The 56,345-nt window shown below is 62.1% G+C and carries 56 protein-coding genes and 3 tRNA genes (1 of these 59 running past the window's edge); 45 read left to right on the top strand and 14 right to left on the bottom strand.

The features are described from left to right. The 4 genes in view from LL964_RS18485 to LL964_RS18470 are tightly spaced (at most 23 nt apart) and all read left to right on the top strand, a layout consistent with a single transcriptional unit that may run on beyond the window. Window positions 1-414, top strand: partial view of a methylamine utilization protein gene (locus tag LL964_RS18485; protein WP_228329496.1) — the 3' portion only. The gene continues 285 nt to the left of window position 1, outside the view; only the last 414 of its 699 coding nucleotides appear in the window; its start codon lies beyond the left edge, outside the window; its stop codon occupies window positions 412-414. After that, window positions 411-2,777 carry a putative bifunctional diguanylate cyclase/phosphodiesterase gene (locus LL964_RS18480; protein WP_104588790.1) on the top strand — a complete coding sequence of 789 codons (2,367 nt, stop codon included), beginning with the start codon at window positions 411-413 and terminating at the stop codon, window positions 2,775-2,777. The genes LL964_RS18485 and LL964_RS18480 overlap by 4 nt, the downstream gene beginning before the upstream one ends. Window positions 2,778-2,800: 23 nt before the next feature. After that, entirely contained in the window at window positions 2,801-3,646 is an 846-nt protein-coding gene (locus LL964_RS18475; protein ID WP_228329497.1) for a DUF3034 family protein, read from the top strand. Further along, window positions 3,646-4,074 (top strand): group I truncated hemoglobin, encoded by a 429-nt coding sequence (locus LL964_RS18470; protein WP_104588788.1) that lies wholly within the window; start codon window positions 3,646-3,648, stop codon window positions 4,072-4,074. The genes LL964_RS18475 and LL964_RS18470 overlap by 1 nt, the downstream gene beginning before the upstream one ends. 80 nt (window positions 4,075-4,154) lie before the next feature. Here the strand turns inward: LL964_RS18470 and LL964_RS18465 are convergent, their stop codons facing one another. Beyond that, window positions 4,155-4,955 carry an SDR family NAD(P)-dependent oxidoreductase gene (locus LL964_RS18465; RefSeq protein ID WP_104588787.1) on the bottom strand — a complete coding sequence of 267 codons (801 nt, stop codon included), beginning with the start codon at window positions 4,953-4,955 and terminating at the stop codon, window positions 4,155-4,157. A 112-nt stretch (window positions 4,956-5,067) separates the two neighbouring features. On the opposite strand from LL964_RS18465, the gene tpiA reads away from it, so the two are divergent. The 25 genes from tpiA to pnp all read left to right on the top strand — a co-directional run bounded on the left by tpiA (window position 5,068) and on the right by pnp (window position 30,976). Continuing rightward, window positions 5,068-5,823, top strand: coding sequence for a triose-phosphate isomerase (gene tpiA, locus LL964_RS18460; protein WP_104588786.1), 756 nt, complete (start codon window positions 5,068-5,070; stop codon window positions 5,821-5,823). Between the two features lie 33 nt (window positions 5,824-5,856). Beyond that, window positions 5,857-6,330, top strand: coding sequence for a preprotein translocase subunit SecG (gene secG, locus LL964_RS18455; protein WP_104588785.1), 474 nt, complete (start codon window positions 5,857-5,859; stop codon window positions 6,328-6,330). Window positions 6,331-6,379: 49 nt separating this feature from the next. After that, window positions 6,380-6,464: transfer RNA gene (locus LL964_RS18450), tRNA-Leu, on the top strand. 105 nt (window positions 6,465-6,569) lie between these two features. Continuing rightward, on the top strand, window positions 6,570-6,926 hold the full coding sequence (locus tag LL964_RS18445; RefSeq protein ID WP_011037659.1) for an NADH-quinone oxidoreductase subunit A: 357 nt from the start codon (window positions 6,570-6,572) through the stop codon (window positions 6,924-6,926). Continuing rightward, window positions 6,917-7,471, top strand: a complete 555-nt coding sequence (locus LL964_RS18440) for a NuoB/complex I 20 kDa subunit family protein (protein WP_016944318.1) — start codon at window positions 6,917-6,919, stop codon at window positions 7,469-7,471. The genes LL964_RS18445 and LL964_RS18440 overlap by 10 nt, the downstream gene beginning before the upstream one ends. Before the next feature lie 36 nt (window positions 7,472-7,507). Continuing rightward, window positions 7,508-8,260 (top strand): NADH-quinone oxidoreductase subunit C, encoded by a 753-nt coding sequence (locus LL964_RS18435; RefSeq protein ID WP_104588784.1) that lies wholly within the window; start codon window positions 7,508-7,510, stop codon window positions 8,258-8,260. Continuing rightward, complete coding sequence (locus tag LL964_RS18430; RefSeq protein ID WP_104588783.1) at window positions 8,257-9,564, top strand: NADH-quinone oxidoreductase subunit D; 1,308 nt, start codon at window positions 8,257-8,259, stop codon at window positions 9,562-9,564. The genes LL964_RS18435 and LL964_RS18430 overlap by 4 nt, the downstream gene beginning before the upstream one ends. Then, window positions 9,561-10,088, top strand: a complete 528-nt coding sequence (gene nuoE, locus LL964_RS18425; RefSeq protein ID WP_104542572.1) for an NADH-quinone oxidoreductase subunit NuoE — start codon at window positions 9,561-9,563, stop codon at window positions 10,086-10,088. The genes LL964_RS18430 and nuoE overlap by 4 nt, the downstream gene beginning before the upstream one ends. A gap of 3 nt (window positions 10,089-10,091) precedes the next feature. Beyond that, a complete protein-coding gene (nuoF, locus tag LL964_RS18420) occupies window positions 10,092-11,426 on the top strand; it encodes an NADH-quinone oxidoreductase subunit NuoF (protein WP_104588782.1) in 1,335 nt (444 codons plus the stop codon). Next, complete coding sequence (gene nuoG, locus LL964_RS18415) at window positions 11,423-13,657, top strand: NADH-quinone oxidoreductase subunit NuoG (RefSeq protein WP_104588781.1); 2,235 nt, start codon at window positions 11,423-11,425, stop codon at window positions 13,655-13,657. Before nuoF ends, nuoG begins: the two co-directional genes overlap by 4 nt. Then, window positions 13,654-14,745: an NADH-quinone oxidoreductase subunit NuoH gene (gene nuoH / locus LL964_RS18410; protein WP_104588780.1), complete on the top strand. Its 1,092-nt coding sequence runs from the start codon at window positions 13,654-13,656 to the stop codon at window positions 14,743-14,745. Before nuoG ends, nuoH begins: the two co-directional genes overlap by 4 nt. 3 nt (window positions 14,746-14,748) lie before the next feature. Beyond that, window positions 14,749-15,237 (top strand): NADH-quinone oxidoreductase subunit NuoI, encoded by a 489-nt coding sequence (gene nuoI / locus LL964_RS18405; protein ID WP_014508211.1) that lies wholly within the window; start codon window positions 14,749-14,751, stop codon window positions 15,235-15,237. Window positions 15,238-15,241: 4 nt separating this feature from the next. Continuing rightward, window positions 15,242-15,904: an NADH-quinone oxidoreductase subunit J gene (locus LL964_RS18400; protein ID WP_208621493.1), complete on the top strand. Its 663-nt coding sequence runs from the start codon at window positions 15,242-15,244 to the stop codon at window positions 15,902-15,904. Continuing rightward, window positions 15,901-16,206 (top strand): NADH-quinone oxidoreductase subunit NuoK, encoded by a 306-nt coding sequence (gene nuoK / locus LL964_RS18395; RefSeq protein ID WP_005914274.1) that lies wholly within the window; start codon window positions 15,901-15,903, stop codon window positions 16,204-16,206. The genes LL964_RS18400 and nuoK overlap by 4 nt, the downstream gene beginning before the upstream one ends. 7 nt (window positions 16,207-16,213) lie before the next feature. Continuing rightward, window positions 16,214-18,373 carry an NADH-quinone oxidoreductase subunit L gene (gene nuoL, locus LL964_RS18390; protein WP_104588779.1) on the top strand — a complete coding sequence of 720 codons (2,160 nt, stop codon included), beginning with the start codon at window positions 16,214-16,216 and terminating at the stop codon, window positions 18,371-18,373. 20 nt (window positions 18,374-18,393) lie between these two features. After that, on the top strand, window positions 18,394-19,896 hold the full coding sequence (locus LL964_RS18385) for an NADH-quinone oxidoreductase subunit M (protein WP_104588778.1): 1,503 nt from the start codon (window positions 18,394-18,396) through the stop codon (window positions 19,894-19,896). A gap of 36 nt (window positions 19,897-19,932) precedes the next feature. Next, window positions 19,933-21,393: an NADH-quinone oxidoreductase subunit NuoN gene (gene nuoN, locus LL964_RS18380; RefSeq protein WP_104588812.1), complete on the top strand. Its 1,461-nt coding sequence runs from the start codon at window positions 19,933-19,935 to the stop codon at window positions 21,391-21,393. Window positions 21,394-21,582: 189 nt separating this feature from the next. Next, window positions 21,583-21,659, top strand: a tRNA-Met gene (locus LL964_RS18375). Window positions 21,660-21,856: 197 nt separating this feature from the next. Continuing rightward, window positions 21,857-22,447 carry a ribosome maturation factor RimP gene (gene rimP, locus LL964_RS18370; RefSeq protein ID WP_104588777.1) on the top strand — a complete coding sequence of 197 codons (591 nt, stop codon included), beginning with the start codon at window positions 21,857-21,859 and terminating at the stop codon, window positions 22,445-22,447. Window positions 22,448-22,451: 4 nt separating this feature from the next. Next, the gene (gene nusA, locus LL964_RS18365) at window positions 22,452-23,963 is read left to right on the top strand and encodes a transcription termination factor NusA (protein ID WP_104588776.1); all 1,512 of its coding nucleotides are present in this window, start codon (window positions 22,452-22,454) and stop codon (window positions 23,961-23,963) included. Window positions 23,964-24,058: 95 nt separating this feature from the next. Next, window positions 24,059-26,773 (top strand): translation initiation factor IF-2, encoded by a 2,715-nt coding sequence (gene infB / locus LL964_RS18360; protein WP_167395448.1) that lies wholly within the window; start codon window positions 24,059-24,061, stop codon window positions 26,771-26,773. A gap of 114 nt (window positions 26,774-26,887) precedes the next feature. Then, window positions 26,888-27,280, top strand: a complete 393-nt coding sequence (rbfA, locus tag LL964_RS18355; RefSeq protein WP_104588774.1) for a 30S ribosome-binding factor RbfA — start codon at window positions 26,888-26,890, stop codon at window positions 27,278-27,280. 78 nt (window positions 27,281-27,358) lie between these two features. Continuing rightward, window positions 27,359-28,285 (top strand): tRNA pseudouridine(55) synthase TruB, encoded by a 927-nt coding sequence (gene truB, locus LL964_RS18350; RefSeq protein WP_104588773.1) that lies wholly within the window; start codon window positions 27,359-27,361, stop codon window positions 28,283-28,285. Window positions 28,286-28,441: 156 nt separating this feature from the next. Continuing rightward, window positions 28,442-28,702, top strand: a complete 261-nt coding sequence (gene rpsO / locus LL964_RS18345) for a 30S ribosomal protein S15 (protein ID WP_003485583.1) — start codon at window positions 28,442-28,444, stop codon at window positions 28,700-28,702. Window positions 28,703-28,861: 159 nt separating this feature from the next. Beyond that, complete coding sequence (pnp, locus tag LL964_RS18340) at window positions 28,862-30,976, top strand: polyribonucleotide nucleotidyltransferase (protein ID WP_104588772.1); 2,115 nt, start codon at window positions 28,862-28,864, stop codon at window positions 30,974-30,976. Between the two features lie 207 nt (window positions 30,977-31,183). Here the strand turns inward: pnp and LL964_RS18335 are convergent, their stop codons facing one another. From LL964_RS18335 to LL964_RS18325, 3 genes are all read right to left on the bottom strand, one after another. Continuing rightward, complete coding sequence (locus tag LL964_RS18335; RefSeq protein ID WP_104588771.1) at window positions 31,184-32,242, bottom strand: DUF2272 domain-containing protein; 1,059 nt, start codon at window positions 32,240-32,242, stop codon at window positions 31,184-31,186. Window positions 32,243-32,306: 64 nt separating this feature from the next. Next, window positions 32,307-33,191 carry a carboxylating nicotinate-nucleotide diphosphorylase gene (gene nadC / locus LL964_RS18330; RefSeq protein WP_146092448.1) on the bottom strand — a complete coding sequence of 295 codons (885 nt, stop codon included), beginning with the start codon at window positions 33,189-33,191 and terminating at the stop codon, window positions 32,307-32,309. Then, a complete protein-coding gene (locus LL964_RS18325; RefSeq protein ID WP_104588769.1) occupies window positions 33,188-33,457 on the bottom strand; it encodes a Trm112 family protein in 270 nt (89 codons plus the stop codon). Before LL964_RS18325 ends, nadC begins: the two co-directional genes overlap by 4 nt. Window positions 33,458-33,515: 58 nt before the next feature. Between LL964_RS18325 and purE the strand changes: the two genes are divergently transcribed. Beyond that, complete coding sequence (gene purE, locus LL964_RS18320; protein WP_104588768.1) at window positions 33,516-34,019, top strand: 5-(carboxyamino)imidazole ribonucleotide mutase; 504 nt, start codon at window positions 33,516-33,518, stop codon at window positions 34,017-34,019. Then, entirely contained in the window at window positions 34,016-35,161 is a 1,146-nt protein-coding gene (locus tag LL964_RS18315; RefSeq protein WP_104588767.1) for a 5-(carboxyamino)imidazole ribonucleotide synthase, read from the top strand. The genes purE and LL964_RS18315 overlap by 4 nt, the downstream gene beginning before the upstream one ends. Before the next feature lie 276 nt (window positions 35,162-35,437). Here LL964_RS18315 and LL964_RS18310 read toward each other — a convergent pair whose 3' ends face one another. Continuing rightward, complete coding sequence (locus LL964_RS18310; RefSeq protein ID WP_104588766.1) at window positions 35,438-36,016, bottom strand: superoxide dismutase; 579 nt, start codon at window positions 36,014-36,016, stop codon at window positions 35,438-35,440. Between the two features lie 120 nt (window positions 36,017-36,136). Between LL964_RS18310 and grxD the strand changes: the two genes are divergently transcribed. The 14 genes from grxD to LL964_RS18240 all read left to right on the top strand — a co-directional run bounded on the left by grxD (window position 36,137) and on the right by LL964_RS18240 (window position 52,561). Further along, a complete protein-coding gene (gene grxD, locus LL964_RS18305) occupies window positions 36,137-36,457 on the top strand; it encodes a Grx4 family monothiol glutaredoxin (protein WP_029221564.1) in 321 nt (106 codons plus the stop codon). Then, a complete protein-coding gene (locus tag LL964_RS18300; RefSeq protein ID WP_104588765.1) occupies window positions 36,454-37,194 on the top strand; it encodes an SDR family NAD(P)-dependent oxidoreductase in 741 nt (246 codons plus the stop codon). The genes grxD and LL964_RS18300 overlap by 4 nt, the downstream gene beginning before the upstream one ends. Then, the gene (locus LL964_RS18295) at window positions 37,191-37,790 is read left to right on the top strand and encodes a YhgN family NAAT transporter (protein WP_104588811.1); all 600 of its coding nucleotides are present in this window, start codon (window positions 37,191-37,193) and stop codon (window positions 37,788-37,790) included. Before LL964_RS18300 ends, LL964_RS18295 begins: the two co-directional genes overlap by 4 nt. A gap of 385 nt (window positions 37,791-38,175) precedes the next feature. After that, a complete protein-coding gene (locus LL964_RS18290) occupies window positions 38,176-41,400 on the top strand; it encodes a TonB-dependent receptor (protein ID WP_228329495.1) in 3,225 nt (1,074 codons plus the stop codon). Between the two features lie 278 nt (window positions 41,401-41,678). Further along, window positions 41,679-42,422: a Fic family protein gene (locus LL964_RS18285; RefSeq protein ID WP_104588763.1), complete on the top strand. Its 744-nt coding sequence runs from the start codon at window positions 41,679-41,681 to the stop codon at window positions 42,420-42,422. Window positions 42,423-42,946: 524 nt separating this feature from the next. After that, the gene (locus LL964_RS18280; protein WP_146092446.1) at window positions 42,947-43,846 is read left to right on the top strand and encodes a hypothetical protein; all 900 of its coding nucleotides are present in this window, start codon (window positions 42,947-42,949) and stop codon (window positions 43,844-43,846) included. A gap of 188 nt (window positions 43,847-44,034) precedes the next feature. Further along, window positions 44,035-45,420 carry a nucleotide 5'-monophosphate nucleosidase PpnN gene (ppnN, locus tag LL964_RS18275; RefSeq protein WP_104588762.1) on the top strand — a complete coding sequence of 462 codons (1,386 nt, stop codon included), beginning with the start codon at window positions 44,035-44,037 and terminating at the stop codon, window positions 45,418-45,420. 122 nt (window positions 45,421-45,542) lie between these two features. Next, window positions 45,543-46,061 carry a GspH/FimT family pseudopilin gene (locus tag LL964_RS18270; protein ID WP_104588761.1) on the top strand — a complete coding sequence of 173 codons (519 nt, stop codon included), beginning with the start codon at window positions 45,543-45,545 and terminating at the stop codon, window positions 46,059-46,061. Beyond that, window positions 46,058-46,537 carry a type IV pilus modification protein PilV gene (gene pilV, locus LL964_RS18265; protein WP_046963964.1) on the top strand — a complete coding sequence of 160 codons (480 nt, stop codon included), beginning with the start codon at window positions 46,058-46,060 and terminating at the stop codon, window positions 46,535-46,537. The genes LL964_RS18270 and pilV overlap by 4 nt, the downstream gene beginning before the upstream one ends. A gap of 5 nt (window positions 46,538-46,542) precedes the next feature. Then, complete coding sequence (locus LL964_RS18260) at window positions 46,543-47,703, top strand: PilW family protein (protein WP_104588760.1); 1,161 nt, start codon at window positions 46,543-46,545, stop codon at window positions 47,701-47,703. Window positions 47,704-47,705: 2 nt separating this feature from the next. Next, a complete protein-coding gene (locus LL964_RS18255) occupies window positions 47,706-48,233 on the top strand; it encodes a pilus assembly PilX family protein (RefSeq protein ID WP_104588759.1) in 528 nt (175 codons plus the stop codon). A gap of 10 nt (window positions 48,234-48,243) precedes the next feature. Further along, window positions 48,244-51,978 carry a pilus assembly protein gene (locus LL964_RS18250; RefSeq protein WP_104588758.1) on the top strand — a complete coding sequence of 1,245 codons (3,735 nt, stop codon included), beginning with the start codon at window positions 48,244-48,246 and terminating at the stop codon, window positions 51,976-51,978. Between the two features lie 47 nt (window positions 51,979-52,025). Then, window positions 52,026-52,418 (top strand): type IV pilin protein, encoded by a 393-nt coding sequence (locus LL964_RS18245; RefSeq protein ID WP_104588810.1) that lies wholly within the window; start codon window positions 52,026-52,028, stop codon window positions 52,416-52,418. A 66-nt stretch (window positions 52,419-52,484) separates the two neighbouring features. Then, window positions 52,485-52,561, top strand: a tRNA-Asn gene (locus tag LL964_RS18240). Between the two features lie 77 nt (window positions 52,562-52,638). On the opposite strand, the gene LL964_RS18235 is transcribed toward LL964_RS18240, so the two are convergent. The 9 genes from LL964_RS18235 to LL964_RS18195 all read right to left on the bottom strand — a co-directional run bounded on the left by LL964_RS18235 (window position 52,639) and on the right by LL964_RS18195 (window position 56,225). Then, window positions 52,639-53,868: a site-specific integrase gene (locus tag LL964_RS18235; RefSeq protein ID WP_104588757.1), complete on the bottom strand. Its 1,230-nt coding sequence runs from the start codon at window positions 53,866-53,868 to the stop codon at window positions 52,639-52,641. Next, window positions 53,868-54,086, bottom strand: coding sequence for a hypothetical protein (locus LL964_RS18230; protein ID WP_104588756.1), 219 nt, complete (start codon window positions 54,084-54,086; stop codon window positions 53,868-53,870). The genes LL964_RS18235 and LL964_RS18230 overlap by 1 nt, the downstream gene beginning before the upstream one ends. Beyond that, window positions 54,083-54,292: a DUF7696 family protein gene (locus LL964_RS18225; protein ID WP_104588755.1), complete on the bottom strand. Its 210-nt coding sequence runs from the start codon at window positions 54,290-54,292 to the stop codon at window positions 54,083-54,085. The genes LL964_RS18230 and LL964_RS18225 overlap by 4 nt, the downstream gene beginning before the upstream one ends. Window positions 54,293-54,557: 265 nt before the next feature. Then, window positions 54,558-54,782, bottom strand: a complete 225-nt coding sequence (locus LL964_RS18220; protein ID WP_104588753.1) for a hypothetical protein — start codon at window positions 54,780-54,782, stop codon at window positions 54,558-54,560. Next, entirely contained in the window at window positions 54,779-55,051 is a 273-nt protein-coding gene (locus LL964_RS18215; protein ID WP_104588752.1) for a hypothetical protein, read from the bottom strand. Before LL964_RS18215 ends, LL964_RS18220 begins: the two co-directional genes overlap by 4 nt. Further along, window positions 55,044-55,226, bottom strand: a complete 183-nt coding sequence (locus tag LL964_RS18210) for a hypothetical protein (protein ID WP_104588751.1) — start codon at window positions 55,224-55,226, stop codon at window positions 55,044-55,046. The genes LL964_RS18215 and LL964_RS18210 overlap by 8 nt, the downstream gene beginning before the upstream one ends. Next, entirely contained in the window at window positions 55,219-55,644 is a 426-nt protein-coding gene (locus tag LL964_RS18205; protein ID WP_167395447.1) for a hypothetical protein, read from the bottom strand. Before LL964_RS18205 ends, LL964_RS18210 begins: the two co-directional genes overlap by 8 nt. 78 nt (window positions 55,645-55,722) lie before the next feature. Further along, complete coding sequence (locus tag LL964_RS18200) at window positions 55,723-55,995, bottom strand: hypothetical protein (protein WP_104588749.1); 273 nt, start codon at window positions 55,993-55,995, stop codon at window positions 55,723-55,725. After that, entirely contained in the window at window positions 55,995-56,225 is a 231-nt protein-coding gene (locus tag LL964_RS18195; RefSeq protein WP_228329494.1) for a hypothetical protein, read from the bottom strand. The genes LL964_RS18200 and LL964_RS18195 overlap by 1 nt, the downstream gene beginning before the upstream one ends. Window positions 56,226-56,345: the final 120 nt, after the last annotated feature.

Below are 56,345 nucleotides of genomic sequence, written 5' to 3'. Positions count from 1 at the left end.
CAGGTCTATTCGTTCTCTCCCGCCAAACGCTTCGAGCTGCCGCTGTTCCAGGGCAGCACCGCCGCGCCGGTACGCTTCGATCAAGCCGGTCTGGTGACGGTGGGCTGCAATATCCACGACTGGATGCTGGGCTACATCGTGGTGCTGGATACGCCGTACTTCGGCAAGACCGGCAGCGATGGCCGCGTGCAGATCGACGCGCCGGCAGGCAGCTATACCTTGCGGGTATGGCATCCACGCATCAAGGGAGTGGCGACCAGTGAAACCCTGGTGGTCGGTCGCGATCCGCTGCAGCAGCGGGTAGTGTTGCAGACCACCGGGCCCGCACCGGCGGCAGCGCCGCCGGATGCGCGCGTGCGCGCGCTGCAGGACAAGTTCCGCAACGCCGCCGATCCCAAGAAGGCGCGCCCATGAGGGCGATGCGTCTGCATACCCGAATCGCCGCCCTGGTCGTGCTGGTGGTGCTCGGTACCCAGGCACTGACTTTCGTGGCGGTGCAGATGGCGACCGAGCGCAGCGTCAAGGCGCAGCTGGGCGAAGAACTGCTGATCGGCGAACGGGTCTGGCAGCGCGTCAATCTGCGTCGCGACGAACAATTGCTGCAATCGGCCTCGGTACTGGCCGACGATTTCGGTTTTCGCGCTGCGGTGGCCAGCGGCGATGTCCCCACCATGCAATCGGCGCTGCGTAACCACGCCGCGCGCATGGATGCACCGACGGCCTTGCTGCTGGCGCCCGATGGCCAGTTCCTGACCGGGCTGGAAGATCTGCCGCAGGCCGAGCAGCTGCGGGCGGTACAGACCCTGCTGCAGCAGGCGCAACGCGATGGGCGCGCGGTGGGCCTGGTGGCATTGGACAGACGGGTGGTACGGCTGGCGGTGGTACAGGTGCTGGCGCCCAACCCGGTGGGCTGGATCGCCATCGGCAACGAATCCGGCGAGGTCATCGTGCAGGACTTCCGCACCATCACCGGCCTGGATGCCACCTTCATCAACGACGCATCGCCGCCGCGCGTGCTGGCCTCGACAATGGAGCCGGCAGTGCGCCGCGATTTCGCCCAGCAACTGCGCAGCATCGAGATCGCCCCGGACCTCGCCATGCCGCTGACGCTGGAGCGGTCGCGTTATCTGCTGAAGCTGCAGCCGGTGCAGGGAGACCGCCATGTGCAGGTGGTCCTGCAGGCGTCGCTGGACCGCGCCATGGCACCCTATCAGGCGCTCAAACTGCGGATCCTGCTGTTGGCGGGGCTGGCCACCGCCGCCGCGCTGGGCGTGGCGGTGTTTCTGGCGCGCAGTGTCAGCAAACCGGTGGCGCAACTGGTGCAAGCCGCCCGGCGCATCCAGCAAGGCGACTACCAGACCGCCGTGCAGGTGCCGGCCGGTCGCGAACTCGGCGAACTGGCGCATAGCTTCGGGAGCATGCAGCAGCAGATCGCCAGCCGCGAACAGCGCATTTTGCACCAGGCGCGACACGACGCGCTGACCGGTCTGCCCAACCGGCTGTGGCTATTGGAACAGCTGCGGCAGGTGGTCGATCAGACCGTGGCCTCCGACGGCACTGCAGCGGTGTTGATCCTGGATCTGGAGCGTTTCAAGGAGCTCAACGACAGCCTGGGCCACGACTTCGCCGACCAGGTGCTGGTCGAAGTGGGGCACCGCCTGGCCGAGGTCGTGCAGTCGCCCAACGTTGTGGGCCGTCTGGGCAGCGACGAATTCATGGTGGTGGTGGCGCAGGCCGACGCCTCCACCGTGCAGCAGGACGCGCAGCGCCTGCTGCTGCAACTGCGCCGCCCCCTGGCGTTGCCGCAGGCGCGCATCCAGCTCGAAGCCAGCATCGGCATCGCCCTGATTCCCGAGCATGGCGAGGACCCGGATACCTTGTTGCGGCGCGCCGACATCGCGCGACGCCAGATCGACAACACCGCCGCCGTCGGCGCCAGCGTGTATCGCATGGGCCAGGACGAACAGCATCTGCGCCGCTTGCGGCTCACCGGCGATCTGCGCCAGGCCATCGGCGACAACGAGCTGACCTTGCGCTTCCAGCCCAAGATCTGCCTGCGTACCGATCGGGTCGAGCAGGTCGAAGTCCTGGTGCGCTGGCACCATCCCGGGCTGGGCCCGATCGGCCCGGACGAGTTCATCCCGCTGGCCGAGCACTCCGGGGTGATCCACCCGCTGACCCGTTTCGTACTGGATCACGCGTTGCGCTGCCAGGCGCAGTGGCGCGCGCAGGGGCTGGAACTGGGCATGGCGATCAACCTGTCCGCGCTGGACCTGTCCGATCCGGGGCTGCCCGATTATGTACGCGCGCGCCTGGAGCAATACGCGGTTCCGGCGCAGTCGGTCACGCTGGAACTGACCGAAAGCGCGTTGATGCGTGATGTGGAATCGGCGCTGCACATGCTGCATCAACTGCGCAGTGTGGGGGTACGCCTGTCCATCGACGATTTCGGTACCGGCTATTCCTCGTTGGCCCAACTCAAGCGCATGCCGGTGAACGAATTGAAGATCGACAAGAGCTTCGTCATGCAACTGGCCGAAGGCACCGACGATGCCTTCATCGTGCGCAGCACGATCGATCTGGGGCACAAACTCGGCTTGAGCGTGATCGCCGAAGGCGTGGAGAACGACGCCGCACTGACGCTGTTGCGCGGTTACGGCTGCGATATGGTGCAGGGTTATCTGTATGCGCCGCCGCTGGAGCAGGCCGCGCTGGTGGCCTGGTGCCTGCGCCAGCTCGGGACATCGGCATCGGCGCAGGTGGGAGCGGGGCGATGAGCCAGGTCGCATGTCGCTTGATCATGGCCGCTGCGCTCGGTGTTGCGCTGATGCCGGGGCAGGCCTGCGCCGGGAATGGGCGCCTGCTCGCCACCGGCGGCGTGTCCACCATCGAGGGCAGCGGCGGAGGCGGCATCGTGCCGTGGGCAACCTTGTCCGGCTACGGCACCCGCGACGAGCTCGGTGCGGTGGCGTTCGCAACGCATGTCGACAGCGGGGACTACCGGCTCGACGTGCAGGGAGCGGCGTTGACGGTCGGCAACCGCCTGGAACTGTCGCTCGCGCGCCAGCGCCTGGACCTGGGCACTTTGCAGGAGCGCCTGGCGTTGCCGTGGAATGCGCTCGGGCAGGACGTGTTCGGCGCCAAGCTGCGCGTGTACGGCGATCTGGTGTATGGCCGGGGGCCGCAGGTCAGCGTCGGCGTGCAATACAAGCGCCTGCGCGATGGCGCGTTGCCGCTGGCGATCGGAGCCCGCGACGACCACGGCACCGACGTCTACCTCAGCGCCAGCCGCTTGCTGCTGCAGGGCGCCGGCGGCTATCAATTGCTGCTCAATGGCACCTTGCGCGCGACGCGCGCCAATCAGGGTGGCCTGCTCGGCTTCGGCGGCGATCGCCGTGACAGTTATCGGCTGGTCGCCGAGGCCAGCGCCGCGGTGGTGCTGTCGCCATCGTGGGTGGTCGGCGTGGAGTACCGCGACAAGCCGGACAACCTGGCGTTCGCGCGCGAGCAGGCCTGGGCAGACGCCTTCGTCGCCTGGTTTCCGAACAAGCACCTTTCGTTGACCGCCGCGTGGGCCGATCTTGGCGACATCGCCACGCTCGCCGACCAGCGCGGCCCGTATCTCTCCTTGCAGGTGGCGTTCTGATGAATCGACGGCTGCGCTGGTCTCTGCTCTGCATGCTCGGCCTGCTCAACGCCTGCGCCACCACGCAGGCGCCGCCCACGCTCTACGACGAACTGGGCGGCCAGGCCGGTATCGAGGCGCTGGTGGAAACCATGCTGTCGCGCATCGCCGACGACGAACGCATCGTCGACAAGTTCGCCCGCGTCAACATCGTCATGCTCAACGCGCGCCTGGTGCAGAAGTTCTGTCATGTCGCCGACGGCCCTTGCCCGGATACCGCCAAATCGATGAAGCAGGCGCATGCGCACCTGGCCATCCGCGAGGGCGACTTCAATGCCCTGGTCGAGGATCTCAACTGGGCGATGGATCAACGCAAGATTCCCCGCCGCACGCAGAATCGTCTGCTCGCGCGGCTGGCGGCGATGCATGGCGAGATCGTCAATCATTAGGTGGGCGCACGCCGCATACCGGTGAGGCGGCAGAACGGCAGCGGAGATCGCACTGCGTTGCGTGCCGGTCTGTCGCAGGCTCAGTCCAACGGGCGCACCCGGTGCGAGCCTCGTGCCATCAAGCGCAGGGCCACCGCGTGCGGCAGAATGCGCAGGGCCGCATTGACCAGCCGATAGCGCCAACCTGGGACCGCCAGCACCTGCCCGCGCTCCAGTGCGGCGATTCCGTACTCGGCCACGGCATCGGCCTGTAGCCAGGCCCAGGCGGGCAGGGTGGACATCGCCTCGCGGGTGCCGGTGACATCGTGGAACTCCGACCACGCAAATCCCGGGCATAGCGCGCAGACCTTGACTCGGCAGTCGGCATTCTCCAGTGCCAGCGATTCGCTGAAACGCAGCATGAAACTCTTGCTGGCCGCATAGAGTGTCTGTCCATCGGCGCTGGGTGCGAGTGCGGCGAATGAGGCGACGTTGAGAATGCGTCCCTGGCCGCTGGCGCGAATCATCGGCAGCAGCCGCCAGGTGAGCTCGCATACCGCGCCCACCATCACTTGCAGAAAACGCGCATGCGTGGCCCAGTCGTTGCTCAGATAACGGCCCGGCACGCCGTAACCGGCATTGTTGACCAGGGTGCCTACCGTCCAGCCTTCGCGCTGGATCCGCGCAACCAGCGCCTGTACGGCATCGGGGTCGGCCAGATTGGCCGGCAGGACTTCCACTCGCACCTGTGCGCCCAGCTCGGAAGCCAATGCCTGCAGCCGATCCACCCGCCGCGCGGTCAGAATCAACGGTACGCCCCGCCTGGCGTATGCCCGCGCGATCTCGCGGCCGATGCCGCTGGAGGCGCCGGTGACCAGTGCGAAGACAGGCGAATCGGACATGGTGGGTTCCTGTTGGAAAGGGTATAGGACATCTGTCGGACACAAGTGTGCGGGTTGCCGACAGGGCTTGGGCTATTCTGTCGCCGGTCTTCAACTCAGGAACCTGCGCCTGATGCGTCGTAAAATCGTTGCTGGAAACTGGAAGCTGCATGGCAGCCGCACCTTTGCCACCGAGCTGGTGGGCGAGGTCGCCGCGCACATGCCCCTTGATGGTGTCGATGTCGTCATCCTGCCTCCATTGCCCTACCTCGGTGACCTGATCGAGGATTTCGAGGCACGCCATCTGTCCTTCGGGGCACAGGACGTCAGCTGTAACGAGAAGGGGGCCTACACCGGCGAGGTCTCGGCCACCATGCTGGTGGACGTCGGTGCCGAGTATGGTCTGGTCGGCCATTCCGAGCGTCGCCAGTACCATCAGGAGAGCAGCGAGTTGATCGCGCGCAAGTTCGCTGCCGCCCTCCACGCCGGATTGATCCCGGTGCTGTGCGTGGGCGAATCGCTGCAGCAGCGCGAGGCCGGCCAGACCGAGGCAGTCCTGCGCGCCCAACTCGAGCCGGTGCTTGCCCTGGTCGGCAGCGAAGGTTTCGCGCGGGCCGTGCTCGCTTATGAGCCGATCTGGGCGATCGGCACCGGGCGGACCGCCAGTCCGGCCCAGGCCCAGGCCGTGCACGCCTTCCTGCGTGGCGAACTCGCGAAGGCCGATGCTAGAATCGCCGATTCCCTGCCCATTCTGTATGGGGGCAGTGTCAAGCCCGACAATGCGGCCGAGCTGTTCGCGCAGCCCGACGTCGATGGCGGGCTGATCGGTGGTGCCTCGTTGGTCGCCGCCGACTTCCTGGCCATTGCGCGTGCGGCGGCCGCTCGTTAACCCATTAAGTTTTGTCCGGGGACGGATTTCGAAATGCTGATGTTGATCCTCAATGTGGTCTACGTACTGGTCGCGCTGGCGATGATTGCGCTGATCCTGATGCAGCGTGGCGCAGGTGCCGCGGCCGGGTCCGGCTTTGGCGCAGGTGCCTCCGGCACGGTCTTTGGGTCCCAGGGGTCGTCGAACTTCCTGTCCAAGTCGACCAAGTGGCTGGCTGTGGTGTTCTTCAGCATCAGCCTGTTCATGGCCTGGTACGCCACCCATGGCGCCCGTCCCACCGACCAGAACCTGGGCGTCATGTCGCAGTCGGCAACCCCGGCGCCGGCGGCTGCCGGAGAGCTGACCCAGCCCTTGCCGCAGGCTCCGGCCGCAGGCGCGGTACCGACCGCACCGGCGCAGCCGGCGGCTGACGCCGCGCCCGTGACGGCTCCTACACAGCCCGCGCCGACGCAGCAGGCGCCGGCGTCGAACGAAGAAAACGCTTCAGAGCCAGCACAAAAACGCTGAAGCCGGTTACAATACGCTGCGCACTGGGATGCCCAGCGGCGCAACGTATGCCCAGGTGGCGGAATTGGTAGACGCACTACCTTGAGGTGGTAGCGACTTAGGTCGTAGGGGTTCGAGTCCCCTCTTGGGCACCATTGTTTGGCTGCAGTTCCTGCGCATTGCGGTTTGCCGCGCGCGGGGTCTGCCTATACCCCATGCCGGCACGCGGCGCGTGCGGGCAGAGGCAAGAGAGAATCGCTGTGCTGGCCGAATATTTGCCGAGTCTGCTGTTTCTGGTTGTCGCCACTGGCATCGGCATCGTGTTGATGCTGATTGGCCGGTTCCTCGCTCCGCGTAGCCCGGACGCGCGCAAGCTCTCCCCGTACGAGTGTGGCTTCGAAGCATTCGAAGACGCGCGCATGAAGTTCGATGTGCGCTACTACCTCATCGCGATCCAGTTCATCGTGTTCGACCTGGAAATCATTTTTATCGTGCCCTGGACGCAGGTGTTCATGGAGATCGGCGCGCGTTCGCTGGTCACCATGGGGCTGTTCGTCGGCATGTTGTTCCTCGGCTTTATCTACGTGTGGAAGAAGGGAGCGCTGGAATGGGAGTGATTCAGACCCTGGATCGTCTGATGACCAACCCGATGCCGGAAGGCCGGGTGGAAGACATCCTGCGCCCGGAAGGCGAAAACCCGCTGCTGGAGAAGGGCTATGTGACCACCAGCGTCGATGCGCTGCTGAACTGGGCGCGTACCGGTTCGATGTGGCCGATGACCTTCGGTCTGGCCTGCTGCGCGGTCGAGATGATGCACGCTGGCGCTGCGCGTCTGGATCTTGACCGGTATGGCGTGGTGTTCCGCCCGTCGCCGCGTCAGTCCGACGTGATGATCGTCGCCGGCACCCTGGTCAACAAGATGGCCCCGGCGCTGCGCAAGGTCTACGACCAGATGCCGGATCCGAAGTGGGTCATCTCGATGGGCAGCTGCGCCAATGGCGGCGGCTACTATCACTATTCGTATTCGGTGGTGCGCGGTTGCGATCGCATCGTGCCGGTGGACATCTACGTCCCGGGCTGCCCGCCGACCGCCGAGGCGCTGGTCTACGGCATCCTGCAGCTGCAGAAGAAGATCTGGCGAACCCAGACCATCGCACGCTGACACCCGTCTTCTCCTACCGAGAGCAGCCAAGCCCCCATGGCAGAGCAAGCATCCTCCTTCACTGACCGACTCGCGGCACGCTTCGCCGGCGCGCAGATCGCCGTGGCACTGCCGCGCGGCGAAGTGACGCTGGAAGTCGCTGCAGCCGATTGGCACGCGACCTGTCTTGCGTTGCGCGACGAGCTCGGTTTCGAGCAGCTCAGCGACCTGTGCGGCGTCGACTACCTGGGATATGGCAGCGACGAGTGGGACACTGCCGATGTGTCCTCGCAGGGTTTCAGCCGCGGCGTCGAGGGCAAGGCCGTCGGCCGTTTCGCCTGGGGCGAGTTCCCCAGCCAAGAAAGTTCCGATGGCGCCCAGCCGCAGCAACTGCCCAAGCAGCGCTTCGCGGTGGTCGCGCAGCTGATTTCCTACCAGCACAACCAGCGTCTGCGTGTGCGTTGCTATGCGCCGGACGAGCAAGTGCCGGTCGTGGCGTCGGTGACCGACATCTGGCCTGGCGTGAACTGGTTCGAGCGCGAAGCCTTCGACCTGTTCGGCATCGTGTTCGCTGGTCACCCGGACCTGCGCCGCATCCTGACCGACTATGGATTCGTCGGTCATCCGTTCCGCAAGGATTTCCCGCTGATCGGCAACGTCGAAGTGCGTTACGACGAAGAACGCAAGCGCGTGGTGTACGAGCCGGTGACATCGGTCGAGCCGCGCGTCGGTGTGCCGCGCGTGATCCGCGACGACGCCCGTTATGAGACTGCCGCCGGTGAAGTGGGCAAGTCGGAGACTGCCAAGTGAGTGAGTTCCGCCAGGCAACCGATGCCTTCGCGAGCAATCCTGTGGAAAGCAAACAGGAAATCCGCAATTACACGATGAACTTCGGCCCGCAGCATCCTGCGGCGCACGGCGTGTTGCGCCTGATCCTGGAAATGGATGGCGAAACCGTGGTGCGTGCCGATCCGCATATCGGCCTGCTGCACCGTGGCACCGAGAAGCTGGCCGAGTCCAAGCCGTTCAACCAGTCGGTGCCGTACATGGACCGTCTGGATTACGTGTCTATGATGTGCAACGAGCACGCCTATGTGCGCGCGATCGAGTCCCTGATGGGAATCGAAGCGCCCGAGCGTGCGCAGTACATCCGCACCATGTTCGACGAGATCACCCGCATCAAGAACCACCTGATGTGGGTGGGCTCCAATGCGCTCGATCTCGGTGCGATGGCGGTGATGCTGTATGCATTCCGCGAGCGCGAAGAATTGATGGACGTGTACGAGGCAGTCAGCGGCGCGCGCATGCACGCGGCGTACTACCGTCCGGGCGGCGTCTACCGCGATCTGCCCGATCGCATGCCGCAGTACAAGGAATCGCGCTGGCACAAGGGCGGGGCGCTGAAGAAGCGCAACGCCGGTCGCGAAGGCAGCATGCTGGACTTCCTGGAGGAGTTCACCAACACCTTCCCGGCCCGCGTGGACGAATACGAAACCCTGCTGACCGACAACCGCATCTGGAAGCAGCGCACCGTCGATGTCGGCATCATCAGCCCGGATCTGGCGCGTGCCTGGGGCATGACCGGCCCCATGCTGCGTGGCTCGGGCATCGAATGGGATCTGCGCAAGAAGCAGCCGTACGCCAAGTACGATGCGGTGGACTTCGATGTCCCGGTCGGCACCAATGGCGACTGCTACGACCGCTACCTGGTGCGCGTGGCCGAGATGCGCGAATCCAACCGCATCATCAAGCAGTGCGTGAAGTGGCTCAAGGCCAACCCAGGCCCGGTCATGGTCACCAATTTCAAGGTCGCTCCGCCCAGCCGCGAAGGCATGAAGGACGACATGGAAGCACTGATCCATCACTTCAAGCTGTTCAGTGAAGGCTACTGCGTACCAGCCGGCGAAACCTATAGCGCGGTCGAAGCGCCCAAGGGCGAGTTCGGCTGCTACCTGATGTCCGACGGCGCCAACAAGCCGTTCCGCGTGCACCTGCGCGCGCCGGGTTTCGCGCATCTGTCGTCGATGGATGCGGTGGTGCGTGGCTATCTGCTGGCCGACGTCGTGGCGATGATCGGTACTTACGATTTGGTTTTCGGTGAGGTTGACCGATGAAGGCGACGGGTAATTTCGAAGCGGCGCGCGACGTCGATCCGCAGGTGGTGCTGAGCGACAAGACGCGCGCGCACATCGATCATTGGCTGACCAAGTTCCCGCCCGACCGCAAGCGGTCGGCCGTGCTGCAGGGTCTGCATGCCGCGCAGGAACAGAACCAGGGCTGGCTGACCGACGAATTGATCGTGGGCGTCGCTAAGTACCTGGAGCTGCCGCCGGTCTGGGCCTATGAGGTCGCCAGCTTCTATTCGATGTTCGAGACCGAAAAGGTCGGCCGCCACAATGTGGCGTTCTGCACAAACATCAGCTGCTGGCTCAACGGCGCCGAAGATCTGCTGGCCCACGCGGAGAAGAAGTTGGGTTGCAAGCTGGGTCAGTCGACGGCCGATGGCCGCGTCTATCTCAAGCGCGAAGAAGAGTGCCTGGCGGCCTGCTCCGCAGCGCCGATGATGGTCATCAACGGCCACTACCACGAGCACTTGACGAAAGAGAAGGTCGACGCGCTGCTGGACGGGCTGGAGTAAGACATGGCACATCATCACGCACCCACAGGCCCGGTCGGTCCGGCGCCGTTGCCGCATCAGGTCGTCTACACGACCCTGCACTATGACACTCCGTGGTCGTACGAGAACTATCTCAAGACCGGTGGCTACGCGGCGCTGCGCAAGATTCTCGAAGAAAAGATCCCGCCGGCCGACGTCATCGAGATGGTCAAGGCATCGAACCTGCGCGGCCGTGGCGGCGCGGGCTTTCCGACCGGTCTGAAGTGGTCGTTCATGCCCAAGGGCACGATGCAGAAGTACATCCTGTGCAATTCGGACGAATCCGAGCCGGGCACCTGCAAGGACCGCGACATCCTGCGCTACAACCCGCATTCGGTGGTGGAGGGCATGGCGATCGCCTGCTACGCCACCGGCTCGACCGTGGGCTACAACTACCTGCGCGGCGAGTTCCACCACGAGCCATTCGAAAACTTCGAGCTGGCACTGGCCGATGCGTACGCCAATGGCTGGCTGGGCAAGAATATTCTCGGCAGCGGCGTGGATATCGACATCTACGGCGCGCTGGGTGCCGGCGCCTACATCTGCGGCGAAGAAACCGCATTGATGGAATCGCTGGAAGGCAAGAAGGGGCAGCCGCGCTACAAGCCGCCGTTCCCGGCCAACTTCGGCCTGTACGGCAAGCCCACCACCATCAACAACACCGAGACCTATGCGTCGGTGCCGGCGATCATTCGCAACGGCCCGGAGTGGTTCCTGGGCCTGAGCAAGACCAAGAACGGCGGCCCGAAGATTTTCTCGGTGTCCGGTTGCGTGCAGAAGGGCGGGAATTTCGAAGTGCCGCTCGGCACCACCTTCGACGAACTGCTGGAAATGGCCGGTGGTCTGCGCCCGGGTCGCAAGCTCAAGGGCGTGGTGCCCGGCGGTGTGTCGATGCCGGTGCTCAAGGCCGATCAGGTCGCCGGTCTGCAGATGGACTACGACACCCTGCGTGCGCTGGGCACTGGCCTGGGTTCGGGCGCCATCGTGGTGCTGGACGACAGCGTCTGCTGCGTGCGTTTCGCCTGCCGCATCTCGCAGTTCTTCCACAAGGAATCCTGCGGCCAGTGCACCCCGTGCCGCGAGGGCACCGGCTGGATGCACCGCGTGTTGGAGCGCATCGTCGCCGGCAAGGCCACGATGGAGGACCTGCATCAGCTGCGCACCGTCGCCGGCCAGATCGAAGGTCACACCATCTGCGCCTTCGGCGAAGCGGCGGCTTGGCCGATTCAAGGCTTCCTGCGCCAGTTCTGGGACGAGTTCGAGTACTACATCGTCAACGGTCGTTCGATCGTCGATACGCAAGTCGGAGTGGCTGCATGAGCGCCCAACCAGTGAACTCGAACGTGCCACCGGACCATGTCACCGTCGAGATCGACGGACAGTCCCTGGTGGTGCCGAAGGGCTCGATGATCATCCAGGCGGCCGACAAGGCCGGCATCCCGATTCCGCGTTTCTGCTACCACGAGAAGCTGCCGATCGCGGCCAATTGCCGTATGTGCCTGGTCGACGTCGAAAAGTCGCCGAAGCCGTCGCCCGCCTGCGCCACGCCGGTGATGGACGGCATGAAGGTCACCACGCGCAGCGAAAAGGCGCTGAAGTACCAGCGCAGCGTGATGGAATTCCTGCTGATCAACCATCCGCTGGACTGCCCGATCTGCGATCAGGGCGGCGAGTGCGAGCTGCAGGACGTGTCGCTCGGCTACGGCCGCTCGGTAAGCCGGTTCAACGAGCGCAAGCGCGTGGTGCCGGATGAGGACATCGGCCCGCTGGTCGCCACCGAGATGACGCGCTGCATTCAGTGCACGCGCTGCGTGCGCTTCACCGCAGATATCGCCGGCACCTACGAGCTCGGCGGCATGTATCGCGGCGAGAACCTGCAGATCGGAACCTATGACGGCAAGCCGCTGACCACCGAGATTTCCGGCAACGTCATCGACGTGTGTCCGGTGGGTGCGCTGACCAACAAGGTGTTCCAGTTCCGTGCGCGTCCATGGGAGCTGACCGCGCGTGAATCGCTGGGTTACCACGATGCGATGGGCTCTAACCTGTTCCTGCACGTGCGTCGCGGCGAAGTGCTGCGCAGCGTGCCGCGCGAGAACGAGGCAGTCAACGAATGCTGGCTGTCCGATCGCGACCGTTACTCGCACCAGGGCCTGTACGCCGAAGACCGCGCGGTCAAGCCGCTCAAGAAGGTCAATGGCGCATGGACTGAAGTGAGCTGGACCGAAGGCCTGGCTGCCGCGACGCAGATCCTGCGCGAGAACGCCGGCGATGCGCTGGGCGTGCTGGTGCATCCGTCCACCTCGAACGAAGAGGGCGCCTTGCTGGCGCGGCTGGCCGAAGGCCTGGGCAGCGGCAACCTGGATCACCGCCTGCTCAATCGCGATTTCTCCGATGCTGCCGTGGCGCAGGCCTTTGCCACGCCACTGGCCGAGATCGAACAGGCCGATGTGGTGGTCTTGTTCGGTACCAACGTGCGACACGAGCTGCCGCTGCTGCATGCGCGGCTGCGTAAGGCGCACATCCAGAACGGTACGCGGATCCACTCGGTCAATCCGGTCGATTTCGATTTCGCCTTCACCCAGGCCAGTCGCGCCGTGGTCGCGCCCTCGCAGCTGGCCGGCGCCCTGGACGACGTCACGCTGCGCGATGCAGTCAAGGGCGCAAGCCGCGCCGTGATCGTGGTTGGCGCGCTGGTCGAGAACCATCCGCAGGCGGCAACGCTACGCGCTGCGGCGCGTGACTTCGCGTCGGCGACCGGCGCTTCGCTGTGCCGTATTCCGCAGGGTGCCAACGCGGTGGGTCTGGTGTCGCAAGGTGTGCTGCCGAGCGCACGCGATGTCGCCGGCATGCTGGCGCAGCCGCGCCAGGCGTATGTGCTGTACGGCATCGAGCCAGGGCTGGATTTTGCCGATGCCGCCGCTGCGCGCAGCGCGCTGGCCGGCGCCAAGGTCGTTGCCTTCAGCCAGTTCGCCTGTGCGTCCACGCGCGATGTGGCCGACGTGATCCTGCCGATCGGCGCACTGCCGGAAATCGACGCCTCGCTGACCAACCTCGATGGTCGCGTGCAGACCGCACGTGCCGCAGGCCGCCTGCCGGTCGAAGCGCGCGAAGGCTGGCGGGTGCTGCGAGCACTCGGCGGCGAGCTGGGCCTGCCCGGTTTCGAGTTCATCGACCTGGTCGGCCTGCGTGCCGGTATGCATAACCGTTCGGTGACTCCGGCCGGTTCGCCGCAGCCGGTCGCTGCGAACGAAGGCCTGGAAGTGGCAGCGACCGCTGCGATCTACCGCACCGATGCCGTGGTGCGTCGTGCCGCCGCGCTGCAATCGCACCCGCTCAACATTGCCCCGTGCGTGGCGATGCATCCGGAGCAGGCCGCGCAGTTGCAGGTCGCCGAAGGGCAGATGGTCAAGGTCGGTACCGACGCCGGTAGGGCGACGTTGCCGGTGTTGCTGGACAAGCGCGTCGCACCGGGCACGGTGTGGATCGAATCCGGCCACGGCGCAACCGCGCCGCTCGGTGCCGGTCGTGTAACGGTGGTGGGTGCATGAACGAATTGCTGTTGAACGTGGTCGATCCCCTCCACCAGTGGTTTCTCGGACTGGGTGACGGCGGCGTGGTCCTGTGGACCGTGCTGAAGATCCTGCTGATCGCCGTGCCGGTGATCGTGGCAGTGGCCTTCTATGTGGTCTGGGAACGCAAGCTGATCGGCTGGATGCATGTTCGCCACGGGCCCATGTACGTGGGCATGGGCATCTTCCAGGCCTTCGCCGACGTCTTCAAGCTGCTGTTCAAGGAAATCCTGCAGCCGGCCAGCTCGCACAAGGCGATGTTCGTCATCGCGCCGCTGCTGACGCTGGCCCCGGCATTCGCCGCCTGGTCGGTGGTGCCGTTCGATGCGCAGCTGGTGTTGTCCAATGCCAACGTGGGTTTGCTGTACCTGCTGGCCATGACCTCGCTGGGCGTGTACGGCATCATCCTGGCGGGTTGGGCGTCCAACTCCAAGTACGCGTTCCTCGGCGCCATGCGTTCGGCTGCGCAGGTGGTCAGCTACGAAATCGCGATGGGCTTCGCGCTGGTCGGCGTGATGATCGCCGCCGGTAGCGTCAATCTCAGCCAGATCGTGTTCGCGCAGGCAGGCAACTCCGGATTCTTCGATTGGTTCCTGCTCCCCCTGTTCCCGTTGTTCATCGTGTACTGGGTGTCCGGTGTCGCCGAGACCAACCGCGCACCGTTCGACGTGGTGGAAGGCGAGTCGGAAATCGTCGCCGGGCACATGGTGGAGTACTCGGGCGGCGCATTCGCGCTGTTCTTCCTGGCCGAATACGCCAACATGATTCTGGTCAGCTTCCTGATCTCGATCTTCTTCCTCGGCGGCTGGCTGAGCCCGATCCAGGGTTGGGTCAGCGCAGACACCTCGCCGTGGATCGATTGGGTATGGAAGGGTGGTTGGCCGTGGCTGCTGATGAAGGTGTTCTTCTTCGCCAGCGCCTACATCTGGTTCCGTGCCAGCTTCCCGCGTTACCGCTACGACCAGATCATGCGTCTGGGCTGGAAGGTCTTCATTCCGCTCACGATCGTATGGATCGCAGTGACGGCGTTGATGGTGTTTTACGGTGTGATCCAGAAGGGCGTGTAATCGATGAACAAGATCACCCATTATTTCAAGAGCCTGCTGCTGCTCGAATTGCTCGGTGGCCTGTGGTTGACGTTGAAATACACGTTCAAGCCCAAGTACACCGTGCTGTACCCGATGGAGAAGTTCCCGCAGTCGCCGCGTTTCCGTGGCCTGCATGCACTGCGGCGCTATCCCAACGGCGAAGAACGCTGCATCGCCTGCAAGCTGTGCGAGGCGGTGTGCCCGGCGCTGGCGATCACCATCGACTCGGCCAAGCGCGAGGACGGCACCCGCCGCACCACGCGTTACGACATCGATCTGTTCAAGTGCATCTTCTGTGGCTTCTGCGAAGAAAGCTGCCCGGTGGACTCGATCGTCGAGACGCACATCCTCGAGTACCACTTCGAGAAGCGTGGCGAGAACATTGTCAACAAGCCGCAGCTGCTGGCGATCGGAGACCGGCTGGAAGCCGAGATCGCCGAGCGTCGCGCTGCCGATGCCGCCTTCCGTTGAGGTCATGATGGACTGGGTCTCTATTGCTTTCTACGCCTTCTCCGCCATCGCGGTCGTCTCTGCCGGTGCGGTGATCAGTGTGCGCAACCCGGTGTATGCGGTGCTGTGCCTGATCCTCACCTTCTTCTCGATGGCCTGCATCTGGCTGCTGGTCGGTGCGGAGTTCCTCGGCGTCACGCTGGTGCTGGTCTACGTCGGTGCGGTGATGGTGTTGTTCCTGTTCGTGGTGATGATGCTGGACATCGATACCAGCCGCCTGCGCGAGGGCTGGGTCAAGTACCTGCCGGTCGGTGTCATCGTGGCAGTGGCGATGCTGGTGCAGATGGTCACCCTGATCGGCGTCAAGGCACGCAGCGCCGCGCCGTTCCCGGCCGATAACGCCGCAGCGACGGCCGCCGACAGCTCGAATCTGACCTGGTTGGCCAAGAGCCTGTACACCGAATTCCTGCTGCCGTTCGAATTCGCCGCGGTGATCCTGACCGTGGCGGTGGTGGCCGCCGTGATGCTGACCTTGCGCAAGCGCACCGGCGTCAAGATGCAGAACGCATCCGAGCAGTCGCGGGTCAAGGCTGGCGATCGTTTGCGCATGGTCAAAATGGCGGTCGAAAAGCCGGTGCGGGTCGCGCCGCAGTCGGATGCGATCGACGGACAGGAGGCGAAGTCTTGATTACCTTGGGCCACCTGCTTGGACTGGGCGCGGTGCTGTTCTGCATCTCCCTGGCCGGCATTTTCCTCAATCGCAAGAACGTCATCGTGTTGCTGATGTCGATCGAGCTGATGCTGTTGTCGGTCAACGTCAACTTCATCGCGTTCTCGCGCGAACTCGGCGACACCGCCGGTCAGTTGTTCGTGTTCTTCATCCTGACCGTCGCCGCCGCGGAGGCCGCCATCGGTCTTGCGATCCTGGTGACTCTGTTCCGTACGCGCCGCACGATCAATGTGGCCGAAGTCGACACGTTGAAGGGCTGACCCGTAGATGGAAATCACTCTCTCCAAGAGTCTGCTGATCGCAGTGGTGCTAGCACCGCTGGTCGGCAGCATCATCGCCGGCCTGTTCGGTCGCCAGGTGGGGCGCAAGGGCGCGCAGTACGTCACCATCCTCGGCGTGGCAGTCAGCTGCGTGTTGTCGTGCATGACGCTGTACCAACTGGTGGAGCAGGGCGCCAGCCCGTTCAACCAGAACCTCTATACGTTCTTCGATGTCGGTAACTACTCCGCGCACGTCGGCTTCATGGTCGATCGCCTGACCGCGATGATGATGGTGGTGGTGACCTTCGTGTCGCTGCTGGTGCATATCTACACCATCGGCTACATGGAAGAAGACCCGGGCTACCAGCGCTTCTTCAGCTACATTTCGTTGTTCACCTTCTCCATGCTCACCCTGGTGATGAGCAACAACTTCCTGCAGCTGTTCTTCGGCTGGGAAGCGGTGGGCCTGGTGTCCTACCTGCTGATCGGTTTCTGGTTCAAGCGCCCGACTGCAGTGTTCGCCAACATGAAGGCGTTCCTGGTCAATCGCGTCGGCGACTTCGGCTTCATTCTCGGTATCGCCGGCGTGCTGCTGTGGTTCGGCTCGCTGGATTACTCCACCGTGTTCGCCAACGCGACCACCATGGCCGGTGCCAAGGTGCAGCTGTTCGCCGGTCACGAGTGGAGCGTGATGACGATGATCTGCATCTGCCTGTTCATCGGTGCGATGGGCAAGTCGGCGCAGGTGCCGTTGCATGTGTGGTTGCCCGACTCGATGGAAGGCCCGACTCCGATCTCGGCGCTGATCCACGCAGCGACCATGGTCACTGCCGGCATCTTCATGGTGGCGCGCATGTCGCCGCTGTTCGAATTGTCGGAGACTGCGCTGAACTTCATTCTGTTCATCGGTGCGACCACGGCCTTCTTCACCGGCCTGATCGGCATCGTGCAGAACGACATCAAGCGCGTGGTTGCGTATTCCACGCTGTCGCAGCTGGGTTACATGACCGTGGCGCTGGGCGTATCCGCGTATTCGGCAGCCGTGTTCCACCTGATGACGCACGCGTTCTTCAAGGCGCTGCTGTTCCTCGCTGCTGGTTCGGTCATCATCGGCATGCACCACGAGCAGGACATGCGCAAGATGGGCGGCCTGCGCAAGTACATGAAGGTGACCTACTGGACCAGCGTGATCGGTACGCTGGCGTTGGTAGGTACGCCGTTCTTCTCGGGCTTCTACTCGAAGGACACCATCATCGAGGCCGCCGCGCACCATGCGCATGAGTCGCACAGCTGGATCGCGACCTACGGCTACTGGGCGGTGCTGGGTGGCGTGCTGGTCACCAGCTTCTACAGCTTCCGTCTGCTGTTCCTGACCTTCCACGGCAAGGAGCGTTTCCGCGATGCCCATGCGCACGACGCGCATGCCCATCACGACAGCGCGCATGCCGACGCCGAGGCGCAGGTTCACTCGCACGATGCGCACGCCCACGACACGCACGGCCACGACGATCACGGACATGGGCACCATGGCGCCCACGAACCGCACGAGTCCAAGTGGGTGGTGACGTTGCCGTTGATCCTGCTGGCGATCCCGTCGATCGCAGTCGGCTTCTTCACCATCGGTCCGATGTTGTTCGGTACCGACTGGCAAGGCCACCATGCCGCGCACGCGCTCAAGGGCCAGGCAGTCTCGTTTTTCACCGGTATCGTCGATTTCTACGATCCGGCACGCGATACCGTGGGTGCGCTGGCCGAAGAGTTCCATGGTCCTGTCGCATTCGCGCTGCACGGCATGACCGCCGCGCCGTTCTTCCTGACCGTTGCCGGCCTGCTGCTTGCCGCGCTGTTCTACTTGTGGAAGCCGGAGCTGGCGACCAAGTCGCGCAAGGCGTTCGCGCCGCTCGTGTGGTTGCTGGAGAACAAGTACGGTTTCGACAAGCTGTGGATCAATGGCTTCGCCGGCGGTGGCGTTGTCCTTGGCAAGGCGTCACGTGCAGTCGACACCCACATGGTCGACGGTGCGGTCGTCAATGGTTCGGCCCGACTGATCGACCTGGCGGCACATCTGCTGCGTCGCACGCAATCCGGTTTCCTCTATCACTACGCCTTCGCAATGATCATCGGTTTGATCGCCTTGTTGGCGGTACTGATGCATTTCTGGCGTTGACCTGTACGGAATAAGAAAACGTGTCGAACTGGCCTTTACTGTCTATCCTGATCTGGCTGCCGATTATCGGTGGCGCCCTGATCCTTGCGTTGCGCAACGCCGAGACTGCCCGCTGGGCATCGCTGGCGGTGGCGGTGGCGACCTTCGTGCTGAGTCTGCCGCTGCTGGGCTACGACACGGCAAACGACGCCCTGCAGTTTGTCGAACTGCACGCCTGGATCCCGGCCTACAACATCGGCTACAACCTGGGCGTAGACGGCATTGCGGTCGCGCTGGTCGTGCTGACCACGTTGGTGACGGTGCTGTCCCTGATCGGCGCCTGGCGCTCGATCGACAAGCGCGTCAACCAGTACGTAGCAGCCTTCCTGATCCTGGAAGGCGTCACCGTCGGCATCTTCGCCGCCACCGACGCGATGCTGTTCTACGTGTTCTTCGAGGCCATGCTGATCCCGATGTTCCTGATCATCGGTGTCTGGGGCGGTCCGCGGCGCATCTACGCGGCAATGAAGTTCTTCCTGTACACCTTCCTCGGCTCGGTGCTGATGCTGGTGGGCCTGGTCTACCTGTACCTGAAGGGCGGCAGCTTCCAGCTCGCCGACCTGTATGCGATGCAGTTGAGCGCCAAGGAACAGACCTGGATCTTCTTCGCCTTCCTGATCGCGTTTGCGGTCAAAGTGCCGATGTTCCCGGTACACACCTGGCTGCCGGACGCGCACGTCGAGGCACCGACCGCCGGTTCGGTGATCCTGGCGGCGATCGCGCTGAAGATCGGCGGCTACGGCTTCCTGCGCTTCAACCTGCCGATCGTGCCGGATGCCAGCCATGAGTTCGCCTGGCTGGTGATCGCGCTGTCGCTGATCGCCGTGATCTACGTCGGCCTGGTGGCATTGGTACAGGAAGACATGAAGAAGCTGGTGGCGTACTCGTCCATCGCACACATGGGCTTCGTCACCCTGGGCACCTTCATCGCGTTCACCCTGGTGCGCGAATACGGCAGCACCGACGCCGCCCGTCTGGGCCTGCAGGGCGCGATGGTGCAGATGATTTCGCATGGTTTCGTGTCCGGTGCGATGTTCTCCTGCATCGGCGTGTTGTACGACCGCATGCACACCCGCCGCATCGCCGACTACGGCGGCGTGGTCAATGTGATGCCTTGGTTTGCGACCTTTGCAATGCTGTTCTTCATGGCCAACGCGGGTCTGCCGGGTACCAGCGGCTTCGTGGGCGAATTCATGGTGATCCTGGCCAGCTTCCAGAAGCATCCGCTGATTGCCCTGGCTGCTGCGACCACCCTGGTGATCACTGCCGCCTATACGTTGTGGCTGTACAAGCGCGTGTTCTTCGGCGAAGTGGCCAACGCGCACGTGGCCGAGCTGAAGGACATCAATGGCCGCGAGGCGTTCGTGCTGGGGGTGTTCGCCGCCGGCGTGCTGGCCCTGGGCATATACCCGAAGCCGCTGACCGATCTGATGGAACCGTCGATCGCCAAGCTGGCGACCCAGATTGCAACGACCAAGCTCTGACAGCTTGCCGTCCGTACCGATTTTCAGGATTTGATGATGACCACGCCAACGCTCGCGCCGTTGACCACCGCCGACCTGGCTCCGCTCGTACCGGAGCTGGCGCTGATCGGCGGCGCCTTCGCTCTGCTGATGCTCGACCTGTTCGTGAGCCAGCGGAACAAGGTCTGGACCCACCTGTTCTCCGTCGCCGTCCTGGCCGTAGTCCTCGTGCTGCTGGCGACCGGAACGGGCGGGCAGGGCGAGATCTTCAGCGGCATGTTCGTGCGCGACACCGCCGCCGACGTGATGAAGACCGTGATCGTGCTCGTCAGCGGCCTGAGCCTGGTGTACGGCTGGACCTACCTGCGCGAACGCAACCTCTACCAGGGCGAGATTCCGGTGCTGGTGTTGTTTGCCACTGCCGGCATGATGTTGCTCGCCTCGGCCGGCAGCCTGCTGATGGTCTACCTGGGTCTGGAACTGCTGGCGCTGTGTTCGTACGCGCTGGTCGCCTCCAACCGCGACAACGGCCTGGCCACCGAAGCGGCGATGAAGTACTTCGTGCTGGGTTCGCTGGCGTCTGGCCTGTTGCTGTACGGCATGTCGCTGGTCTACGGTGCCACCGGCACGCTGAGCCTGGCCGGCATCCACGAGGCCATCGACGGTTCCGGCGAGCGTACCCTGCTGCTGACCGGCACCATCTTCATGATCGCCGGTGTTGCCTTCAAGCTGGGCGCCGCGCCGTTCCACATGTGGCTGCCTGACGTCTACCAGGGCGCGCCTGCACCGATCGCGCTGTTCATCAGTTCGGCGCCCAAGCTGGCGGCCTTCGGCATGGCCTACCGCCTGCTGGAGGTAGGGATGGGGCCGCTGTCGCCGCAATGGCACCTGTTGATCGGGGGGCTGTCGGCGGTGTCGCTGGTGATCGGCAACCTGATGGCCATTGCGCAGAGCAATCTCAAGCGCATGCTCGCCTACTCGACGGTGTCGCATATCGGCTTCCTGCTGATGGGCGTGGCCGGTGGCGGCGAGGAGGGCTATGCAGCCGCGATGTTCTACGCGGTGAGCTACACCATCATGTCGACCGCCTCGTTCGGCGCCATCATCGCGCTGTCGCGCAATGGCTTCGAAGCCGAGAACATCGATGACTTCAAGGGCCTCAATGCGCGTAATCCGTGGATGGCCGGTCTGGTGCTGTGCATCATGGCGTCGCTGGCGGGCATTCCACCGTTCCTCGGCTTCTGGACCAAGCTGGCCGTGCTCGGCGCGGCGGTGAAGGGCGACATGTTGTGGCTGGCGCTGGTCGGCGTGATCTGCGCGGTGATCGGCGCGTATTACTACCTGCGTGTCATCAAGGTCATGTACTTCGACGAGCCGGTGGGCGAGCCGCTGCCAGCCAACAACGATCGCGTGCTGGGAACCGTGCTGGGCGTGAACGCGTTGGCCCTGCTGGCGCTTGGCCTGGCGTGGAGCCCGATCATGGCGTGGTGCCAGCGCGCGTTCGCCGGTCTGGCCTGAGGCAGGCGTGCGTCGCGCTCCATGCCGGCCGTTTGGCGGCATGGAGAGCGAATAGGGATCGTAGCTGTTTCGTTTTTGTTGCATTGCGGGTATCATTCGCCGCGACGTTGAACAGCCGCCACGCTGTTCAACAGATGAAAAACTAGGGCTTGCAATTATCGCTCCAGTTCTTCATAATTCCGCTTCTGCTGCGGGGTGGAGCAGTCTGGCAGCTCGTCGGGCTCATAACCCGAAGGTCGCAGGTTCAAATCCTGCCCCCGCTACCAAGTTTCGAATTGTTGCTTCATCGCAGTGATTCAGCTTCTTGGATCGTAAGGACGCTTGTTCCCGTCTTTACGCCGACCCGGAGAGGTCGGGCTTTTTTTACGCAAGGGGCCCATCGGGCCCCTTGTTTTTTCCGGAACCGGAAAGTTTGCTGCCGGTTGCCGGGGTCCTACTGGCAATCATCTGATCAGGGCAGTCTGTGAGCGAAAAGGCGACCGAAATCGCGAATCTGCTGAGTCCAACGGTGGAGTCCTTGGGGCTCGAGCTGTTGGGGGTGGAATATCTTCCCGCTCCGGGCGGCGCGACGTTGCGTTTGTACATCGATGTGCCGTTGGTCGAGCAGCCCGAGCGCATGGTCAATGTCGACGATTGCGAGCGCGTGAGTCGTGAAGTCTCGGCCCAGCTCGACGTCGAGGATCCGATCAGCGGTAACTACACGCTGGAAGTGTCTTCGCCGGGTGTCGATCGTCCCTTGTTCACCCTCGATCAGTTTGCGCGCCACACTGGCGAGTCGGCCAAGATCGTGTTGAAGCTGGCGCAGGAGGGGCGGCGCCGCTTCCAGGGACAGATCGTGCGGATCGAGCCGGAGGCCGACGCGGTGGTGTTTGCCGTCGACGGCAAGGATGTGCAGATCGGGTTCGACAATATCGACAAGGCGCGCATCGTGCCGGATTGGGTCGCGCTGGGTCTGGCACCGCAGAAACCGAACAAGCCCGGCCCGAAAAAGCCCGGGCACGACAAGAAGAAACCATCCAACGAGTCGGCGGCCGGCAAGCCGCGCGCGGAGTGACGAAATGAGCAAGGAACTTTTGCTGGTAGTGGATGCGGTCGCCAACGAAAAAGGCGTGCCGCGCGAAGTGATCTTCGAGGCGATCGAGGCCGCGCTGGCGTCCGCAGCGAAGAAGCGTTATCCCGACCAGGACGTGCTGACGCGCGTGACCATCGATCACAAGGACGGTAACTACGAGACCTTCCGCCGTTGGGAAGTGGTTGCCGACGATGTGGTGATGGAATCGCCGGATCGCCAGGTGCGTCTGATGGATGCCGTCGACGAGGCCGATGGCGTCGAGGTCGGCGATTACATCGAAGAGCAGATCGAGAACCCGGATTTCGGACGCATCGCCGCGCAGGCAGCCAAACAGGTGATCGTGCAGCGTGTGCGCGAGGCCGAGCGGCAGCAGGTGGTCGATGCCTGGAAGGATCGCGTCGGCGAGCTGATCACCGGCGTGGTCAAGCGCGCCGAGCGCGGCAACATCTTCGTCGATCTGGGTGGCAACGCCGAAGCCTTCATTCCCAAGGACAAGGGCATTCCGCGCGATGTGCTGCGCCCGGGCGATCGGGTCCGCGGCTATCTGGCGGAAGTGCGCTCCGAGCCGCGCGGGCCGCAGCTGTTCATCAGCCGTGCCGCACCGGAATTCATGATCGAGTTGTTCAAGCTGGAAGTGCCGGAAGTGGGCCAGGGCCTGGTCGAGATCAAGGCCTGCGCACGCGATCCGGGCGATCGCGCCAAGATCGCCGTGATCGCGCACGACACCCGTACCGACCCCATCGGCGCCTGCATCGGCATGCGCGGTTCGCGCGTGCAGGCGGTGTCCAACGAGCTCAACGGCGAGCGTGTGGACATCGTGTTATGGAACGAGAATCCCGCCAACTTCGTGATCAACGCCATGGCGCCTGCCGAAGTGCAGTCGATCATCGTCGATGAAGAGAAGCATGCGATGGACCTGGCCGTGGCCGAAGACCGCCTGGCCCAGGCGATCGGCAAGGGCGGCCAGAACGTTCGGCTCGCCAGCCGCCTGACCGGTTGGCAGCTCAATGTGATGACTGCCGACCAGGTGGCTGCGAAGTCGGAGGCCGAGCAGGCATCGGCGCGCCAGCTGTTCATGGACCGCCTGGAAGTGGACGAGGAAATCGCCGCCATCCTGGTGTCCGAAGGCTTCAACACGGTCGAGGAAATCGCCTACGTGCCGGTCGGCGAGCTGCTGGCGGTGGAGGGCTTTGACGAAGACATCGTCGAGGAACTGCGTGCCCGCGCGCGCGATGCGCTGCTCAATGCCGCGCTGGCCGAGGAAGAAGGCCTGGAAGGAACTCAGCCCACCGAGGACCTGCTGGCGCTGGAGGGGATGGACGAGGAGACGGCGTTTGCGCTGGCCGAGCACGGCGTGCGTACCAGCGAGGACTTGTCCGACCTGGCGGCGGACGAGATCGTCGACTTCGGCATCGAGGGCATGACCCAGGAGCGCGCCGCAGCGCTGATCCTGGCCGCCCGCGCCGAGGAGATCGCCCGTTTGGAGCGCGGCGAATGAGCCGGCAATGAACCGCGCCCTGACCCCATCAGGGCTTAGAATCAGCGTATCCCTTGCTCTGGGCGAGGGGGCGCCAACCAGATCATAGGATCCGAATGTCGCAGCAAACCACCATCCGCAAGCTTGCCGAACTGGTCAACACGCCGGTCGATAAACTGCTGGTTCAACTGGCCGAGGCCGGAATGAAGTTCAGCGGTCCCGACCAGGTCGTGACCAGCACCGAGAAGATGAAACTGCTTGGCTTCCTGCGCCGCACGCACGGCAAGGCCGACACGCCCGCCGACGCGGCGAGCGAAGCAGCCAAGAAGATCACGCTCAACCGGCGCAAGCTGCAGGAAGTCACGGTCAACGCCGGCCGCACCAAGACCACGGTCAACGTGGAGGTGCGGCAGAAGCGCACGTACGTGAAATCCGAGAACGAAGGCAACGGCCGCCCTGCGGCGATGACGCCGGACGAAGAGCGCGCCGACATCCTGCGCAAGCTCGAGGAGTCGCGTAAGCGCAATCTGGACGAGCAGCAGCGGCTTGCCGAAAGCGACCGCGTGCGCGACGAGGCGATTCAACGCAAGCGCGAAGAAGAGCAGGCCGCAAAGGACCGTGCCGAAGCCGAGCGCAAGGCTGCCGAGGAAGCTGCTGCGGCTGCCAGCGCGCCGCCGCCGGCCGCCGCCGAGCCGGCCGCGTCTGCCGCACCGTCCGCACGTGCGCCATCCGCACCGTCCTCCGCGCCCCGTACGGCACGTCCCGCGGGTAGCGCATCGCCGGCCTCGCGTCCGGCTGCGCCGGCACGTGCGGACGACCGCAACAACGCGGCCAAGCACAAGACGCGCGGTTCGCACGTCATGGTGGCAGGCGTCGAAGACGACGATGCGACCAAGCGGTTTGCTGGTCAATTGCATCTGTCGGCGGCCGATCGTGCGCGCCGTTCGAACGTGCGCGGCAAGCCGGCCGGCCGGCCGGGCTCGTCGTCGTCGCGTCGCGGCAACGACGGTGGCCGGGGTGGCAGCCAGGGTAATAGCGGTCCGCACGGTTTCGAACGTCCCACCGCACCGGTGGTGCGCGAAGTGGCGATCGGCGACACCATCACCGTGGCCGATCTGGCGCAGAAGCTCGCGCTCAAGGGCGGCGACGTGGTCAAGGCGCTGTTCAAGATGGGCGTCATGGCGACCATCACCCAGACGATCGACCACGACACCGCGGCGCTGGTGACCGAAGAACTCGGCCACAAGGCCGTGCGTGCCGACAATGCCGACTTCGAGGATGCGCTGCTGGCGCACGCCGAAGACGCGCAGGGCGAAGCTGCGCCGCGTCCGCCGGTGGTGACCATCATGGGCCACGTCGATCACGGCAAGACCTCGCTGCTGGATTACATCCGTCGTACCAAGATCGCCTCCGGCGAAGCGGGCGGCATTACCCAGCACATCGGTGCGTACCACGTGGAAACCGACCGTGGCGTCATCAGCTTCCTGGATACGCCCGGCCACGCCGCGTTTACCTCGATGCGCGCGCGCGGTGCCAAGATCACCGACATCGTGGTGCTGGTGGTCGCGGCCGACGATGGCGTGATGCCGCAGACCAAGGAAGCGGTGGCGCATGCCAAGGCGGCGGGCGTTCCGTTGATCGTGGCGGTGAACAAGATCGACAAGGCTGGCGCCGATCCGTTGCGGGTCAAGAACGAATTGCTGGCCGAAGACGTGGTGGCCGAAGAGTTCGGCGGCGACACCCAGTTCATCGAGGTGTCGGCCAAGATCGGCACCGGCGTCGACACGCTGCTGGACGCGATCTCGCTGCAGGCCGAAGTGCTGGAACTCAAGGCGGTGGCCGAAGGCCGCGCCAGCGGTACCGTGATCGAATCGTCGCTGGACAAGGGCCGCGGCCCGGTCGCCACGGTGCTGGTGCAGCAGGGCGCGCTCAAGCGAGGCGACTACTTGGTGTGCGGTATCCAGTACGGCCGTGTGCGTGCGCTGTTCGACGAAACCGGCCATCAGCCGGCCTCGGCGGGTCCCTCGATTCCGGTGCAGGTGCTGGGCCTGTCCGGCGTGCCGGAGGCCGGTGACGACTTCGTGGTCGTCGACGACGAGCGTCTGGCCAAGGACGTGGCGCAGCAGCGCGAAACCAAGCGCCGCGAATCGCGTCTGGTGGCCTCGGCCACCAACCGCATGGAAGACATCCTGGCCCAGATGGGCAAGGGCGAAGGCCAGCAGGTGTTGAACCTGGTGATCAAGGCCGACGTGCAGGGTTCGGTGGAAGCGCTCAAGCAGTCGCTGGTGGCCTTGTCCAACGAAGACATCCGCATCAACGTGATCCACTCCGGCGTGGGCGGCATCACCGAATCGGATGCCAATTCGGCAGCGGCCTCCAAGGCGACGGTGATCGGCTTCAACGTGCGTGCGGATGCGTCGGCACGCAAGATCGTCGAGTCCAACGGCATCGACCTGCGCTACTTCTCGATCATCTATGACGTGATCGATCAGGTGAAGCAGGTGGCGTCCGGTCTGCTCGGCGTGGAGATCCGCGAAGAGATCATCGGCATCGCGCAGGTGCGCGACGTGTTCCGCAGCTCGAAGTTCGGCGCGGTGGCCGGCTGCATGGTCGTCGAAGGCGTGGTCAAGCGCAGCAAGCCGATCCGTGTGTTGCGCGACAGTGTCGTGGTGTTCGAAGGCGAGCTGGAATCGCTGCGCCGCTTCAAGGAAAACGTCGAGGAAGTGCGCAACGGCACCGAATGCGGTATCGGCGTGAAGGCCTACAACGACGTCAAGGCGGGCGATCAGATCGAGTGCTTCGAGCGTATCGAAGTGGCGCGCACGCTGTAACGAAGACGGGACCCGGGACTCCGGGCCGGAGACCCGGAAGAAGCGGAAGCCACGGCTCTTGCTCTTCCGGGTCCCCGGTCCCGGGTCCCGGGTCCCGAACCAAAGGTTCCGACCATGCCAACCAAATCCTTCCACCGCACCGACCGCGTTTCCGCGCAGGTGCGTCGTGATCTCGGCACCATCGTGCACGCCGCCGTGCGCGATCACGGCCTGCCGTCGGTCAGCGTGTCCGATGTCGAGATCAGCCGCGACCTGGCGCATGCCAAGGTCTTCGTCACCGCGCTGCAACAGGAACGCTCGGCCGAAGCGGTCAAGGGGCTCAAGGAAATCGCCGGGCAGCTGCGCACGCAGCTGGCGCGCGCGATGAAGCTGCGCCACGTGCCTGAGCTGCATTTTCATTACGACGATTCCGTCGATCGCGGCGAGCACATCGACAAGTTGCTGCGCGACCTGGACGATGTCGGTCCCGATGCCGCCTTCGGCGACGACGAGGACGACCGGCGCTGAGCGCCGTGTGAGTAGGGCACCCTTGCAGGAGCCCTGGTTTTCTGCGGCTGCCTGCACGCCCGATTCGAGTCCGATCTTTTGAAATCCCGCATCGTCTATCGCCCGCTGCACGGCCTCCTGTTGCTGGACAAGCCGGCCGGGCTCAGTTCCAACAACGCCTTGCAGGCCGCGCGCCGCTTGCTGCGCGCGCAGAAGGGTGGCCACACGGGCAGCCTGGATCCGCTGGCCACCGGCCTGCTGCCGTTGTGCCTGGGTGAGGCCACCAAGATCGCCGGCCTGTTGCTGGGTGCGGCCAAAGCCTACGACGCCGAGGTGGTGCTGGGCGTCACCACCGATACCGATGATGCCGATGGCGTGACGCTGCGCGAACGCGCGGTGCCCGAGCTCAGCGACGAAGCGCTACGCGAGGCGCTGCTGCCGTTCATCGGCTGCATCCGACAGCAAGCGCCGATCTATTCGGCGCTCAAGCAAGGCGGCGAGCCGCTCTACGCCAAGGCGCGCCGCGGCGAGACGATCGAGGCGCCCGTGCGCGATGTCGAGGTGCATGCCATCGAGGTCCTCGGCTATCGGGCGCCCCGCCTGCAACTGCGGGTGACCTGCGGCTCGGGGACGTACATCCGCAGTCTCGCCCGCGATCTGGGCGAGGCGCTGGGCTGCGGCGCGCATATCGCCGCACTGCGGCGGCTGTGGGTCGAGCCGTTCCGGGCACCAAAAATGATCACCCTGGAGGCCCTGGCCCTTGCGATGGACGCCGGCACGCCAGCCGAGCAACTGCTGCTGCCGATCGCCGCCGGATTGGCCGACTTCGCGCAGATCACGCTCGACCAGGCCCACGTCACCCGGTTCCGGATGGGCCAGCGTCTGCGCGACGAGGCCTTCCCGCCGGGTCAGGTCGCGGTGTTCGAACCGGACGGAACGCCCGCCGGACTGGGCCTGGTGGATGCCCAGGGGCGGCTATCGCCGCAACGCCTGTTCAACGGGCTGAACGATCGTTCGGGTTGTTAAGGTTTAGTCAACTTGTTCCCCGGGCCGCACGACGTTACACTTTCGCGGCCCCGATCGGGGCACTTCTGCGCCAAGCGCGCTCATCCCAAGCAAACGGCGAGTCCGACGGTGCGTCATGCACGTTCCTGTCGACCACGCATCTATCGAGAAATCACCATGTCCGTCGATACCCAGAAAGTCATTGAAGATAACAAGCGCAGCGCCCAGGACACCGGTTCGCCGGAAGTGCAGGTCGCGCTGCTGACCGCGCGCATCGAGCTGCTGACCGGCCACTTCAAGACCCACAAGAAGGATCACCACAGCCGTCGCGGCCTGCTGCAGATGGTCAACCGTCGCCGCAGCCTGCTCGACTACCTGAAGAAGAAGGACAACGAGCGTTACAAGTCGTTGATCGAGAAGCTCGGCCTGCGCCGCTGATCGAGTCCTACCGCCGCGGCGCAGCGATGCGCCGCGGTTTTGTTTTGGCCTTTCGCAACGCACTACCAAGTACATGGGCCGGAGCCTCCCGGCCGCCCGTTCTCGGCATGGGTCGACGACGGTCCAACGCAGACAGTTTCAGCTAAGGAAAAAACCCTCGTGGCAAAAATCACCAAAACCTTCCAGTACGGCAAGCACACCGTCACCCTGGAGACGGGCGAAGTCGCTCGCCAGGCGAGCGGTGCCGTCATCGTCAAGATGGACGACACCGTACTGCTGGTCACCGCCGTCGCCGCAAAATCCGCGCGCGAAGGGCAGGACTTCTTCCCCCTGACGGTCGATTATCAGGAGAAGTTCTACGCCGGCGGCCGCATCCCGGGCGGCTTCTTCAAGCGCGAAGGACGTGCGACCGAGAAGGAGACGTTGATCTCGCGCCTGATCGACCGTCCGATCCGTCCGTTGTTCCCCGAGGACTACAAGAACGAAGTGCAGATCATCGCCACCGTGATGTCGATGAATCCGGACATCGATGGCGACATCGCCGCGCTGATCGGCGCGTCGGCTGCGCTGTCGCTGGCGGGCACTCCGTTCAACGGCCCGATCGGCGCCGCCAAGGTGGGCTACAAGAACGGTGAGTACATCCTCAACCCGACCGTCACCGACCTGAAGGACTCGCAGCTGGAACTGGTGGTCGCCGGTACCGCCAATGCCGTGTTGATGGTGGAATCCGAAGCGGCGCTGTTGTCCGAGGAAGTGATGCTGGGTGCGGTCACCTTCGGTCATCGCGAAATGCAGAAGGTCATCAACGCGATCAACGAACTGACCGTCGAAGCCGGCACCAAGCCCAGCTCCTGGGTTGCGCCTGCCAAGAACACCGCGCTGATCAACGCGCTGAAGGAAGCGGTCGGCACCCAGCTGGCCGGCGCCTTCCAGGTGCGCGACAAGCTGCAGCGTCGCGACGCCATCTCCGCCATCAAGAAGGACGTGCTGGAGTCGCTGGCCGGCCGCGTCGCTTCCGAGGGCTGGAACGCTGCCGAGCTGGCCAAGGAATTCGGCGAGCTGGAGTACCGCACCATGCGCGACTCGGTGCTGGACACCAAGGTGCGTATCGATGGCCGTGCACTGGATACCGTGCGCCCGATTTCGGTGCAGGCCGGCGTGCTGCCGCGTACCCACGGCTCGGCCCTGTTCACCCGCGGTGAGACGCAGGCGATCGTGGTCACCACGCTGGGCACCGCCCGCGACGGCCAGGTGATCGACGCGGTCAGTGGCGAGTACAAGGAAAACTTCCTGTTCCATTACAACTTCCCTCCGTATTCGGTGGGCGAGTGCGGCCGTTTCGGTGCGCCGAAGCGTCGCGAGATCGGTCACGGCCGTCTGGCCAAGCGCGGCGTGCTCGCCGTGATGCCGAGCCTGGAAGAGTTCCCGTACACCATTCGTGTTGTCTCGGAAATCACCGAGTCCAACGGTTCCTCGTCGATGGCCTCGGTGTGCGGCTCCTCGCTGGCACTGATGGACGCCGGTGTGCCGGTCAAGGCACCGGTGGCGGGTATCGCCATGGGCCTGGTGAAGGAAGACGACCGCTTCGTGGTGCTGTCGGACATCCTGGGTGACGAAGATCATCTGGGCGACATGGACTTCAAGGTGGCCGGTACTGCCGAAGGCGTGTCCGCGCTGCAGATGGACATCAAGATCGAAGGCATCACCGAAGAGATCATGAAGCAGGCACTGCAGCAGGCCAAGGCTGGCCGTCTGCACATCCTGGGCGAGATGTCCAAGGCGCTGACCACCCCGCGTCAGGAGCTGAGCGATTACGCGCCGCGCCTGCTGACCATCAAGATCCACCCGGACAAGATCCGCGAAGTGATCGGCAAGGGCGGCTCGACCATCCAGGCGATCACCAAGGAGACCGGTACGCAGATCGACATCCAGGACGACGGCACGATCATCATTGCCTCGGTCAATGCCATCGCTGCGCAAGCCGCGAAGTCGCGCATCGAGCAGATCACCTCGGACGTGGAACCGGGCCGCATCTATGAAGGCAAGGTCGCCAAGATCATGGACTTCGGTGCGTTCGTTACCATCCTGCCGGGCAAGGACGGTCTGGTGCACGTCTCGCAGATTTCCAGCGAGCGTGTGGAGCGGGTCGGCGACAAGCTGAAGGAAGGCGATGTGGTCCGCGTCAAGGTACTGGAAGTGGACAAGCAGGGCCGTATCCGTCTGTCGATCAAGGCAGTGGAAGAAGGCGAAGGCGTGCAGGCATCGGCCGAGTAATCGCCACTGGCTGACGCGTCAAAAGAAGCGGGCTTCGGCCCGCTTTTCTTTTGTGCACTTGATTTCTTCTCCCACCGGGAGAAGGTGGCGCGGAGCGCCGGATGAGGGTGCGTGCAAGGCCGCACGGGGTGAGAGCGAACACGCGCTTCGCACCGGACACCCTCACCCCAACCCCTCTCCCGCGGGAGAGGGGCTTTGAATCCGTCTTTACTCAGGTTGCTGTTGTTGCGTCGGCGCAGGCTGCGTTTCCGGGCGCGGCGGCACCACGCGTGGAAAGCCTGGTGGCATCGTTTGATCAGTAGGCGCTGTGCCCGGCGACGGCAGTGGAGCCGCCGGCGGCGGCGCAACCACCGCCGCATCCGGGCGCAGTTTCAGCAGCGCGGCCCAGTCGCGCCGGTTGAAATCGCACAACTCTTCGTTGGCCGGCGTGCATTCGCTGGCGATTCCCAGGCTGTCTTCGTTCTGATCCTGGCTGTTGTCGGACTGCGGTGTCGGCAACACGACGCGCCCGGCCCGGTCCAGCGGCATCTTGCGCATCATCACCGTATTGAAGACATTGCCGCCGATCAGGTAGAGCGTGCGATCGCCGCCCACGTTGGCAGCCACCACTACATCGCAATGCGATTGCCACGGCATCGGCGCGCTGCCACCGAGCGCCGCCTTCAGGCCCGCGTAGCCGAGCGCCACGCTGCGGCCACGCAGCAGGCAGAGCATGTCACCGGGCGCGGGCTTTTCCACGGCAGGATCGGTGAACCGATAAGGCCCTGTCGCGCCGTCGTGGTAGGCGCTGCGGATGTAGTCCAGATGGCGGGCGGAACGATGGAAGCCGTTCAGTCCGGCCTGCGTCATCACCCACGAAATGAAGGCGGCCGACCACGGGTTGTCGATCAGGAATGCGCGGCAATCGCTGGCGGTGTAGCGCGTGCCGTCCAGCGCGGCGCAGCTGCTTGCGCCCGGGCGTCCGCCCATCGAAGCGAGCGTGCCGCTGTCGCGCCAGTAGCCTGCCACGCGTTGCCAGGCCACCACGCCATGGTCGGCGAGATAGCCCGCCTCGGCCTCGGTCACGCCCAGGTTGGCGAGGCGGCCCTTGGCGTCGATGAAAGGGCGCTGCCACAGACGATGCTCGTTGCAGGCGCTGCGGACGATGGCGATGGCGGCCGGGCCGGTGCCGAAGCGCGGCGGCACATCGCACACTTCCGCAGCGGCAGCGCTGCCCCCGACGGTTGCGAGCAGCAACCACATCCACGGCCAAGGTCTTGCAGTCATCGAATATCCCGCACGGAAGCGCAATGCAGCAGGCTGCCAGAGCGGTGTGCGCGCAGCCGTGAAATCAGCGCGGCGGCGGCCCGAGCTTGAGCGACAGATCGACCGCCTGCACGTGCTTGGTCAGCCCGCCGATGGAAATGCAGTCAACGCCATCTTCGGCAATGGCGCGGATGCCGGCCAGGTCCACGCTGCCGGAGACTTCCAGCGGAATGCGTCGCTCGGGCGGAAGGGCGGCGACGATCTGGACGGCGGCGCGGCGCATCGCCGGATCGAAATCGTCGATGAGAATGCGCGTGCAACCCACTTGCAAGGCTTCGCGCAGTTGCTCCAGCGTTTCGACTTCCACCACCAACGGCAGCTGCGGTTGCTGCGCACGTGCTGCGCGCACCGCCGCATCCAGCGAGCCGGCGGCGCGGATGTGGTTTTCCTTCAGCATCACCGTATCGAACAAGCCGATGCGGTGATTGTCGCCACCGCCGCAGCGCACGGCGTACTTCTGCGCAACACGCAGGCCGGGCAGGGTCTTGCGCGTGTCAAGGATGCGCGCGCCGGTGCCGGCCACTGCGGCCACGTAGGCCGCAGTGGCCGTGGCAGTGGCCGAGAGCGTCTGCAGGAAATTGAGCGAGGTCCGCTCGGCGCTGACCAGGCTGCGGCTGCGGCCCTGCAGCAGAGCCAGCACGGTACCGGCGCTCACATGCTGGCCTTCATGCACATGCCAGTCGATGCGGACCTGTGGATCGAGCGCGCGATGGGCCGCATCGAACCAGGGGCGACCGGCGATCACCGCGTCCTGCTTGCACAGCAGGTAGGCGCCGTCGGCCTGGTCGGGCAGCAACGCGGCAGTCACGTCGCCGCTGCCGAGATCCTCGGCCAGCGCGCGCGCCACATCCGCTTCGACCACGGCCGCCGGTGGCGCGTCCGCCGCGCTGGTGCGCACGGGCGTACTCACTTCTCGGGGAAGTCGGCGATCTGCGCGGTGGCGATGGCCTCTTCGGCCAGCAGTACCGGAATGCCGTCGTCGACGCGGAAGACCTGCTTGCGGTCGCGGGTGATCAATGCTTCGCGCAGCGGCTGCGACTGCGCGCTGCCATCGGCGCGCTGCAGGGTCCCGCCGGCGATGGCGGTGTTGAGTGCCTCCAGGCCTTTGCCGTCCAGCAACGAGAGCGGCTGGCGGGTATCGGGCGAGCACAGCAGGTCGAGCAGTTTGCGATCCATCGAAGTCTTGTCTTGCGTGGAGATTGGCTAGAATACGTCTTTACCGCAGGGCAGGGCCATGACCTCCAACCACACCGCGCCGCTGGTCGGCATCGTGATGGGCTCCCGTTCGGATTGGGAGACCATGCAACACGCGGCCCAGAAGCTCGATGCGCTGGGCGTGCCGTACGAAGTCAAGGTGGTGTCGGCGCACCGCACGCCGGATGTGCTGTTCACCTATGCCGAGCAGGCGGGGGCGCGCGGTCTGCGCGCGATCATTGCCGGCGCCGGTGGCGCGGCGCACCTGCCGGGCATGCTGGCGGCGAAGACGGCGGTGCCGGTGCTGGGCGTGCCGGTGCAGTCCAAGGCGCTCAATGGCATGGATTCGCTGTTGTCCATCGTGCAGATGCCGGCCGGCATTCCGGTGGCCACGTTCGCGATCGGCAATGCCGGCGCCGCCAATGCAGCCCTGTTCGCCGCGGCGATGCTGGCGCCGGAGCAGGGGCAGATCGGCCAGGCGCTGGCGCAGTTCCGGGCGCGGCAGACCGACGAGGTCATGGCCAGCGACGATCCGCGCCAATGACCACGGTCGGTATCCTGGGCGGAGGCCAGTTGGCACGCATGCTGGCGCTGGCGGGTGCGCCGCTGGGCCTGCGCTTTTCGGCGTTCGACCCGGCTGCCGATGGCTGTGCGGGGCAGGTGGCACCGCTGCAGGTGGGTGCCTTCGACGATGCCGCCGCGCTTGCCGCATTCGCCGCGGGGGTGGACGTGATCACCTTCGATTTCGAGAACGTGCCGGCGGCCAGCGCACAGCACTTGGCCGCGCAGCTGCCAGTGTTTCCGCGCCCGGATGCATTGGCGGTGGCGCAAGACAGACTCAGCGAAAAGACCCTGTTTCGCGAGCTGGGAATTGCGGTGCCCGAGTTCGCCGCAATCGACGACCGCGCCGGCCTGGATGCGGCACTGGCCAGGATCGGCACGCCCTGCGTGCTGAAGACCCGGCGTTTCGGCTACGACGGCAAGGGCCAGTTCCGCATCAGGACGCCTGCCGATGCCGATGCCGCGTGGGAGGCATTGGGTGCGCAGGCGGCCAAGGTCGGCTTGATCGTCGAAGCCTTTGTGGCTTTCCAGCGCGAGGTCAGCGTGGTGGCCGTACGCGGGCGCGATGGTCAATTCCGTGCATGGCCGCTGACCGAGAACTGGCATGTGGATGGCGTGCTGTCGGCCAGTCTCGCCCCTGCCAGGGTCGATGCGGGGCTGCAGGCGGAGGCCGAAGCGCATGCGCGCGCCATCGCCGACAACCTGGACTATGTGGGTGTGTTCGCGCTGGAGCTGTTCGTGCGCGACGGACAATTGCTGGCCAACGAAATGGCGCCGCGCGTGCACAACTCCGGGCATTGGACCATCGAAGGCGCCGAGACGTCGCAGTTCGAAAATCATGTGCGTGCCGTCCTCGGCTTGCCGTTGGGCAGCACCGACATGCGAGGGCATGCCTGCATGCTGAACTGGCTCGGCGCCATGCCCGATGCCGCGGCATTCCTCGCGGTGCCCGGCGGGCATTGGCATGACTACGGCAAGCAACCGCGAGCGGGGCGCAAGGTGGGGCATGCGACGGTGCGTGCCGATGCGCCGCAGGCGCTGGCACAGGCGCTGACGCAGGTTGGCGCGGCATTGCAACGCGAGGCCCAGGTGGCCCCGGTGGTGGCGCGCCTGCGCGGGGAGTGAGCTGTTTCGGCTCGATGGTGGAACCGCGCCACGGCCTTGCACGCCATTCGCACCGTAAACGCGCAACCCTCGCGTGGCCCGGGAGCCGGTTGCATGGCGATCGGCCCTGCAGCCGCCCTGGCACGACGAGTCGCTGCCGGCGGCCAATAGAACATGGCGAGCAGTCGTCCAGGCAGGTGTGGATGGCGCGCAGGAGGCAGGGCGTAAGAAGGCTGCAGGCCGATCCGTGCGTCGGCCATGCCTGCCTGGCGCTGTGCAGCCGGTGTGTCGGTCGCGCTAACTCAGCCGGCTGGCCACGAAGTCCCAGTTGATCAGTTTCCAGAACGCATCCAGGTAGCGCGCGCGGTCCTGCTGGTAATCCAGGTAGTACGCATGCTCCCAGAGATCGCAGGCCAGCAGTGGCGTGTCCGGGCCGGTGAGCGGGGTGGAAGCGTTCGGCGTGGCCACGACCGCCAACGTGCCATCCGGGCGCTGCACCAGCCAGACCCAGCCCGAGCCGAAGCTGCCCAAAGCCACCCGGTTGAATTCCTGCCTGAAATGCGCGCAATCGCCGAACGATTTGCCGATGCGCTCGGCCAGCTTGCCGAGCGGCTCGCCGCCGCCGCGCGGGCGCAGGCACTGCCAGTAGAAATTGTGGTTCCACACCTGCGCGGCCAGATGGAACAGCGAGCCCTGCGCCTGCGCGATGATCTCTTCCAGTGTCAGTTCGGCGAGTTCGCTGCCTTCGATGCGCGCATTGAGCCGTTCGACTTCGCTGCGGTGATACACGCCGTGGTGGGTTTCCAGTGTCGCGGCCGACAGATGCGGCTCCAGGGCGGTACGGGCGTAGGGCAGGGCAAGGTATTCGATCGGCATGATGTGCAGGGCAGCAAAGGGAGTCCGGCGGCGGGTCGCGTGAAGGCTTACAATGCGCGCCTTTGCGGAAGTCTATCCGACCCGGCGGTCGGGCCTGCCGCTCCCAGTCAGGAGAGTTCAATGCCGGTGATGGAACGGATCCAGGCCGAAGTCGAACAGCACCCGATCGTGCTGTTCATGAAAGGCACCCCGCAATTCCCGATGTGCGGTTTTTCCAGCCGCGCGGTACAGGCGCTGGTGGCCGCTGGCGCAGACCAATTGCGGACCGTCAACGTACTGGAAGAACCCGAGATACGCGCCAACCTGCCGCGCTATTCGAACTGGCCGACCTTCCCGCAACTGTTCATCCATGGCGAGCTGATCGGCGGTTGCGACATCACGCTGGAACTGTTCGAGGCCGGCGAGCTCAAGCGCATCGTCAGCGAGGCCTACCAGCCGTGAGTGCAGCGCAGTCCGCCGTTTCCACCGGCCTGACTGGCCGGGTGGTGCTGATTACTGGCGCCGCCGGCGGGCTGGGCAGTGCCGCTGCGCGAGCATGCGCACAGGCCGGTGCCACGGTGGTGTTGCTGGGGCGCAAGCTGCGCCCGCTCGAGCGGGTCTACGACACCGTCGCCGCGCTGGGCCCCGAGCCCTTGCTGTATCCGCTGGATCTGGCTGGCGCCACGCCGGACGATTACCTCGCGCTTGCGCAGCGCCTGCAGTCCGAGCTTGGCGGCGTGTCCGGCGTGCTGCATTGCGCGGCAGACTTCGCCGGGTTGACCCCGGCCGAGCTAGCCGCCCCCGATGCCTTCGCACGCAATATCCATGTCAATCTCACCGCGCGCGCCTGGCTGACCCAGGCCTGCCTGCCGCTGCTTCGCCAGCAACAGGATGCGGCGGTGGTCTTCGTCATCGACGATCCGGCGCGTGTGGGCCAGGCCTATTGGGGTGCCTACGGCGCCGCCCAGTATGCGCAGCATGGCCTGCTCGCCAGCCTTCACCATGAAACTGCCGCCGGCCCGGTGCGTCTGCATGGCCTGCAACCCGGCCCCATGCGCACCGCCCTGCGTGCGCGTGCCTTTACCCATCAGGACGACGGCGACGCGGCCGACCCCGCACGCTATGCCGCTGCCTGCGTCACCCTGTTGTCCATGGCAGGTGCTCCGCACCGCGGTGCGATCTGGAGCCCTTGCGCATGACCATTCTTTCGGCAGCGCTGCTGCTGTTCCTGATCCTCGACCCGTTGGGCAACATCCCGGTGTTCCTCAGCGTGCTCAAACCGCTGCCGCCCAAGCGCCAACGCTTCGTGCTGGCGCGCGAACTGCTGATCGCCCTGTGCGTGCTGATGGCGTTTCTGTGGGGCGGCAAGTACGCGCTGGAGCTGATGCACCTGCGCCAGGAGTCGGTGGCGATCGCCGGCGGCATCGTGCTGTTCCTGATCGGCATCCGCATGATCTTCCCGCGCCCGGAGGGCCTGATGGGCGAGCTCCCGGACGGCGAACCCTTCATCGTGCCGTTGGCCATTCCGCTGGTGGCCGGCCCGTCGGGTATGGCCGCGGTGATGCTGATGGGCAGCAACGAGCCTACCCGGTTGTGGGACTGGAGCCTGGCGTTGATGATCGCCTGGATCGGCGCCTCGTCGATCCTGGCGTCTGCGCCGCTGCTGTACAAGCTGCTCGGGCACCGCGCCCTGACTGCGGTCGAACGCCTGATGGGCATGCTGCTGGTGGCGATTTCGGTGCAGATGTTCCTGGACGGCCTGGGGACCTACTTCAAGCTGCCGGTCTCGATCTGAGGCTGAGGTGGCGGCAGGCTGCAGTTGCACAGGGCGATGCGACGGCGGGGCGGCCGAGTCGACAGACACGCGCTCTGTTGCGCAATTGGTCGGGCGTTTCCCGCCGAATACCAGTCGGGGCGTTTTTGCGATGCTCGTCGCCATCGTGAGGAGACCCTGTGCGACAAGGCGCTCTCGCTCTTCACATGCGCAGTTCATGTTGCACTGCGCGAACTTTGTCACGCCGCCGTCACAATCAGGCTTTAGCGTGTTAATCTGTTGTTAACCGTTGCGGCAGCAACCAGCCGCGCGGCGAGGGACCCCAGATCATCGGCAGCCCAACCCCGGGAACGGTTGGGCTGACTGCGTTTTTTGTCACTGCCCAACCTGTATCGAGGCCACCGAAATGACCCACCCCCGTTGTCTCCGCATGTCCAAGCTCACGCTTGGCCTTGTCGCCGCGCTCGCCGCCGCCCCCGTGTTCGCCCAGAGCACCTCTGCCGGCGTTGCTGGCCTGGTGACCGGCGCCAGCGGGCAGCCTGTACCGAATGCCGAAGTGACGATCACACACGTCGAATCCGGCACCGTGAGCCGCGCCACCACCGATGCCAGCGGACGTTACAACGCGCGCGGCCTGCGTGTGGGCGGTCCGTACACCATCACCATCACCGCTTCCGGCGCGGGCAACACTACGCGTGAAGGCGTGTACCTGAACCTGGACAAGGTCAATCAGGTCGATGCAGCCCTGGGCGGCGATCTGGCCACGCTCGGTACTGTGCAGGCGATCGCAGGCAACTACGGCTCGGCGATCTTCAGCGCCAACAAGATGGGCACTGGCACCAACGTGACCCGCGAAGAAATCGAATCGCTGCCGTCGATCAATCGCAACCTGCAGGACTATGTGCGTCTCGATCCGCGCGTTGCGCAGACCGACAAGGCGCGCAACGAAATCTCCATCGCCGGCCAGAACCCACGCTACAACGCGATCCGCGTTGACGGCATCAGCACCAACGACGCATTCGGCCTGGAATCCAACAGCCTGCCGACCCCGCGCCAGCCGTTCTCGATGGACGTCATTGACGAAATCTCGGTGGACGTGGCCAATTACGACGTCACTATCAGTGGCGGCACCGGCGGTGTGATTAACGCCGTCACCAAGTCGGGTACCAACGAATTCCATGGCTCGGTCTACGGCACCTATCGCGAAAACGATTGGTCGGGCAAGAACCAGAACGACATCCGTCCGCAGCTGTTCGACCGCGAATCGACCTACGGCCTGACTCTGGGGGGGCCGATCGTCAAGGACAAGTTGTTCTTCTTCGCCAACTACGAGAAGTACAAGGGCAAGGGTGTTTTCACCGGAAATAGCGGCTTTGGTCCGACGGGTTCTGGTGCCAGCAACGTGGTTGGAATCACTCAGGCGCAGATTGACCAAGTTATCGACATCTCGCGTAACGTCTACGGTTTCGATCCCGGAACCTTAACTCTGCCTGCGCTGGATTCTGATTCCGAGGAAAAGGGCTTCAAGCTGGATTGGAACATCAGTGATAAGCATCGCGGCTCGTTTCGGTATGGCAAGTCTGAGCAGAGCACAGCCAACCTAAATGGCTTCAGTAACACCTCGCTCGCACTGAATTCCTACCATTACGTGCGTGACTTCGAACTTGAGACTTACACCGGTCAGTTGTTCAGTGACTGGACCGATACGTTCTCGACTGAAGCCAAAGTCTCGTATCGCGATTATTCGGCGGTTCGTACCGCGGCATCGCAGCTGCCTGCAATTGCTGTGCGCTTCGGCAACAACACGTTGAACCTTGGTACCGAAGCCAACACGCAGGCCAATGAGTTGCGTACGGAAACCTGGAATGCGTTTTTCGCCGGTACGCTTTTCTTAAACGATCATACCGTCAAGTTCGGTTTCGATTACGAAGACAACGACATCTATAATTTGTTTGGGCCGCGTGTGTTCGGTAACTACACGTTCAACTCGGTCGCTAACTATCAGGCCAATCTACCGAATGCCTACCGCTACTCCTATTCGCCCACCGGTATCGACGATATCGCTGCGAAATGGGGAATGCGTAATGTTGGCGTGTTCTTGCAGGATTCCTGGGCCGTCAACAGCAACCTGACCTTGAACTTCGGCCTGCGTTATGACGAGCCGATGGTGAAGAACTCACCACAGTTCAACCAGGCGGCCTTCAACGCTTTCGGTCGTCGCAATGATGAGACCATCGATGGCAACGGCCTGTGGCAGCCGCGCTTTGGTTTCAATTACACCTTCGATGCCGATCGTCCGACCCAGTTGCGCGGTGGTGTTGGTCTGTTCCAGGGTGCGGCCGCTTCGGTTTGGTTGTCCAACCCGTATTCCAATACTGGCCTGGCATACACCGACTACAATTTCCCTAATGCGTCCAATAGTGGGATCCGCTTTACACCGGATATCAATAACCAGCCGCGCGGAACATTGGGCGCCACGCAGTCGGTCGATTTCGTCGACAAGGATCTCGGCCAGCCTGCAGTATGGAAGGCCAATCTGGCGTTCGATACCGAGTTGCCTTGGTACGGCATCGTCGCGTCGATGGAAGGTGTGGTTACCAAGGTCAAGGAAGCCATTTATTACCAGCAGCTCAATCTGGGCAACGCGACTGCGGTTGGTCAGGATGGTCGAAATATCTACTGGAATACCAATGGCCTGAACCCGGCAAACTGGAACTCGCTGGGTAACGCATGTCTTCGCGAAACCGGTGTGGCGTTGGGATCATCATGTGTAAATAGCGGCACGGACATCCGTGCGGGTCGTAACACCAGCTTTAACGACGCCATCATTGCGCGCTCAACCAACCAGGGTGGCACGCAGAGTTTCACTGTCGGCTTGAACAAGCCATTCAATGACAGCGACTGGTCGTGGAGCCTCGCGTATACCTACTCGAATGCGAAGGAAGTCAGCGGCCTGACCAGCTCTACATCGGGCTCGCAGTTGCTCAACACGGCAACTTTCCAAGCAAATGAAGAGGTCAACGCGACCTCGGCTTACGAGATCAAGGACAGCTTCCTTGGTACCCTGCAGTGGAAGCATAATTTCTTCGGCGATTTTGCGACCAAGGTCGGTTTGGTGTATCAAGGTCGTAGCGGCCGTCCGTACAGCTACACTTTCGACAACGACGCCAACGGCGATGGTCGCTTCAATGATCTGTTGTACATCCCGGCAGCACGTGGCGATGTGCTCTTCCGCAACGCGGCTGAAGAAAATGCGTTCTGGAACTACGTCAACAACGATCAGTATCTGTCCACGCATAAGGGCCAGGTTGCGGGTCGCAACGCGGTGCGTAATTCCTGGGTCAACCAGTTCGATCTGCATATCGAGCAGGAGCTTCCGGGCTTCTTCGATGGCAACAAGGCGCAGATCTGGGTCGACGTCATGAACGTGGGTAATCTGCTCAACAAGAAGTGGGGCCGTGTCGACGAGTACGCGTTCCCGGGCTTCAAGGGCGTTGCTGAGTACGGCGGCATTGACGCGGCGACTGGCAAATACGTTTACCGCTTCAACGAGCCCGACGCTGCGACTGTATACGACGATAAGGGCATTTCCCGCTGGGCGCTACAGCTAGGTTTCCGTTATCAATTTTAATGTCGGTATGCCCTAAAAAAAAACGGCCGTCAATCGGCCGTTTTTTTTGAAATAAAGTGTTGTGCTAATGTATGGTCTTGAAGTTTTAGATTCAACGCGCATATGAATTCGTGAGGGAAGATCTTACTGATCTCTTTGGATAGGTCTGCAGCGTTGTAATTTTCTTCAAATCGGCATCTAGTAAAGTGAAACGGTTGGCATACAAATAGTGTGATGGGTGCCACATTATATTTGCACTCAGTGTGTTACGTTCGCGAAATGAATGAGCATTAAAGAAGATGAAACCTCTCATCGCAATGCCAGTGGCATTCAAACCCAATAGATTGATGAAAGACGATCTTGATCTTGTCTCATTCAAAAGCATGGACGCTGTAAAAGATTTTTCAATTTCAGAAGAATTATTGGGCGACTGTAAAATCTTTTTATTAAAAGATATATTTCGAGGGCGTACGGATTTGAATTGCGATCAAGATTTCATCGCCCTTTTTGCTGAATATGTTCGTCGACTAGATGAGGCGTCACCGGCCTCGATTTTGGAGGCGCATCGTAATCTAATGTGTCTCGAAAATAAAAGTAATTTCCGAAAAGAACCTGTTCAAGTCGGAGTGAGGAAAAGCTCAAGTATAGGTTTTATAGCTCCCTTCTATGAAGTGAAGTTAGAGATCGTCTGGTTGATGGATGTGTGTAAAAAAGAAAAAGATATTGTCGCCTTGATGGTTATATTTAACTTTTTCTTTTTGCATGTACATCCTTTCGCTGATGGAAATGGACGCATGTCACGACTAATTTTGCATAAGATGCTCGTGGAGAGAGGATTTGAAAAATTATCGATTTTTGTTTCTTTGATTAATCTGATTGAAAAAGAACGGTTTGTTGATCGGCTTCACTTCGCTCGGCAATATGGCCTAAGGCACCTATATGATTATTTTTTAAATTTATTGACTGCTGCTAGAAGTATGAGTAAGGCCTACGTAAGAAAAGGCGACGGTAAAGGTTTGGAGAAATTTATTTTGGATTTTTAATATTTTTATAAATGGAGATTTTAAATGGGAACTATTCCGTTGAGGGCTGCAATTTGTCTTGCATTAAGTGTGGGCGTTTTTGGCCTTATGGATGCTTCAGCGAATACTCAGAGCTTTCCACTTCCGCAGTTCCCTTGCAATTGCGGTGAGGAGTGGACTCCAAACTGGCCCTCGGACGATGGGGGCAGTGCAGGTGATTTTATGCTCAATCTGGACCCTGCGATTCCTAATCCCTACCCGGCAGTCTGCGGCTCGTCTAGAGAACAACGTATGCTGCACGCAATGCACGATATAAACTCATATAATGCGGTAGCTCGTCGGTCGATAGGGTTTAATGACTTTTATAGAGTTAGGTACGATGACGGGTTGGAAGAAACCTATGCTGCTATCGGTATAGGCGGTCCAGTCATTTTAATGGGAATTGTGCAGGGCGGCAATGCCCCGCTTGGTACCGTAGGATTTCCTTACGAGTATGTGCCTGATATTTGTCGAGTGCCCACTCCAGTCTGAATGAGAAATTTAATTTGTCTAATTATAAATCAAATTTAAAGTTCTTGTTTTTTTGGGCCGTTTTTGTAGCGGCCCTTTTTATTTTGGCCATTCTTCTTTACGGAAATGATCCCGACCAAATTGATAACAATGTTAATTTAAATGGTGCATTGGTGAGTTCGAACCCAAAATCTGCTGGGCTGCTCGATTTTTCGATTAATTCTGGCAATTTAGCAGCAAGGACTGTACTTCCTCAATTTTTAAAGGATTTAAAATCGAAGTCGGACTCTGGGGATTTAAAAGCATCATGCAAGTTAGCTAGTGAGCTGCAAAAGTGTGTGGACATGTCTAATAGGTTATCCGTACTGAGCGCGAGTCCCATCAGTACTAAGGCAGCACTGACGGGTGTGGAAAGTTTGTTGGGGAGTTTGGCGCGCTGCGAAGGCGCGGCCGCTTTGAATACAGGTGAAATTGTTTCATACTGGCGAAAAGCTGCGGAGGCTGGTAGTTACGAGGCGAAGCGTTATTACGTGTTGGGCCGTCCGTTTCGTAGCGATGATGTGATCTCGTCTGCCAATGAGTTGATCAAATATAGGGACGTAGCGGAAAAATACGCGATTGAGTTGGCAATGTCTGGTGATATATATGCAATGCTTGCGTTGGCTGATGCAAACGATCCCTCTAACGGTAAAGCCCGATCGCTACTCTCTCAAGTGATTATCGAAAAGGATCCTGTTTTTTCACTATTTATTTATGACAAGGTTTACTCGGTGCTGGGGAAATCTGGCACTCCTCCGGAAGTGCTAAAGCGTCGTGAAAGTTTGCGGGTTTTGACCTCTGGAGCCGATTCGAGTACACCAAAGGTGCGGTCGGCTAAGAATTGGGGTGAGCCTCGCGCCTTAACCTATGACGGGCAGATTTCGGAATGTTTATGATTGTTGAAGAAGTCGGAATAGGGTTTGATCGTAGTCGTGCTTATTCTCATTTCATACAAATTTCCTCTAAGTGTTGTCTGTATGAATTTCCTGACGCTGATCAGCGTTTAATGTGCGAGTGGTAGTTGCAATGTGAGTTTTTTGGGCAGCAGATACGCTAAAGTTGGCGATAAACGAAGGGAAGTGCTATGAAACTCAGCAGTACGGCGGCGCGGGCGCTGCCGGTAGTGGATGCGCGGATCTATCCGCGTGGTGGCCTGGACGTGCTGTCCAAGGCGGAAGTGGCGCGGCTGCGCGACGCCTCCAGTGGCGGCATGCACGAGTTGCTGCGCCGCTGCGCGCTGGCCGTGCTCACCAGTGGCAGTGCCTCGGACGACCCGCGCGCCGCGCGCGACCTGTACCCGGATTTCGACATCCAGGTCAACCAGCAGGACCGCGGCATCCGTATCGACCTGATCAATGCCCCGGCGATGGCGTTCGTCGATGGCGAGATCATTCGTGGCGTGGCGGAGCTGTTGTTCGCGGTGGTGCGCGATCTGGCGTACATGGCCATCGAGCTCGAAGCACAGCGCGGCGATCTGGACACCAGCGAAGGCATCACCAATGCGGTGTTCGGCCAGCTGCGCAATGCACGCATCCTGCAGCCATCCGACCCGAACCTGGTGGTGTGCTGGGGTGGGCATTCCATCTCGCGCGACGAATATCTGTACACCAAGCAGGTGGGCTACGAGCTCGGCCTGCGTGGCCTGGATATCTGCACCGGTTGCGGCCCGGGTGCCATGAAGGGCCCGATGAAGGGCGCCACGATCGCGCATGCCAAGCAGCGCAAGCACAACACGCGCTACATCGGCGTCACCGAGCCGGGCATCATCGCAGCCGAGTCACCGAACCCGATCGTCAACCACCTGGTGATCATGCCGGACATCGAAAAGCGCCTGGAGGCCTTCGTCCGCATCGGTCACGGCATCCTGGTGTTCCCGGGCGGCGTCGGCACCGCCGAGGAGATTCTCTACCTGCTCGGCATCCTGCTGCGCGAGGAAAATGCCAGCCTGCCGTTCCCGTTGATCCTCACCGGCCCGACCATCGCCGCACCGTACTTCGAACAGATCGACCGCTTCATCCGCCTGACCCTGGGCGACGCGGCCGCTTCCCGCTACCAGATCATCGTTGGCGACCCGGTCGCCGTGGCGCGGCGCATGGCCGAGGGCATCCACGAGGTACGCGCACACCGCAAGGACCAGAAGGATTCCTACTACTTCAACTGGTCGGTGCACATTCCGCTGGAGTACCAGCAACCGTTCGTGCCCAGCCACGAAGCCATGGCCGCCCTGGACCTGCATCATGGTCGCCCGGCACCCGCCCTGGCAGCCGACCTGCGGCGTGCGTTCTCCGGCATCGTCGCCGGCAACGTCAAGGAAGACGGCATGCGCCGCATCGAAGAGTTCGGCCCGTTCGAGATCAACGGCGACCCGGACATCATGCAGGCCCTGGACGAGCTGCTGCGCGGCTTCGTCGAGCAGCGCCGAATGAAGATCTCTGGGGATTACCGGCCTTGTTATCGGGTGGTGACTTAAGGGCGCGAGGACATGGGGTGGTCGGCATCGTTCGTCGGCCATACCAACCGCTTATCTGCCGCAGGTTGCATCCGACATAAGGCTTGACGATGCTGTCAACGCCAACGCTGGGGAGCGTCTCAATGTTATTTGTCCGTTCGCGCGGGTTTACTCTGATTGAACTCATGGTAACCGTTGCCGTGCTCGCGATCGTGGCGGCCATCGGCTACCCTAGCTTTCAGGGGGTGCTGCGATCCAATCGGGTGGCTGCTGCCAACAACGAGCTGTTGGCTTTATTGAATCTCTCAAGAACCGAGGCCATCCGGAATGGTCAGGGTGGAGGCGTGTGCGGCAGCTCCACCGGGGCCAGCTGCGACGGCAGCTGGAGTGTAGGAGTCATGGCTTGGAGTGACTCTAACGGCAACGGTAGTTTTGACACTGGAGAAACGGTGCTGCGCTACTCGACCGGCAATCCTCGGCTTGTCGTCCAGGGGCCAACCACTGGAACGGTGGTCGCTTTCGATACGCGTGGTCGGCGCCGCGCGCCTGCAGACCAGCGGGTTGCGCTCCAGCCGGACCAATGCGGGGGGCAGCCGTTAAGGAGATCATTGACCGTGAATGCATCCGGGCAAGTCCGTAGCAAAAAAGAGGCTTGTGTATGAAGAAAACTCCTAGCTTCAGTGCGCGATTGTCGCAAGGTTTTACGTTGATTGAGGTGTTGATAGCAATTCTTGTGCTGGCCTTCGGTTTGCTTGGGTTCGCCTTGCTGCAGACCATGAATGTCCGGTTCGTGCAAAGTGCCAATTACCGTACGCAGGCGACCAATCTTGCTTATGACCTTATCGATCAAATGCGATCAAACCGGTATCTGGTGACGCAATACACCGCTGCTAGTTTCGCTGCTGGCTCTGTGACTCAATCGGGCGCTTGCGCCTATCCCACCGGAACCGCAGTTGCTGTCGCGCAGAATATTGCGCGTTGGCAATGTCAGGTTGCAAAGGCGTTGGGAGATAAGGCAGCGGCTACTGTTACGTATGCCAATGGAGTTGCAACAGTATCGATCAGCTGGGGCGATCAGCGCTGGGACAAGGACAATCCCGACACCGTTACAAGTTTTGCCTTGCGGACGGAGATTTAACAGCAATGAGTGTGTATAGGCGCAATGCAGGTCTGTCCCTGATTGAACTCATGATTGCTATGGTGATCGGGCTGGTGCTGCTGTTAGGCGTCATCCAGATCTTCTCTGCATCGCGTACTGCTGCTCAGCTATCCGAAGGCGCATCGCGAGCCCAGGAGAATGGGCGATTCGCTCTGGACTATCTGGCACGCGATATTCGTATGGCGGGACACTTTGGGTGCGTCAACGACCAGGCACAGTTCGTTAAGGGGCAAGGTGATCCACGGGTCAATCTGTCAGCCACAACGGGGAGCGGCAGTCCGCTGGACTTTTCGGTGTCAATTCAGGGGTACGAGGCACCAGGGACTTCCCCTGGGCAAGCGCAGACAGTGGGGGCTAGCGCAGGCTCGATCACTGGATTGCCCACGGCAATCCAAAACCTCAGTCCGGCGCCGCGGGCGGGTAGCGACATCATCGTCTTGCGCTTTCTTTCCGCCGAAGGGGTTCCTGCCACGGGCATCGCGGCGGCGGGTTCCAATACGACGTTGACGATGGATGCCGCCCGCTGGGCGAGGCTTACGGATGATGGCGTTGCAGCACCGACGCTGTTCGGAATTGCAGATTGCGCCCACGCTGATGTTTTTGCCGGCACGACTACGGCTGGAACCGTAGTGGCCTCAGGAGTCAACCTTGCCGGTCGATATGTCGTACAGCCTACTGGTCAGACCATGGTGTACCGCGCCGAATCGCTTGTGTATTACGTTGCGAACAATCCAGATACAGGGGAGCCCGCGTTGCGGAGGGCTAGAGCTGGAGGAAACGGCCAGTACACCAGCGAGGAGCTCGTAGAGGGCATTGAGAGCTTGCAATTCCTTTATGGACTAGACAGTACCGAAACAATTGCGACACAGACCCCTCCTGCTGGAAACATCACCGCGCAGAGGGTTGCGAGCGATGTTGCAACAGCGACCGACGCAGCAGCTGCAAATCAATGGCGGCGGGTCGGTCAAGTGCAGGTTGGTGTCCTCGCGCGTAGCCCCACGCCGGCTGCCGCATCAGCTCCAATCGCGGTCAATCGCCTTGGTGTACTTGGAGTAACGGTAATCCCGCCTACGACTAACGATGGGCGATATCGTGCCAGTTATGAGCTTTCAGTTGCTCTCCGTAATCGACTGTTCGGGAACTGATCATGACGATGCTGCCTGTCCTCAAAAAGTGCATAAATTGTGAAATCGGAGCCGGCCGACAAAAGGGTGCTGTTCTTTATGTCGCCTTGATGATTCTGGTGCTGTTAGCATTAATTGGTGTTGCAGGCATCCAGGTTTCTGGTATGCAAGAGAAGATGGCGTCGAACTATCGTGCAGTAAACCGTGCTTTCGAGGAGGCGGAAGGGACCGTTAGAAACGCCGAAAATTCAGTGGAAAAAATTTCAAATCGCACCATGTCGTCGAGCGATACCACAAGCATGGTAGGTTCGGGCGATATAAAGCGGGTATGTGATGATGGCTTCGATCCAATGCAATGGGCTCAGGTGCAAACATCGAATCGTGCTGTCAATGTTCGTCAAATCGATCAATGTATCCAGGGCGAGGCAAACATCGGAATGGGTCAGCCAGTTGATCCAGCATCTCCGGTTTTCCAGATCACTGGTGTTGCTGCCGACGACAACGCCAATCCCAGTTCCGAAGCGGCAATAGACACCGTCTTCAAACTTTGAAGAAACGCACATGAAAGCTAACAGAAAGAAAGTAATCCTTGCTTCGGCAGTGATTGGCGCGATCGGGTTGGGATTCTTCGTCTATGCATTGATTGCTGCGCAGGGCCAGGGAGTACTGGCTCAAGCGCCGATGAATGACCAAGTGCAGACGCCTCCTGCTTTTATCATGGCGGTGGATGATTCTGGTTCGATGACGTTTCAGACTCAGTTTCCAGGGCAGGATGGTCAGGGATGCTGGAGCACTACAAGGCAGAGTTTTTTCTCCGCTCAGGGGGCGTTGAACACGGAGGATTCGCCTAGTGTAGGTTGTGGCTACAACCATGTCCTTCCCGGCGTCCGTATCGATGAAAATCGCCGCGGCGTCCCTCCATTGGATGGTCTAGGGTTTGCGCGCTCTGCCGCCTACAATCCCACCTATTACGATCCGACGGTCAAGTACGATCCGTGGATAAATAGCGACGGAAATCCCTTTCCGCAGGCGGACTTGGTCAATACGCGGATCAATCCGCTCCAGCCAGGCGCAACTGTGGCGCTTGCTTCCAACTATATGGGGGATGATTTCAGTAGCAGTTTTAGAATTCAAAATGGGATGGTGCTTCCGCGTGGGACGGGATACAAGCAACGTTTCCAGGATAACAATGGCAATCTTTTTTTCGGGAATGAACAGGTAACGACCTCTGATGTAACGTGGAATGGCGGTTCGCAGACGTTGCTGATCAGATTCTGGCCGGCGACCTTCTTTGTGCCTTACATAAGCGACACCGATGCGAGGCCTCTTCTTGCTGGTGCTTCCGCTTATGATGCGGTTCAGCGTGATCGCGTGCGTAACGTATGTGGTGCTGGTTGCGACATGTGGAAGTATACGATAGGCGCGGCCAATACCGTTGCCCTTCAGAATTTCGCCAATTGGTTTTCATTCTATGGGAATAGAAATCGAGCGATTATTGCCGGTATGACTAGGTCTCTGGCCGATGTCAATAACATGCGAGTTGGTTTCTTCCGAATCAATCAGCACGCAAGCTACGATGATGTCAGTGAAAGATTGCCGATGCGCAACATGGGTACGCAGAGCGAGAAGACTGCTCTGTACAATTCGATTCTTGCCTTGCCTGCTAGTGGTGGTACGCCGAATCGGCAGGCAGTCAACTCGGCTGGTATTCAGTTTCAGCGGACTGATAGTGCAGCTCCTGTCCAGTTGGCGTGTCAAAAAAATGCAGTCATGCTGTTTACAGATGGATATAGTAACCAAGATGGTCCGTCCGTAAGTAACGCGAGCGGCGATGGTGATATGGGAGTTCCCTTCACTGACGCGTATGACAACACAATGGGCGACATTGCTGCCAAGTACTACAATAATGTCAATGGCGGTTCTCCCATTCGAGCCGATCTGCCTTCAGGTTTGGTGCCGGTTCCAAGCTCATGCAATACCGCAAATGCAAGTGTCAGGCTAGATTGTCAAAAAAATCTGCACGTCAACTTCTACGGCATTACGCTAGGTGCTCGCGGTAATCTGTTCAATCCAAGTGTAGTGCAGGATGCGTACACAACGCCGGCGGTTTATCAAAATTGGCCGCCTCGCGAGAACGATGAGCGAAGCACTGTTGACGACATCTGGCATGCGGCTACGAATACGCGGGGACAGTACATTAATGCGAGGACCCCAGCCGAAATCACCCAGGCAATGCGACGTGTCCTTTCGTCTGTGACGGCTGGCTCTTCGCCTTCTGGTACTCTCGCCCAGAGTGGTGCGCGTATCGGTGTCGGATCCTTCTCGGTCGCTCCAAATTACGAAATAGCGAACGAGGGGACAGACTGGTTCGGTCGCCTCACTGGGTACACCGTCGCTGTAAACCCGCAGACCCGCGTAGCAGTCAGTACTGCGGCTTGGGAGGCTAGCGCGCGAATGCCGTCCGCTGCGGCTCGTAATGTGCTGGTAAGTAAGGCGGGGGTGGTTTCAGCATTCAACGACGCCAATATTTCTTTGGCGGATCTATGCACCAAGTCAACTGCGCTCTATCCGGGCATGTCTTTGTGTACCAGTTCGGACCTTGCCAATCTTGGGGCAACCGCAGCGACGGCAACCGCTTATCTGCGGGGTGAAGCTTCCGGCGAAGTGCGAAGTGGAGGGCGCTTGCGCGACAGAACGACTGTTCTGGGAGATATTGTTAATTCCGCTCCCGTGATCAGTTCTCCGCTAGATGATTATGGTTATCGTAGTCTTCCAGGTAATCCTGGCGCTACCTATCAGGCCTATTTGAATGCGAAAAAGACTGGCCGTAACTACATGGTCTATGTGGGGGCCAACGATGGAATGCTGCACGGTTTCGACGGTGGTATGAATGGCGACGGTGTCATGTCCTCCAACGGAGGAGTTGAGCGTTTTGCGTATATTCCGTCGACGGCCCTGGGGCACATGGGTAATCTGCTTTTGCCTTATGATCCGGCCAATCAAAGTGACCAGAAGTTCGGTCACCGCTACTACGTCGACGGGCCTTTGGCTGTATCTGATACTTACTACGGTGGCGCATGGAAGACCAGCTTGGTCGGCACTGCTGGCGCTGGTGGCCGGAGCGTATTTGCAATGGATGTCACGACGCCTACCAGTGTTACCTCGGCAAGCCGTCTTTGGGAGATTAGTGATCTTGATACCTCTTTGTCTGCTGCGATACGCAACAACATCGGTTTTGTACTAGGTAAGCCGGTTATCGTTCCGATTTTGAGCTCGGCGGGCACTGTGAGCTGGAAGGCTATCTTCGGCAATGGCTATAACAGTGCAAGTGGAAAAGCTGTTCTATTTCTTGTCGACATCAAAACTGGTACGCCAACAGTAACCATGATCGAAGCCACCGAGAGTGGTAACAGCATCTCTGGCAGCAATGGACTGGGCAATATTGTGGCCGTTGATCGCTGGGGAGGGACTGGTCAGTTGGACAGGGTGCGCGACGGCTATGCCGATACGGTTTATGCGGCAGACCAGAAGGGCGCGATTTGGAAATTCGATCTGCGCAACACTGCGACGGCGCTTACAGTGCCGCTGTTTACCAGTCGTACATCTGTGGAAAATGGCTTAACCTATCGTCAGCCGATTACCGGAGGACTGGTAGCGACTGAAGGCGAGAACGGTGGCGTGACGTTGTTCTTCGGTACCGGCAGTTTCTCTTTCCAGAACGACCCGTTCGATGCGGCGATTCAATCTTTGTATGGCGTGAACGACACGAGTTCCGGTGTTGTTACCAGTTCCATCACACGTTCGAACTTGCAGGCCAACTCGATTGCGACTTCTGGTACCTCTCGTAGCTTGGTAATGGGTTCCAGCGTCACGGGAGGACAGGGATGGTACGTAGATCTGCCTGCCGGCGAGCGCATGGTAGGTAATCCGAATGTCGCTTCAGGTATCGTTTTCATGCCCACGTACGTGCCCAATCCAAACAGTGTGGGCTGTGCCGCTCAGGGCAGTAACTGGCTTTTTGGACTGAATACTCGCACGGGTGGAGCGGCGCTCGATGTTGCTCGCAATGGTTCACCCACCGGTGCAGCGTTTGCCTCTGGCACTGCGGCAACTTCCTTGACGACACAGGGTACAACGCCGGTAAAAGACGTGGGTGTGTCGGCAATTCCGCGCTTGACTCCTGGTTCTCTGCCACCTGGCGGTAGTTCGTGCTGGATGGTGATCAATGTTGCCGGTGCGCAGCCGATGTATGTCCCATACCCATGCGGAAGGCAGTCTTGGAGGCAAATTCAATGATTAGGTTGACGAAGCATCCTCAATGTCAGTACTTGAACAGCTGTTCGATGCGAGCACAAGGGTTCACGCTCATCGAGCTCATGATCGTGGTTGCTGTGGTTGCGATTCTGTCCGCGATCGCATATCCCAACTACGCGGAGCACGTGCGCAAATCGAAGCGGGCCCAAGCGAAGGTCGATCTCGTTGAGTACTCTCATCTGGCGGAGAGGTATCACACGGTACAGAACACATACGTTGGTTTCAGTCTGCCAACGTTAGTATCGCCGCGCGAGGGAGGAACTGCAGCGTACACTCTTGCCCTGTCTCAGCAGACCCAGTCTGGATATGTGATTACGGCGACACCGGGAGCTGCTCAGGCTGCCGACAAGTGCGGCACCCTGAGCATTGACCAAGCTTCTCGCAAGACCAGCTCTAAAGGCAGCAGGTCAGAGTGTTGGTAGCAGGTAGTAAAGTCCAATGCATAGGGGTGTTGCATTGCGGTGGGATCTTGCTACAATGCCCACCCCGCCCGAATAGCTCAGCCGGTTAGAGCACTTGACTGTTAATCAGGGGGTCGTTGGTTCGAGTCCAACTTCGGGCGCCAGAAACATCAAGGGCTTGCGAGAAATCGCAAGCCCTTTTTCGTTGCACCGGGAAAATTACCGGGAAAATTCGCTGCTTCTACGACTGCGGCACTTCCGCTACGTCAACGAACGCAAGCGCCTCATCGGTGGGCAGCGCCGGCGGCTCGACTACCTGCAGCTCATGATCGTATCGATGCGTCATCTGCGGCGTGACGTGGCCTGCAGCATCTTGCTTGTGCGCCCTGGTCCCGCGCGTGTCTGTAATTCCGCGATGCTTCAGGCCATGGAGCGTGAACCGCTCTTCCGCCTCGATCACGCCTTCGTCGATCGCCGCCATGATCAGGCGCTGCCAGGCGGTCTTCAATGTCGACCTGGCCAGGCGAGTACCGGTCTGTGTGACCAATAGCCCTCGTTGTTCGGGACGCATCGCCACTGGCCGCCTATGCGCCTGGACGCGCTTGGCGCGATATTCCCGCAGCCAGGTCCAAGCCCAGCGCAGATCGTCGTTCCAAAGCGTGATGTTGTCGCGGGAGCCTTTGCGGCGTGTGCAACGGACACCCTGCTGCAGGGCGTCGGCGTCGGTCAGGTCTGTCACCTCGACACCGCGCAGACGCGCGTTGTACGCCAGCACCATCACAGCCGGCATGTACGGCGGGACCGATCCCTTTGCGTGCAAGGGCAAGGCGGCACGCGCCTTGGCGAACTCAAGCACCGCCAGGAAGGACTGCGGTTCAGGCATTTTTGCGTCGGCACGCTCCTTCGCCGCCCTCACACCGCTCGCCGGATTGGTCTTGCAGTGGCCGATGCGTATACCCCAAGCGAATAGCCGATGCAGATAGCGCAGCGTGTGATTGGCCGTTGACGGCCGGGCGGGCAAGCCGGGCTGTACAGCACTAGCCTCCCGTCCTTTGGCGAGCGCTTCGACCAAGCGCTGGACCAGGGGAACGGAAAGGCGATCGACCTGCAGGCTTCCAAACGTACTGCCGTCCTTCAACACATAGCCGCATGCCACTTCTGCGTGGCGATCGTAGTCATCACGAGTAGCGCGCGATAGGTCGCGGTACTCCGTTGATAGCTTGAATGCATCAGCCACGTATTGCAGCGTGCCCACCAGGCCGGCGCCTCGAGCAGCCTCTCTGGCCGCATGGAGGTCGGATAGCCGCGCATCTGCGTAGGCAATGGTTCTTTTTCGCGTTGAGCCGCCTTCGGGGTGCGGCTCGATGATGTACCAGCGTCCATCCGCCCAGTAGACGCCCTTCGGGAGGGCGTCTTGGTCGATATGTCGAGGAATATCAGGGTTGAACTGGCGCTTCCTGCCGCGTCCCATCAGATCAGCTCCTTGTTATGTAGCTCGGCGGGTACATGGGCAATGCCCAGTGCCGCGTTGAGCGCATCTACAGTTGTCCAGATCCCGCCCCGGCCGTCGTACTTGTAGCGGATACCCTGGTTATGAGCCCAGCGCACGACTGTCGATGCGCGCGGTGCAGGCCCGATCGGCGCGCATAGTCGCCGCAGATCCTCAAATGTCAACACCGCATCGCTCATCTCTGTGGCTCCGTCATCCACTTCCGCCGGCAGCGCCACTGCTCGCGCATTTCCTCCACGAGCAAGTCCGCAGCCGCATAGCCCCGCTGGGCGGCAATGCGGAGTCTGAGCTCTCTCACTTTTGCCGCATCCACGCAGCCTTGCCGTAGCCAATGGCGCGCCTCGCAGACGCGGCGGAAGCTCTCCATACTTGCGCTGTCGATCATCGCGTGCGTGTGCCGGTAAAACGCAGGCCGAGTTGCACCACGTTGGGCGCATGAGCGCGCGGCTGACGCGGTATGCGGATCCGGTGAGCGCGCCGCCACTCTGTCATGGCCAAGTCAAAGCTGGGGTGCCTCTGCGTGCGGCCGCATATGCATTCGATGAAGTGCCCGCCGCCTGCCTCGGGACGGCGGGCGTCGAGCATGTGGCGAGCTACGTGGCCGTTTGAGCAAGCCGGCAGCGGACTGTCGTGGTCGACCTGGCGCTGGGTCATGAGACCTCCGCACATAGGGCACGCTCGGCATCGCGCAGGTGCTGCACGGTGTCCGAGTCAATCCGGTCTAGTGCCTGGGCCACGGTATAGCCGAGTTCCGCCAGCCAGTCGTGGCGATTGAGTACCAGGGCGGCAGTCAGCGCCTCGCCGGTGGATAACGGGCCAGGTTCACCTCGCCGGGCAGCAGAACGGGCAACTTCAATCGTGCGCTGCAGGTTCATCGCTGCGTCCTCCACGCGGAACCCAACTGGCTGCGCGCTTCTTCGACACTGATAACGCGCAGGCCCCAGCGCACCGACCATGTCTGCGCTTGTTGCTCGTTGCAGGTGACAATCAGCTGCCCCACTGGTTCTATGCGGTCCGCGCGAAACGTATGCAGCAGGTCGTCCAACTCAACGACGTGCTGCAGGCGCAGCCGCTGGCACAGCAACTCGGCGTTGAGCGACTTGCCGGCTCCCTGTGGGCTGAGAAAGATGACGGACTTAGCCATGCACAGCCTCCCGGCGCACCGCCATACGGACGCGGCCGCGGCGCCGCTGTGGTACCTGGCCGACTGCCAGTCCGGTCCGAGTAAGGCGTGGGCGGCGGGTCGACCACAGCCTGTAGACCAGGGCGCCACCGATCGCCGGCGGAACTACCATCGCGAGCGTGAGCAGCTCAGCCATTGGCCACCTCGCGTGCAGCCTGTGCCACCGCAGCGGCGGCAGCCGCAGTCGGACGGCGCGGCAGCATGTTGGCCAGGTCGAAGGGGAAATCCAGGCCGTCCATGAATTCGGCCAGCTCCGTGCTGATCGAGTCCTCTGCGGCCGTCCACAGGCGGGGCCCTTCGACGAGTTTCCAGCCGCCGCCGGAGCCACGCCGCCGCTCCCAGGACTGACGGGCCTCGCGCAACGGACCCATGCTCAGCGCGGCAGTGACCACCACCGAACCATGCGTGACATGCAGGGTGATGGTGGCCGAGCAGTCGCCCATTCCACGGTCGTAGGCCACGACGGCCGGCGTGCTAGCCTCCACGTCGGGTCCGGTGCCCAAAGCCAGCGGACGTGCTGCCGTGGCTGGATGTGTTCCAGTTTGCTGTTGCATATCGACTCTCCTGAGTTGCGTTGGTGGAGGGCCTTGGGGTGGTGTTGCAGCACCACCCGCCGGCCCGCTGTTGCTGGGTCAGATCAGGTCAGCGCCAGATGGCGGAATGCTTGGATCCGGTTCACGTAGTTGCTGCGCGCCATTGAGGACATCGAGCAGCTCGTGGCGGATGTAGTCGGCCACTGCCGCTGGTCCGTCGTGGTTGATGCCTGCCTCGATCGCCACATCGTTGGTCAGCGCGGCAAGCAAGGCGGCCGCGTGGTAGGCGCGCCACAGCCGGAACTGCTCTTCTTCGTTGATCGAGTAGTCAGCGCCCTCCGGAAACTGAGCATTTAGACTGGCTGCGTCCATCAGGCCACCTCCGAGACAGGCAGGCGGGCAATCATCCATTCGGTCAGCGAAGCAGCATCGGCTTCGGGCAGCACCACGCGCATCGAACCAATGACCAGGCCGGTGCCGTCAGCAAGGAGGACTACGTCGGAAGGTCTTTCGATCGAGCTGCAGGCGAATATCACCGGCGCACGGTCGTGCAGGCCATCTGCATACAGCTCGGCGAGTACGTCCTGGCTGCGGGCTTGCAAGCTCAGGTAGACGCCAGGGGCGATGCGATAGGTCTTGATCAGGTGTCAACGCCGATTTAAATCTGACCCACTTTTCGTTGGATCGCCGAAGTAAATCTGACCCACCCGGGGTCTTGTTCG

Origin of the sequence: Xanthomonas melonis, assembly GCF_020783655.1 — a bacterium.
Classification (GTDB): Bacteria; Pseudomonadota; Gammaproteobacteria; order Xanthomonadales; family Xanthomonadaceae; genus Xanthomonas; species Xanthomonas melonis.
Note: the sequence above shows the minus strand (reverse complement) of the source record. Positions and strands in the feature narration are given on the sequence as shown.

Excerpts from the sequence above, each read along its gene's own strand:
- LL964_RS18310 (WP_104588766.1), bottom strand. The coding sequence starts at position 36,016 with ATGCCGATCGAATACCTTGCCCTGCCCTACGCCCGTACCGCCCTGGAG.
- nuoI (WP_014508211.1), top strand. The coding sequence starts at position 14,749 with ATGAACAAGATCACCCATTATTTCAAGAGCCTGCTGCTGCTCGAATTG.
- LL964_RS18480 (WP_104588790.1), top strand. The coding sequence starts at position 411 with ATGAGGGCGATGCGTCTGCATACCCGAATCGCCGCCCTGGTCGTGCTG.
- LL964_RS18260 (WP_104588760.1), top strand. The coding sequence starts at position 46,543 with ATGAGTGTGTATAGGCGCAATGCAGGTCTGTCCCTGATTGAACTCATG.
- tpiA (WP_104588786.1), top strand. The coding sequence starts at position 5,068 with ATGCGTCGTAAAATCGTTGCTGGAAACTGGAAGCTGCATGGCAGCCGC.
- LL964_RS18245 (WP_104588810.1), top strand. The coding sequence starts at position 52,026 with ATGCGAGCACAAGGGTTCACGCTCATCGAGCTCATGATCGTGGTTGCT.
- nuoG (WP_104588781.1), top strand. The coding sequence starts at position 11,423 with ATGAGCGCCCAACCAGTGAACTCGAACGTGCCACCGGACCATGTCACC.
- infB (WP_167395448.1), top strand. The coding sequence starts at position 24,059 with ATGTCGCAGCAAACCACCATCCGCAAGCTTGCCGAACTGGTCAACACG.
- nuoE (WP_104542572.1), top strand. The coding sequence starts at position 9,561 with ATGAAGGCGACGGGTAATTTCGAAGCGGCGCGCGACGTCGATCCGCAG.
- LL964_RS18250 (WP_104588758.1), top strand. The coding sequence starts at position 48,244 with ATGAAAGCTAACAGAAAGAAAGTAATCCTTGCTTCGGCAGTGATTGGC.
- LL964_RS18200 (WP_104588749.1), bottom strand. The coding sequence starts at position 55,995 with ATGGACGCAGCCAGTCTAAATGCTCAGTTTCCGGAGGGCGCTGACTAC.
- LL964_RS18290 (WP_228329495.1), top strand. The coding sequence starts at position 38,176 with ATGACCCACCCCCGTTGTCTCCGCATGTCCAAGCTCACGCTTGGCCTT.
- LL964_RS18205 (WP_167395447.1), bottom strand. The coding sequence starts at position 55,644 with ATGCAACAGCAAACTGGAACACATCCAGCCACGGCAGCACGTCCGCTG.
- LL964_RS18210 (WP_104588751.1), bottom strand. The coding sequence starts at position 55,226 with ATGGCTGAGCTGCTCACGCTCGCGATGGTAGTTCCGCCGGCGATCGGT.
- LL964_RS18225 (WP_104588755.1), bottom strand. The coding sequence starts at position 54,292 with ATGATCGACAGCGCAAGTATGGAGAGCTTCCGCCGCGTCTGCGAGGCG.
- LL964_RS18435 (WP_104588784.1), top strand. The coding sequence starts at position 7,508 with ATGGCAGAGCAAGCATCCTCCTTCACTGACCGACTCGCGGCACGCTTC.
- nuoL (WP_104588779.1), top strand. The coding sequence starts at position 16,214 with ATGGAAATCACTCTCTCCAAGAGTCTGCTGATCGCAGTGGTGCTAGCA.
- ppnN (WP_104588762.1), top strand. The coding sequence starts at position 44,035 with ATGAAACTCAGCAGTACGGCGGCGCGGGCGCTGCCGGTAGTGGATGCG.
- nuoH (WP_104588780.1), top strand. The coding sequence starts at position 13,654 with ATGAACGAATTGCTGTTGAACGTGGTCGATCCCCTCCACCAGTGGTTT.
- LL964_RS18465 (WP_104588787.1), bottom strand. The coding sequence starts at position 4,955 with ATGTCCGATTCGCCTGTCTTCGCACTGGTCACCGGCGCCTCCAGCGGC.
- nuoN (WP_104588812.1), top strand. The coding sequence starts at position 19,933 with ATGACCACGCCAACGCTCGCGCCGTTGACCACCGCCGACCTGGCTCCG.
- grxD (WP_029221564.1), top strand. The coding sequence starts at position 36,137 with ATGCCGGTGATGGAACGGATCCAGGCCGAAGTCGAACAGCACCCGATC.
- LL964_RS18440 (WP_016944318.1), top strand. The coding sequence starts at position 6,917 with ATGGGAGTGATTCAGACCCTGGATCGTCTGATGACCAACCCGATGCCG.
- LL964_RS18475 (WP_228329497.1), top strand. The coding sequence starts at position 2,801 with ATGGCCGCTGCGCTCGGTGTTGCGCTGATGCCGGGGCAGGCCTGCGCC.
- secG (WP_104588785.1), top strand. The coding sequence starts at position 5,857 with ATGCTGATGTTGATCCTCAATGTGGTCTACGTACTGGTCGCGCTGGCG.
- LL964_RS18220 (WP_104588753.1), bottom strand. The coding sequence starts at position 54,782 with ATGAACCTGCAGCGCACGATTGAAGTTGCCCGTTCTGCTGCCCGGCGA.
- LL964_RS18400 (WP_208621493.1), top strand. The coding sequence starts at position 15,242 with ATGATGGACTGGGTCTCTATTGCTTTCTACGCCTTCTCCGCCATCGCG.
- rbfA (WP_104588774.1), top strand. The coding sequence starts at position 26,888 with ATGCCAACCAAATCCTTCCACCGCACCGACCGCGTTTCCGCGCAGGTG.
- nuoF (WP_104588782.1), top strand. The coding sequence starts at position 10,092 with ATGGCACATCATCACGCACCCACAGGCCCGGTCGGTCCGGCGCCGTTG.
- rpsO (WP_003485583.1), top strand. The coding sequence starts at position 28,442 with ATGTCCGTCGATACCCAGAAAGTCATTGAAGATAACAAGCGCAGCGCC.
- LL964_RS18230 (WP_104588756.1), bottom strand. The coding sequence starts at position 54,086 with ATGAGCGATGCGGTGTTGACATTTGAGGATCTGCGGCGACTATGCGCG.
- LL964_RS18335 (WP_104588771.1), bottom strand. The coding sequence starts at position 32,242 with ATGACTGCAAGACCTTGGCCGTGGATGTGGTTGCTGCTCGCAACCGTC.
- nusA (WP_104588776.1), top strand. The coding sequence starts at position 22,452 with ATGAGCAAGGAACTTTTGCTGGTAGTGGATGCGGTCGCCAACGAAAAA.
- LL964_RS18295 (WP_104588811.1), top strand. The coding sequence starts at position 37,191 with ATGACCATTCTTTCGGCAGCGCTGCTGCTGTTCCTGATCCTCGACCCG.
- LL964_RS18325 (WP_104588769.1), bottom strand. The coding sequence starts at position 33,457 with ATGGATCGCAAACTGCTCGACCTGCTGTGCTCGCCCGATACCCGCCAG.
- LL964_RS18470 (WP_104588788.1), top strand. The coding sequence starts at position 3,646 with ATGAATCGACGGCTGCGCTGGTCTCTGCTCTGCATGCTCGGCCTGCTC.
- LL964_RS18215 (WP_104588752.1), bottom strand. The coding sequence starts at position 55,051 with ATGGCTAAGTCCGTCATCTTTCTCAGCCCACAGGGAGCCGGCAAGTCG.
- pilV (WP_046963964.1), top strand. The coding sequence starts at position 46,058 with ATGAAGAAAACTCCTAGCTTCAGTGCGCGATTGTCGCAAGGTTTTACG.
- LL964_RS18255 (WP_104588759.1), top strand. The coding sequence starts at position 47,706 with ATGACGATGCTGCCTGTCCTCAAAAAGTGCATAAATTGTGAAATCGGA.
- purE (WP_104588768.1), top strand. The coding sequence starts at position 33,516 with ATGACCTCCAACCACACCGCGCCGCTGGTCGGCATCGTGATGGGCTCC.
- LL964_RS18285 (WP_104588763.1), top strand. The coding sequence starts at position 41,679 with ATGAAACCTCTCATCGCAATGCCAGTGGCATTCAAACCCAATAGATTG.
- LL964_RS18235 (WP_104588757.1), bottom strand. The coding sequence starts at position 53,868 with ATGGGACGCGGCAGGAAGCGCCAGTTCAACCCTGATATTCCTCGACAT.
- LL964_RS18270 (WP_104588761.1), top strand. The coding sequence starts at position 45,543 with ATGTTATTTGTCCGTTCGCGCGGGTTTACTCTGATTGAACTCATGGTA.
- LL964_RS18315 (WP_104588767.1), top strand. The coding sequence starts at position 34,016 with ATGACCACGGTCGGTATCCTGGGCGGAGGCCAGTTGGCACGCATGCTG.